General features: G+C 39.5%; 58 protein-coding genes (1 of these 58 running past the window's edge). 50 read left to right on the top strand and 8 right to left on the bottom strand.

Annotated elements, in window-relative coordinates; genetic code table 11:
- From HNQ56_RS04140 to HNQ56_RS04115, 6 genes are all read left to right on the top strand, one after another.
- On the top strand, positions 1-163 hold the 3' end of the coding sequence (locus HNQ56_RS04140; protein ID WP_429143122.1) for a threonine aldolase family protein. Its footprint begins 857 nt before the window's first position; the window shows 163 of its 1,020 coding nt (coding positions 858-1,020); the start codon falls outside the window, past its left edge; it ends in the stop codon at positions 161-163.
- Between the two features lie 25 nt (positions 164-188).
- Positions 189-1,382: an aldo/keto reductase gene (locus tag HNQ56_RS04135; protein ID WP_429143121.1), complete on the top strand. Its 1,194-nt coding sequence runs from the start codon at positions 189-191 to the stop codon at positions 1,380-1,382.
- A gap of 99 nt (positions 1,383-1,481) precedes the next feature.
- Positions 1,482-2,822, top strand: coding sequence for a DUF5305 family protein (locus tag HNQ56_RS04130; RefSeq protein ID WP_429143119.1), 1,341 nt, complete (start codon positions 1,482-1,484; stop codon positions 2,820-2,822).
- 49 nt (positions 2,823-2,871) lie between these two features.
- Entirely contained in the window at positions 2,872-3,774 is a 903-nt protein-coding gene (locus tag HNQ56_RS04125; RefSeq protein WP_429143117.1) for a radical SAM protein, read from the top strand.
- 4 nt (positions 3,775-3,778) lie between these two features.
- The gene (gene rlmD / locus HNQ56_RS04120; protein WP_429143115.1) at positions 3,779-5,413 is read left to right on the top strand and encodes a 23S rRNA (uracil(1939)-C(5))-methyltransferase RlmD; all 1,635 of its coding nucleotides are present in this window, start codon (positions 3,779-3,781) and stop codon (positions 5,411-5,413) included.
- Between the two features lie 1,036 nt (positions 5,414-6,449).
- The gene (locus HNQ56_RS04115) at positions 6,450-7,736 is read left to right on the top strand and encodes a DNA cytosine methyltransferase (protein ID WP_429143113.1); all 1,287 of its coding nucleotides are present in this window, start codon (positions 6,450-6,452) and stop codon (positions 7,734-7,736) included.
- 19 nt (positions 7,737-7,755) lie between these two features.
- On the opposite strand, the gene HNQ56_RS04110 is transcribed toward HNQ56_RS04115, so the two are convergent.
- Positions 7,756-8,529 carry a hypothetical protein gene (locus tag HNQ56_RS04110; RefSeq protein ID WP_429143111.1) on the bottom strand — a complete coding sequence of 258 codons (774 nt, stop codon included), beginning with the start codon at positions 8,527-8,529 and terminating at the stop codon, positions 7,756-7,758.
- Positions 8,530-8,762: 233 nt separating this feature from the next.
- On the opposite strand from HNQ56_RS04110, the gene HNQ56_RS04105 reads away from it, so the two are divergent.
- Positions 8,763-10,652, top strand: coding sequence for a hypothetical protein (locus tag HNQ56_RS04105; protein ID WP_429143109.1), 1,890 nt, complete (start codon positions 8,763-8,765; stop codon positions 10,650-10,652).
- A gap of 406 nt (positions 10,653-11,058) precedes the next feature.
- Positions 11,059-11,703 (top strand): hypothetical protein, encoded by a 645-nt coding sequence (locus HNQ56_RS04100; RefSeq protein WP_429143107.1) that lies wholly within the window; start codon positions 11,059-11,061, stop codon positions 11,701-11,703.
- Positions 11,704-11,754: 51 nt separating this feature from the next.
- Here the strand turns inward: HNQ56_RS04100 and HNQ56_RS04095 are convergent, their stop codons facing one another.
- From HNQ56_RS04095 to HNQ56_RS04075, 5 genes are all read right to left on the bottom strand, one after another.
- Positions 11,755-13,764 carry a DNA polymerase gene (locus tag HNQ56_RS04095; RefSeq protein ID WP_429143106.1) on the bottom strand — a complete coding sequence of 670 codons (2,010 nt, stop codon included), beginning with the start codon at positions 13,762-13,764 and terminating at the stop codon, positions 11,755-11,757.
- Between the two features lie 283 nt (positions 13,765-14,047).
- A complete protein-coding gene (locus HNQ56_RS04090) occupies positions 14,048-14,611 on the bottom strand; it encodes a DUF2815 family protein (RefSeq protein ID WP_429143104.1) in 564 nt (187 codons plus the stop codon).
- Positions 14,612-14,631: 20 nt separating this feature from the next.
- The gene (locus HNQ56_RS04085) at positions 14,632-15,747 is read right to left on the bottom strand and encodes a DUF2800 domain-containing protein (RefSeq protein ID WP_429143102.1); all 1,116 of its coding nucleotides are present in this window, start codon (positions 15,745-15,747) and stop codon (positions 14,632-14,634) included.
- A complete protein-coding gene (locus tag HNQ56_RS04080) occupies positions 15,740-16,090 on the bottom strand; it encodes a hypothetical protein (protein WP_429143100.1) in 351 nt (116 codons plus the stop codon). Before HNQ56_RS04080 ends, HNQ56_RS04085 begins: the two co-directional genes overlap by 8 nt.
- Positions 16,083-16,256 carry a hypothetical protein gene (locus HNQ56_RS04075; protein ID WP_429143098.1) on the bottom strand — a complete coding sequence of 58 codons (174 nt, stop codon included), beginning with the start codon at positions 16,254-16,256 and terminating at the stop codon, positions 16,083-16,085. The genes HNQ56_RS04080 and HNQ56_RS04075 overlap by 8 nt, the downstream gene beginning before the upstream one ends.
- Before the next feature lie 309 nt (positions 16,257-16,565).
- On the opposite strand from HNQ56_RS04075, the gene HNQ56_RS04070 reads away from it, so the two are divergent.
- The 34 genes from HNQ56_RS04070 (at position 16,566) to HNQ56_RS03905 (ending at position 48,011) form a co-directional block, all read left to right on the top strand.
- Positions 16,566-16,982: a DUF7768 domain-containing protein gene (locus tag HNQ56_RS04070; RefSeq protein ID WP_429143096.1), complete on the top strand. Its 417-nt coding sequence runs from the start codon at positions 16,566-16,568 to the stop codon at positions 16,980-16,982.
- Positions 16,979-19,240 (top strand): phage/plasmid primase, P4 family, encoded by a 2,262-nt coding sequence (locus HNQ56_RS04065; RefSeq protein ID WP_429143094.1) that lies wholly within the window; start codon positions 16,979-16,981, stop codon positions 19,238-19,240. Before HNQ56_RS04070 ends, HNQ56_RS04065 begins: the two co-directional genes overlap by 4 nt.
- A 191-nt stretch (positions 19,241-19,431) precedes the next feature.
- A complete protein-coding gene (locus HNQ56_RS04060; RefSeq protein WP_429143092.1) occupies positions 19,432-19,713 on the top strand; it encodes a VRR-NUC domain-containing protein in 282 nt (93 codons plus the stop codon).
- On the top strand, positions 19,694-21,058 hold the full coding sequence (locus HNQ56_RS04055) for an SNF2-related protein (RefSeq protein WP_429143091.1): 1,365 nt from the start codon (positions 19,694-19,696) through the stop codon (positions 21,056-21,058). The genes HNQ56_RS04060 and HNQ56_RS04055 overlap by 20 nt, the downstream gene beginning before the upstream one ends.
- A 53-nt stretch (positions 21,059-21,111) precedes the next feature.
- A complete protein-coding gene (locus tag HNQ56_RS04050) occupies positions 21,112-21,375 on the top strand; it encodes a hypothetical protein (protein WP_429143089.1) in 264 nt (87 codons plus the stop codon).
- On the top strand, positions 21,368-21,814 hold the full coding sequence (locus tag HNQ56_RS04045) for a DUF1492 domain-containing protein (protein ID WP_429143087.1): 447 nt from the start codon (positions 21,368-21,370) through the stop codon (positions 21,812-21,814). Before HNQ56_RS04050 ends, HNQ56_RS04045 begins: the two co-directional genes overlap by 8 nt.
- A gap of 106 nt (positions 21,815-21,920) precedes the next feature.
- Entirely contained in the window at positions 21,921-22,280 is a 360-nt protein-coding gene (locus HNQ56_RS04040) for an HNH endonuclease (RefSeq protein WP_429143086.1), read from the top strand.
- A 113-nt stretch (positions 22,281-22,393) separates the two neighbouring features.
- Positions 22,394-22,972: a P27 family phage terminase small subunit gene (locus HNQ56_RS04035; RefSeq protein WP_429143084.1), complete on the top strand. Its 579-nt coding sequence runs from the start codon at positions 22,394-22,396 to the stop codon at positions 22,970-22,972.
- 155 nt (positions 22,973-23,127) lie between these two features.
- Positions 23,128-24,387, top strand: a complete 1,260-nt coding sequence (locus HNQ56_RS04030) for a site-specific DNA-methyltransferase (RefSeq protein ID WP_488167871.1) — start codon at positions 23,128-23,130, stop codon at positions 24,385-24,387.
- Positions 24,377-26,197 (top strand): DNA cytosine methyltransferase, encoded by a 1,821-nt coding sequence (locus tag HNQ56_RS04025; RefSeq protein ID WP_429143083.1) that lies wholly within the window; start codon positions 24,377-24,379, stop codon positions 26,195-26,197. Before HNQ56_RS04030 ends, HNQ56_RS04025 begins: the two co-directional genes overlap by 11 nt.
- A 104-nt stretch (positions 26,198-26,301) precedes the next feature.
- Positions 26,302-26,994 (top strand): virulence protein, encoded by a 693-nt coding sequence (locus HNQ56_RS04020; RefSeq protein ID WP_429143081.1) that lies wholly within the window; start codon positions 26,302-26,304, stop codon positions 26,992-26,994.
- The gene (locus HNQ56_RS04015; RefSeq protein ID WP_429143079.1) at positions 26,991-27,218 is read left to right on the top strand and encodes a DUF4314 domain-containing protein; all 228 of its coding nucleotides are present in this window, start codon (positions 26,991-26,993) and stop codon (positions 27,216-27,218) included. Before HNQ56_RS04020 ends, HNQ56_RS04015 begins: the two co-directional genes overlap by 4 nt.
- A gap of 120 nt (positions 27,219-27,338) precedes the next feature.
- Entirely contained in the window at positions 27,339-27,518 is a 180-nt protein-coding gene (locus tag HNQ56_RS04010) for a DUF5049 domain-containing protein (RefSeq protein ID WP_429143077.1), read from the top strand.
- Between the two features lie 72 nt (positions 27,519-27,590).
- Positions 27,591-29,189 carry a terminase large subunit gene (locus tag HNQ56_RS04005; protein WP_429143816.1) on the top strand — a complete coding sequence of 533 codons (1,599 nt, stop codon included), beginning with the start codon at positions 27,591-27,593 and terminating at the stop codon, positions 29,187-29,189.
- An 89-nt stretch (positions 29,190-29,278) separates the two neighbouring features.
- Positions 29,279-30,031 (top strand): DUF7662 domain-containing protein, encoded by a 753-nt coding sequence (locus tag HNQ56_RS04000; protein ID WP_429143075.1) that lies wholly within the window; start codon positions 29,279-29,281, stop codon positions 30,029-30,031.
- A gap of 36 nt (positions 30,032-30,067) precedes the next feature.
- Positions 30,068-30,436, top strand: coding sequence for a hypothetical protein (locus HNQ56_RS03995; protein WP_429143074.1), 369 nt, complete (start codon positions 30,068-30,070; stop codon positions 30,434-30,436).
- A gap of 91 nt (positions 30,437-30,527) precedes the next feature.
- Complete coding sequence (locus tag HNQ56_RS03990) at positions 30,528-31,775, top strand: phage portal protein (RefSeq protein ID WP_429143072.1); 1,248 nt, start codon at positions 30,528-30,530, stop codon at positions 31,773-31,775.
- Positions 31,772-32,473, top strand: coding sequence for a head maturation protease, ClpP-related (locus HNQ56_RS03985; protein ID WP_429143070.1), 702 nt, complete (start codon positions 31,772-31,774; stop codon positions 32,471-32,473). The genes HNQ56_RS03990 and HNQ56_RS03985 overlap by 4 nt, the downstream gene beginning before the upstream one ends.
- An 18-nt stretch (positions 32,474-32,491) precedes the next feature.
- Complete coding sequence (locus HNQ56_RS03980; RefSeq protein WP_429143068.1) at positions 32,492-33,697, top strand: phage major capsid protein; 1,206 nt, start codon at positions 32,492-32,494, stop codon at positions 33,695-33,697.
- A 12-nt stretch (positions 33,698-33,709) separates the two neighbouring features.
- On the top strand, positions 33,710-34,069 hold the full coding sequence (locus HNQ56_RS03975) for a head fiber protein (protein WP_429143066.1): 360 nt from the start codon (positions 33,710-33,712) through the stop codon (positions 34,067-34,069).
- A gap of 19 nt (positions 34,070-34,088) precedes the next feature.
- Positions 34,089-34,406 (top strand): head-tail connector protein, encoded by a 318-nt coding sequence (locus HNQ56_RS03970; protein WP_429143064.1) that lies wholly within the window; start codon positions 34,089-34,091, stop codon positions 34,404-34,406.
- A gap of 3 nt (positions 34,407-34,409) precedes the next feature.
- On the top strand, positions 34,410-34,745 hold the full coding sequence (locus HNQ56_RS03965; RefSeq protein ID WP_429143062.1) for a head-tail adaptor protein: 336 nt from the start codon (positions 34,410-34,412) through the stop codon (positions 34,743-34,745).
- A 5-nt stretch (positions 34,746-34,750) separates the two neighbouring features.
- Positions 34,751-35,182, top strand: a complete 432-nt coding sequence (locus HNQ56_RS03960) for an HK97 gp10 family phage protein (protein ID WP_429143060.1) — start codon at positions 34,751-34,753, stop codon at positions 35,180-35,182.
- Complete coding sequence (locus HNQ56_RS03955; protein ID WP_429143058.1) at positions 35,179-35,520, top strand: hypothetical protein; 342 nt, start codon at positions 35,179-35,181, stop codon at positions 35,518-35,520. The genes HNQ56_RS03960 and HNQ56_RS03955 overlap by 4 nt, the downstream gene beginning before the upstream one ends.
- Before the next feature lie 3 nt (positions 35,521-35,523).
- The gene (locus HNQ56_RS03950; RefSeq protein WP_429143056.1) at positions 35,524-36,114 is read left to right on the top strand and encodes a major tail protein; all 591 of its coding nucleotides are present in this window, start codon (positions 35,524-35,526) and stop codon (positions 36,112-36,114) included.
- An 11-nt stretch (positions 36,115-36,125) separates the two neighbouring features.
- Entirely contained in the window at positions 36,126-36,530 is a 405-nt protein-coding gene (locus tag HNQ56_RS03945; RefSeq protein ID WP_429143054.1) for a hypothetical protein, read from the top strand.
- Positions 36,531-36,732: 202 nt separating this feature from the next.
- On the top strand, positions 36,733-39,117 hold the full coding sequence (locus tag HNQ56_RS03940; protein WP_429143052.1) for a phage tail protein: 2,385 nt from the start codon (positions 36,733-36,735) through the stop codon (positions 39,115-39,117).
- A gap of 11 nt (positions 39,118-39,128) precedes the next feature.
- Positions 39,129-39,980, top strand: coding sequence for a phage tail family protein (locus tag HNQ56_RS03935; RefSeq protein WP_429143051.1), 852 nt, complete (start codon positions 39,129-39,131; stop codon positions 39,978-39,980).
- A gap of 3 nt (positions 39,981-39,983) precedes the next feature.
- Complete coding sequence (locus HNQ56_RS03930; RefSeq protein WP_429143049.1) at positions 39,984-42,248, top strand: siphovirus ReqiPepy6 Gp37-like family protein; 2,265 nt, start codon at positions 39,984-39,986, stop codon at positions 42,246-42,248.
- Between the two features lie 32 nt (positions 42,249-42,280).
- Entirely contained in the window at positions 42,281-42,784 is a 504-nt protein-coding gene (locus HNQ56_RS03925) for a hypothetical protein (RefSeq protein ID WP_429143047.1), read from the top strand.
- 11 nt (positions 42,785-42,795) lie between these two features.
- Positions 42,796-45,264, top strand: coding sequence for a hypothetical protein (locus tag HNQ56_RS03920; RefSeq protein ID WP_429143045.1), 2,469 nt, complete (start codon positions 42,796-42,798; stop codon positions 45,262-45,264).
- A gap of 64 nt (positions 45,265-45,328) precedes the next feature.
- The gene (locus HNQ56_RS03915) at positions 45,329-45,754 is read left to right on the top strand and encodes a phage holin family protein (protein WP_429143044.1); all 426 of its coding nucleotides are present in this window, start codon (positions 45,329-45,331) and stop codon (positions 45,752-45,754) included.
- A gap of 11 nt (positions 45,755-45,765) precedes the next feature.
- Complete coding sequence (locus HNQ56_RS03910) at positions 45,766-47,298, top strand: hypothetical protein (protein ID WP_429143042.1); 1,533 nt, start codon at positions 45,766-45,768, stop codon at positions 47,296-47,298.
- 17 nt (positions 47,299-47,315) lie between these two features.
- Positions 47,316-48,011, top strand: coding sequence for an N-acetylmuramoyl-L-alanine amidase (locus HNQ56_RS03905; RefSeq protein WP_429143041.1), 696 nt, complete (start codon positions 47,316-47,318; stop codon positions 48,009-48,011).
- A 111-nt stretch (positions 48,012-48,122) separates the two neighbouring features.
- Here HNQ56_RS03905 and HNQ56_RS03900 read toward each other — a convergent pair whose 3' ends face one another.
- Positions 48,123-48,923: an abortive infection system antitoxin AbiGi family protein gene (locus HNQ56_RS03900; RefSeq protein WP_429143039.1), complete on the bottom strand. Its 801-nt coding sequence runs from the start codon at positions 48,921-48,923 to the stop codon at positions 48,123-48,125.
- Positions 48,924-49,134: 211 nt separating this feature from the next.
- Here HNQ56_RS03900 and HNQ56_RS03895 point away from each other — a divergent pair, with 211 nt between their 5' ends.
- The 8 genes from HNQ56_RS03895 (at position 49,135) to HNQ56_RS03860 (ending at position 57,065) form a co-directional block, all read left to right on the top strand.
- The gene (locus HNQ56_RS03895) at positions 49,135-49,350 is read left to right on the top strand and encodes an SHOCT domain-containing protein (protein ID WP_429143037.1); all 216 of its coding nucleotides are present in this window, start codon (positions 49,135-49,137) and stop codon (positions 49,348-49,350) included.
- 61 nt (positions 49,351-49,411) lie between these two features.
- A complete protein-coding gene (locus HNQ56_RS03890; RefSeq protein WP_429143036.1) occupies positions 49,412-50,971 on the top strand; it encodes a recombinase family protein in 1,560 nt (519 codons plus the stop codon).
- A gap of 4 nt (positions 50,972-50,975) precedes the next feature.
- Complete coding sequence (locus HNQ56_RS03885; RefSeq protein ID WP_429143035.1) at positions 50,976-51,395, top strand: serine integrase family protein; 420 nt, start codon at positions 50,976-50,978, stop codon at positions 51,393-51,395.
- Positions 51,392-52,966 (top strand): recombinase family protein, encoded by a 1,575-nt coding sequence (locus HNQ56_RS03880; protein WP_429143034.1) that lies wholly within the window; start codon positions 51,392-51,394, stop codon positions 52,964-52,966. Before HNQ56_RS03885 ends, HNQ56_RS03880 begins: the two co-directional genes overlap by 4 nt.
- 148 nt (positions 52,967-53,114) lie before the next feature.
- Positions 53,115-54,833 (top strand): DUF262 domain-containing protein, encoded by a 1,719-nt coding sequence (locus HNQ56_RS03875; RefSeq protein WP_429143033.1) that lies wholly within the window; start codon positions 53,115-53,117, stop codon positions 54,831-54,833.
- A gap of 72 nt (positions 54,834-54,905) precedes the next feature.
- Positions 54,906-56,039: a hypothetical protein gene (locus tag HNQ56_RS03870; protein ID WP_429143031.1), complete on the top strand. Its 1,134-nt coding sequence runs from the start codon at positions 54,906-54,908 to the stop codon at positions 56,037-56,039.
- The gene (locus HNQ56_RS03865) at positions 56,020-56,244 is read left to right on the top strand and encodes a hypothetical protein (RefSeq protein ID WP_429143029.1); all 225 of its coding nucleotides are present in this window, start codon (positions 56,020-56,022) and stop codon (positions 56,242-56,244) included. The genes HNQ56_RS03870 and HNQ56_RS03865 overlap by 20 nt, the downstream gene beginning before the upstream one ends.
- A gap of 68 nt (positions 56,245-56,312) precedes the next feature.
- The gene (locus HNQ56_RS03860) at positions 56,313-57,065 is read left to right on the top strand and encodes a phospholipase D-like domain-containing protein (RefSeq protein WP_429143028.1); all 753 of its coding nucleotides are present in this window, start codon (positions 56,313-56,315) and stop codon (positions 57,063-57,065) included.
- Positions 57,066-57,462: 397 nt separating this feature from the next.
- Here HNQ56_RS03860 and HNQ56_RS03855 read toward each other — a convergent pair.
- A partial coding sequence (locus tag HNQ56_RS03855; protein ID WP_429143026.1) for a hypothetical protein occupies positions 57,463-57,671 on the bottom strand: 209 nt, incomplete at its 5' end.

Genomic DNA, 57,671 nt, shown 5'->3' with positions numbered 1-57,671 from the left:
CTTTCCCATCCTGCCCAATGAAATGCTTGAGCGGATGGCTGGGGAGTATGGATTTTTAGTACAGGAGGCTTTGGATGAGGAGCACAGTGTAATCCGCCTGGTCACCTCCTGGGCAACCCGGGAGAGCGATGTTGACCGGTTGATTGATTTTATTAGAGTATAAACATTTTATTAAAGATAGAGGATGAATGATGCTGACAAGAACGAATCAGAAAAACGGGGATGAATTATCCATTCTGGGATTTGGGTGTATGCGGTTTCCTGCAAAGGGAGGGGGAATTGACGAGCCGAGATCCATTGCTTTAATCCGGTCCGCCATAGACGGAGGAGTGAATTATTTTGATACCGCTTATTTTTATTACGCGGGAAGAAGTGAATCACTTCTGGGAGAGGCTCTGACAGGAGGTTACCGCAGCAAGGTGAAGATTGCTACGAAGCTGCCGCCCTATATGGTCAGCAAGCTGGAGGGTGCGAAGAAGATCTTCGAGACACAGTGCACCAAGCTGAAAACGGATTATATTGATTATTACCTGCTCCATATACTGTCCGACAAGGCGACCTTGGACCGGATGATTCAAATCGGTGTTATGGAATGGCTGGAGAAGCTGAAGCAGGAGGGACGAATCCGCAATATCGGCTTTTCCTTCCATGGGGAAAAGACGGATTTTGAAGAGCTTTTGAGGGCGTATCCCTGGGATTTCTGCCAGATACAATATAATTATCTGGATGAGAATAACCAGGCCACAAAATCAGGGCTTGAGCTGGCCGGTTCCATGGGAATACCGGTGATCATCATGGAGCCGCTGCGCGGAGGAAAGCTGGTGAACAATCTTCCGGCAGAGGTGGTGAAGGCCTTCCGGGATTTTGATGAGGAGAGGACACCCGCCAACTGGGCTCTGCGATGGATCTGGAATCATCCCCAGGTAACGGTGGTTCTGTCGGGGATGAGTGATGAACAGCAGTTGGAGGAGAATCTGGAGATTGCCTCCATGGCAAGGGCCAATTCCCTGTCCCCGGAGGAGCTGGCGGTATTTGACCGGGTGAAGAAGATTATACTGGAGAAGACCCGGGTTCCCTGCACCGCCTGTGCTTACTGCATGCCTTGTCCGTACGGGGTTAATATTCCGGGGTGCTTTTCTGTTTATAACGACAAATATCTGCTGAATCTCAAGAGAAACCGGCGGAAATACATGCAGACCCTGGGGATTACCTCGAAGCATCCGGCTTATGCTTCCTTGTGCACGGAATGCGGAAAGTGTGAGCGGCATTGTCCCCAGAACATAGCAATCCGGAAGGAACTAAAGGCAGTTAAAAAGGAAATGGAAGGTCCTCTGTTTCGTTATATAGCAGGGATCTCCAGATGGTTATTGAAGGTGAAATAGAAATCCAATACTGAGAAGAGAGGCAGAATAGATATGTTTTAAAAATATCACATAGGAGAAAGGCCATAGGGCGGGAGACCCTGGGGTATTGTGGGAAGCATGAGAAAGAATTGGCAGAAGGCAATTTGTATTTTTATTGGTCTGTTTTCTTTATTAGTAAGCCTGATTTGGACGTATCGGGGATTAAAAACATATTCTGCAACTGTTATTTATCTGTTTAATATCTTAATTATCCTTCTTCTTGTCAGCATATTGATGCATGGGAAGGGAAGGAGCAGGAAAGCCGTGGACCACAGCAATTATACGGAATGGATTACGGATGGAAATATTGAAAACTGCAGCAAGCTCAGTGTGAGCATCAAAACCCTGGAGGATCTGGTTCGTCTGGCCATCGATCTTGACAAGAGAGTCATTCATGATTCCAAGCTTGGCAAATATTTTGTTCTGGCTGAGGATATGACCTACATCCATGATCCCGGGCTTATTAATCCGATGCTGGATGACAAGCAGCAGCTTGGAAGAATTCTGATTGAACAGGGGATGCTGACGACGGAGGAGCTGGAGACCGGATTGTATTATCAGAAACGGATCGGCTGCAAATTGGGAGAAAGCCTGCTGGCACTGGGCTTTATGGATGAAAGCACACTTTACAGCATGCTTGCGGCCCAGCAGAAAATTGCATATTATGAGCTGGATACAAAGAAGGAGTACCATGATACCGGGTGGACCGCCAAGATGAGCATTAATAAGGCCCGGGCTTTGCAAGCGCTGCCCCTGGGATACCGCTCCGACGGAAAGCTGGTCATTGCGTGCGGTGATGTGGCTAAGTCGGGGGTATCGCTGGTACTGCGGGAGATCTTTGGGGAAGACATCTATATTGTGGCGGCAAGGCCGATTAAGATATACGAAATATTGAATAAGGTGGATGTGCGGGAGCAGGCGAACAATGGCTTTGCCCAGCTTCGCAGGGAACACAGGGTAGAGGCCTATGAGCGTCTGTCGGAGAAGGAGTGGGAGCAGATCACAACGGCATATTATAACGGAAGGCTGGATACGGGCCTATTTATTAAGGCTGCCGGTCTGGTGGACCCGCTGCTGCTGATTCAAATTCCGAACAAGGATATCATAATCAGCTGGCTCACCGGAAAAGGCATTCTTGACGGGCAGGTTGCCAATCTGATTAAGACCCTCGAGCGTATTATCATCACCAGGAATACGCAGAAAGCGAAGACGCTTCCGGATCTGATGGAGCTGCTTTATGAGGCGCATTATATCACCAGAGAGGAAGCGGAATGGGCGGCAAAGAAGTCCCAGCAGGTAGGATGGCCGATACAGCAAATTCTGATAGAGGATTATATCGTAGCGGATGATACGATGGAAGCAGCCCTGCTGGTTCTGGATACGATGGATAGTATTTTGCGCAAGGCGAGGATATATTAGCCGGAGGCCGGATAGCGGTGATAGAGGATAGGAAAGGCGGCAAAGAGGAATGTATCGGGAGCTGTTAAAGGATTGTACCCTTTGCCCCAGGGATTGTCATGTGGATAGAACCAGAGGGCAGAGAGGCTATTGCGGGGCGGGAGAGGAGCTTGTTGTTGCCAGGGCGGCTCTCCACCTATGGGAGGAGCCATGCATTTCCGGGGAGGAAGGATCGGGAACCGTATTCTTCTCGGGGTGTTCGCTGGGATGTGTTTATTGCCAGAATGCCAATATAGCAAAGGGACTGGCAGGAAAGGAAATAACCCGGGGAAGGTTAACGGAGATATTTCTGGAGCTTGAGCTCCAGGGGGCGAATAATATCAATTTGGTTACTCCCGGCCACTATATTCCCCAGATCTTCGAAGGGCTTTCCCAGGCACGGCGAAAGGGACTTCAGATACCGGTGGTTTATAACAGCAGCGGATATGAGAAGGCAGAAAGTATACATTTGCTGGAAGGATTGGTTGATATCTATCTGCCGGACTTGAAATATTATGCTTCACAGCCTGCGATAAAGTATTCTAATTGCAGGGATTATTTTCTTCATGCTTCTGCAGCAATTGCAGAAATGGTACGTCAGACTGGTCCCCCGGAATTTGATGACAGGGGAATGATGAAGCGCGGGGTGATTGTGAGGCATCTTTTGCTGCCGGGATATCTTGCTGATTCGAAGAAGGTTATTGAATATTTATATGATACCTATGGAGATACAATATATATCAGTATTATGAACCAATATACACCGATGCCGGTAATGGCGGAATATCCGGAGATAAACCGCTGCGTTACGGAAGAGGAGTATGAGGAACTGGTTGATTATGCGATAGAGCTGGGTGTTGAAAATGGGTTTATCCAGGAGGGTGAAACCGCATCGGAGAGTTTTATACCGGAATTTAACGGAGAAGGAGTATAGCTGAATGCAAAAAGGAAACAGACCCGGATTAGGAAGTAAGACGGGAAAAGGAGATAAACAGGCGCAGGGAAATAGACCGGGACAGGATTATCACAAGGCAAATAAACGAAAAGAAAAATATGATTATGAGGCTTTTGAAGATTTTGATACCTTTGTGAAAGCAACAGGGTGGAAGAAGTCTGCAGGCAGCGTATCTGTTAAAACAGAGAAGAGGGCAGGAGGAAAGAAGCAAGAGAAAAGAACAGTGTTGAGAACCGAAGCTGTGAAAACGGATCGGGATAGAGGGATAAGGGGATTGCAGTCTGGCAGACAGCAGGTGAGGAATGGACAGAATCATGGACAAAACCTGGGACAAGATTTGGGGCAAGATTTGGGACAAAACGTAAGAAATAAAGAAAGAAAAAAAGAAGGAAACAGAGAAGGAAATAGAGAAGGAAGCAAAGAAGGAAATAAAGCAGGAAATAAAGCAGGAAAAAAGTCTCCGGCGAAAAAAGGGGATTGTGCGTTTCAGAAAGCTTGCGGGGCTTGTAATATTGGATATATCAGCTATGAAAAGCATTTGGAAGAGAAGCAGAAGGAAGTAGAAAAGTTATTAAAGGGATATGGAAAGGTTGAGCAAATTATTGGAATGGCGCAGCCGGATCACTATCGGCATAAGGTACATGTAGTATTTGACCATGACAGAAAAGGCAATCCGATTTCCGGTATCTATGAGGAGGGAACTCATCGCGTTATCGCAGTGGAACGCTGCCTTATTCATAATGAGAAGGCGGATGCAATCATTGCTACAATACGGGGGATGCTGAAGTCCTTTAAAATTCTCACCTATGATGAGGATTCCGGATATGGTTTGTTTCGGCATGTATTGATTCGTGTGGGGTATCACAGCGGAGAAATTATGGTGGTGCTTGTTCTTGCTTCACCGATTCTGCCGTCTAAGAATAATTTTGTAAAGGCGCTTAGAAAAGAACATCCGGAGATTACTACGATTGTTCTTAATGTGAATGACAAACATACCAGTATGGTGTTGGGTGAGAAGGAACAGGTGCTCTATGGCAAGGGATTTATTGAGGATAGTCTCTGCGAAAAGGTCTTTCGGATATCGCCGAAATCCTTCTATCAGGTAAATCCGGGACAGATAGAGATCCTGTACAGGAAAGCAATTGAATTGGCCGGTCTGACTGGTAATGAAACCGTTGTTGATGCTTATTGCGGCACTGGAACTATCGGTTTGATTGCGGCGGATCATGCAAAACGGGTTATTAGTGTTGAGTTGAATAAAGATGCGGTACGTGATGCTGTAGTGAATGCAAAGCGTAATGATACGAATAATATTGAATTTTATCAGAATGATGCTGGGGTATTCTTAAGTCAGATGGCGGAGAAAGGTGATACAGTAGATGTGATCTTTATGGATCCTCCGAGAACTGGAAGCACGCCGGAGTTTTTGAATGCAGCCGCAAGAATTAGTCCTAAAAAGGTGGTTTATATCTCCTGTAATCCGGTGACTTTAGCAAGAGATCTGGAACATTTGACTAAGAAGGGGTATAAGGTAAAGAATATCATACCAGTTGATATGTTTGCATGGACTTCTCACGTTGAGACAGTCTGCTTGATGTCACGAAAAGAAAGTAAATAGGCTCTATAAGGCTTGAAATTAAAGGTTTTCAGACTTCGGTAATAATAACCGATTGCTGGGAACCTTGTTTTTTTGCCCTTAGAGCAAAGCTAATGAAGTGAAAAAAGGGTTAGGGTTGAGACTACAGAACTGCTTTTAGCCTTGCGAGACAATGGAACTGATGTTTTTGGGATAGGTTGAGACTATGAAACTGTTGTTTAGGTCGAACTATTTATGTGCTTCCTTCCGTTTAACTGAAAAGCATCATGGGATTGAATATGTTCGATAGCAGCATTAAGGCTCCTGGCGTCTCTGTGTCTGTGGTATTCGTCATGACTGTTATGTTTGTGATATATTTTGAAATGTCTGAAGGTTGGGTATTCTTCTACTTGGATAGCCCAGAAGTGTTTGGTATTCTTTGATTATACATAGATGGTATAACACCCCATCTGCAGTATATTAAAATACTGGGGGTCAATAGATTTTAATTCAGATTTAGTTATCATTTGGTTCTCCTTATTGTTAGTCTTTAATGGAAATTTACCTAGAAACAGGTTGTAGAAGATTAGAGATATAAGAATATTAGTTAAAGTTTATCAATAGTATCTTTGCAAGACAAGTGGTTATATTTGCTGAAGTTTTTAAAGAATTTCCCTAATTTTGTACATTAATATTATATTTCACTCACTATGATAAATAGGTTTTTCAGTATATAATTTCAGTATATAGGTTTACGAATAACTTATATTAGTAGTGAAAATATATCAGCAAGATAGTTAATGTAGGTATGAGGAAGGATGCAACTGATTTTAAGAGAATTGATACGGTTGTTAAAAATTGTATATACTAATCACCCCCTTATGTTGGGGCTTTATAGTGATATATCCATAGCATCAAATTGACAAGTTGAAGAACGCTTTTTTAAATGTATTTGTTCATTATGGCAGCACATAGTCAGGCTATATTTTATTGAATGTAAACATTCAATTGGATCAAATAATGTCTTGATAATTAGTAAAAAATAAGTTAAAGTAATACAGGAACGGAGGTCATAAGTATGAAAGCTATTAGTTTATTTTCATCGTCTGGAATTGGAGACTTGGGGTTACATGCAAATGGTATAGAGACAGTTATCGCTAATGAGATTATTACTGAGAGAGCTGAGTTATTTGTAAATAATAATCCAAATACAAAGATGTTCAATGATGATATTTGGTCTGTAAAGGACAAAATAATTGATTATTATAAAGATAATTTTTCGGAAGAATTATTTCTTATATTAGCAACACCACCATGCCAAGGAATGTCTTCCAATGGAATGGGCAAAATGTTAAGCGATTATAGAAAAGGAATTAGGCCTGAATTTGATGAAAGAAATCGCTTAATCTTACCTACAATTGACATAATAGAAGAATTACTGCCTAAGTGGGTAATATTTGAAAATGTTCCGAATATGATGAATACGCTTATTTATAACGAAAAAGATGAATTAGTAAATATAATTGATTACATATTCGATCGTTTAGGTAGATATTATGTTGGAAAAGCGGAAGTTGTTGATGCTGCTGATTATGGGGTGCCACAAAATCGTAAAAGGTTGATTACTATTCTTTCAAAGGATGAGCAAGCAAAAGATTATTTTAGACATAATGGTACGTTTTTACCTAACAGAACACACAGTAAAGAAGGAAACTTAGTAATTAAACCATGGATTACAGTAAGGGATGCGATATCTAATTTACCACCAATCGATGGGAAAAAAGGTAAGACAAGTGATACTAAATTTAATCCATTGCATAAAGTTCCACCGCTAGATGAAAAAAAGTATTTTTGGGTTGAGAATACTCCCGAGGGAGAGACAGCATTTAATAACCAATGCATTAATCCTAAATGTTTATTTGAAGGTAATATGCGACATGGAGCAACTAGAACTCATGATGGAATCAACAAAGCTAATCAAGATACGCCATTGTATTGTGAGAAATGTGGAGAACTATTACCACGTCCATATGTAGAAGATAAAAAAACAAATACCCTAAGATTGATGAAAGGCTATGTTAGTGCTTATAAAAGAATGAAATGGGATGAACCTGCAAGTACTTTAACACAAAATTTTCAATTTGCATGTTCAGATAATAAATTACATCCTAATCAAAACAGAGTTCTTTCAATGTACGAAGGTATTGTTCTGCAAAGCATTTCTGAATATCCATATAGTTTTAAGATTAATGGTCGACTTGTTAAAGATGGGTTAATACGAGATACTATAGGGGAAAGTGTTCCTCCTAAAGTGATAGATATTATCTGTAAAAAAATAAAAGAAATAAGCAAGTGTGGGGAGTAACCCATACTTGCTTATTTCTTTATTTCACTTCATAACCTATCCATTTATCTTTTGAAAGTGCAGTTATGTATTCGGATGAGTTTATAACAGCTATCCAACCAGTACACATTTTTTTGACACCTGTGGAATTCATAATAGAAACACTGGTTGTTCTACCGCCGCCTTCTTTTGGCTGTACTATATTTCCCCAGTCACTTGTAGTTAAATCGTTTCTATAAAAGCAAGCAACAATTGTTGGTACTTCATTAATGAAATCCCAAAGTATTGATAATAGATTGTTTGTCTCACGGTGATGAGCTTTCCAATCAAAAGAATTCAATAAAGATATACGTTTTTCACCAATTAAGGGTTTAGGAACCTGTGAGGCAGATGGTGTACTCCCACACGTTGCTTTTACTTCAATTCCTCCATATTTATATGGACTAAAAAGCGCTTTATCTTTAGGGTATATTTTACCATCTGAAATGGTGTATAAAGTATCAAAATATGATTTGCGTTCAGGAGTATTAGTTAATAATAAATCTGGGTATCCGTCTTGGTGAAGATTACCTTGCAATCCACCATTGGAAAAACGTTGTATACTTTTTGCAAAATATTCACCTACTACTCCGCTTAAATTGCGCATTCCAAGTGCTTCAAATATATTTATATCAAAGCTTTTAGTCTGCGCATCTAATGATTGTAACGCTTCATTTGAAAAGTTAATAGCATTTACAATTTGCTCATTGGTTAGAATTGTCTCTTCATTTATAGAAACATTCTTCTTATCATTTACTATATAGCTATACATCATTTAAAATTATCCTTTCTTCTGTGATAATATAATTATATCACAAAAAGAAAAAATATGTATATATTTCCAGAAGATTTAAGAAAAAACACTAATCATATGCTATTATAAATTATTTTTAAATATCGTCGCGTCTATGTCAGAGTTTTTATTTGGATTGTTTTACAATGTGATTTATGGTATAATTTTCCTGATGCTAAAGACTATTATACTCTTATGTTTAAGGGGGTGCTGTCTTGGGGAGTAATCATTCAGTTACTGATTATGTGGCAGAAAGGTTTGAAAATGAAATATTCAATACCATTCAAAGTTACATCGAGGACAATTATGATATTTTAAAGCTACAGCTCTATAGAGTTCGAAACATTGGTGGCATAGAATTATCAGATTTAATAGTTAAATCTGTATCTATTAATGATTTGCCAGATATGAAAATAGAATTCGATGTCGCTGTAGAAGCTGAGTTAGAGGTTCGCGAGTCAGATTATCATTATGATGAAACTGAAAACTGTACTCAGTGGTTTATGTTGAAATGTTCTGGAGATTTAGATTGTAATTTGGATGATTTCAAAATCTCTAGTATAAAAGAATATACCGGTAAGAATAAGCAATCAAAACCTATGTCCGACTCTCTTGTTCCGATTATTACTAAGGATGATCTAGAAAACGTTGCCACTGATTTCCTACGCAGACATTACCCCGAGGCATTAAAAACACCAATGGCAGTTGAACCACATGTGCTGGCAGAAAAAATGGGTCTTACAGTGAAAGTTAGAGAAATAACGAAAGACTTTTCTATTTTTGGACAAATATACTTCCATGGTTGTAACACAGAACTTTATGATAAGGACAACGATAAAATGGTACAAGCCCAAGTGGATGCATGTACTATTTTAGTAGATCCCAAAGCATACTTCCTCCGCAATCTTGGATCAGTTAATAATACCATAGTGCATGAGTGTGTTCATTGGGATTTACATAGAAAAGCATTTGAACTGGAGCGGTTATATAATAGCAATGCTACACAGATTAAATGCCAGGTTGTTGGCGGAATAAAAGACAATGAAAGAGATGCAACCGGCTGGATGGAATGGCAGGCAAATGCGCTCGCTCCAAGAATACAGATGCCACTTGTGCCATTCAAAATGAAAGTTCATGAACTCATTCGCAAATGTAGGGATGAGTTTGGAAACTTCAGTTTGATTGATATCATGGAATGGGTCATTGATGAGGTAGCACTGTTTTATGGTGTGTCACGATGTGCGGCTAAGATTAGAATGGTTGATGTAGGTTATGATGAGGCAATTGGTGTGTTCACCTATGTTGATGATCATTATGTCAGACCTCACTGTTTTAAGAACGGTTTTATTCGTAAAGACCAGACGTTTTCCATTAGTATAAAGGATGCTTTAGTTGAAAGTACCTTTAAGCCTGAGTTAAAGAAGAAACTGGATAGCGGAAACTATTTATTTGTTGATTCGCATTTTTGCTTTAATCATCCTAAATATATTAAGGTAAATGAAAAAGGTGAAACTGTATTAACAGACTATGCCAGATTCCATATGGATGAATGCTGCCTAGTCTTTGATCTGAGGGTTAAATCCTTCAACAAATATGGAGAGGAGTTCTTTACAGAATGCGTTCTATTTAGAGATGCTGCTTCAAATATCGTTTTTGAAGCTCATTACTCGTCTGATAACAAGGATAATCCAAACCATACAGATATGATAAAGCAATATAATGCAGAGTTACTGAATGTGGTTAGTAAGCTTCCAGCAACGTTTTCTGGAACACTGAATGCCTTAATCAATTGGTCTGAGATGACCGAAGAAAAGTTGGCAGAAGCGGCATTCATTAGTGAGAAAACTATTCAAAGATTAAGAAATGAAGAACCGGATAATGTTTCACTAGAAACAGTGGTACAATTGGCAATAGGTATGCAGTTACCACCTGTATTAAGTGGATATTTGCTAAAGGCATCTGGTAAGTCTTTCATGATGACGGAACAACACATCATGTATCAGTTTTTACTAAATTCATGTTACACAAAATCTATATATGAGTGTAATGAAATGCTTGAAGCACAGAAATTAAAGCAACTTGGACGTCAGAATAGGACAGCATAAAAAATATTATAATATCCGGACATGCCATGTCTGGCAATGTTTATAAAAAATCATAGAAATATATATTTTAAGAGTCATGAAATAAGCAAAAAGCTTATTTTCATGGCTCTTTTTTTTATGTTGTGATAACAGAAATAGGACATCCCATGTCCGAGCAATTTTAGCTGTTTCACGTTAGAATTAGAGCATAAAAAAATTCATATAGACCTGACAGAGCGCTGGGAAGGTGGATATGACCATATTGCTTTTGGAGTAGCTGTCATTATGACAGTTATGGAAAAGCAGATGGAAGTACCCTTAATTTCCAGCGCTCTTTTTCTAATGTATGGTCTTGGGATGCTTCTATTCATGGGTTAATGGAATCTGCCTTATATCAGTCTCTTCTGGTCGGAAAGAGAGACAATCTATGAAAAACGCAACAAAGAAAATCAGAGTAAACGAGACAGAAGAGCAAGTATTAATCCCTATGATTATTGACAAGGATTCAATTGAAGAACACGGGATGATGGCAGGTGTAAGGAAATCTCAAATCAGAAAATGGAGAGTAGGTAACAGGATAGTAGACGTGGTTTTAATTCCAGGTACGAAGGAACAGTATGATGCTGTAATGAGCTCCTATTCAGCTGAGTTTAAAGCAGAAGATCGTGATAAACGCTGTGAGATAAGTAACGGGAATGGTAGGTTAATTCGCTGCCCAGAAAACAACAAATGCAGTCAATGTCCATATGCCACTTCTTTGGATAAGAAGAATTTTGGAACATTAACATTCAGCTGCCTGGCGGCAGACAATGAAGATGGAGAAGAGTCGGATTTCGAACCAGTAGCACCAGCTACATATGGTGCAGCAGATATCTATTTGGGTATGCTGAATGAGTTGATTAGTCGTGTACAAGAAATCGACCCTAACTACGGTAAGATACTTCAACTATTATCGGATGGATTCAGCCATAAAGAAATTGCAGATGTGATTGGAATAGGAAAGAGTACAGTAACAGATAAGGTAGCAAAGATAAAAGCATTAGTAATGGATTTACTGGATGACATGATTTAATAAATAGATGGTAGCAGCACTATGTAGAATCTGTGCTGCTACCATTTTTGCTTAATCTTTTTTATAAAACATTGTCTCATAGCCATCGGCTCTTAATAGTAGACCATTTATCCAGGGAGGTGTTCTTCCCATTTGATCACAAATGTCATCCAGGGCTTCATTCATAGGGCATTCGATGATTAATTCGTCATGAACATGACCACATATTAGCTTATTGCTTAGCGTTTGCATGGCAAAGCTAAGGATATCTCTTGAAATGGCTTGAACGATGTTTTCCACAAATTTGGCACCGTATGATTCAAGCCGTTCCCATTTCTTTGTTGATCCAATTCCTTCGTAGGTTACAGCCTCCCCGCCAAATTTGTTTACACCAATCTTAGGCTTAACATAAGTAAGCTTTCTACCAGATGGTAGTTGGATGATGAGCATACCGCTTTGATAAATAAAGTTAATACCGTGAGTTTCTGTGGTGGTTTTTTGAGCGATAGCATTTTTAACAGCAGTATCAATATCCCACCAAAGTTGAACAATATTTGGATTTGATGTTCTCCATGCATCAACCAAAGGTTGTAGTTCTTCTTCTGAAATGCCCATATCTAAGGCACCCATTGATTTTAGAGCACCACACGAACCACCGTAACCTAATGCTAGTTCAGCTATTTTTCCTTTCTGGCGAAGATGACTGTTCTGACCGTGCTTTTCGACTGGAACACCAAACATAGCTGAAGCACTTGCACAATAGATATCTTCATTATTTGCAAAGACTTTATTTCTCCATGTCTCCTTTGCTAGATGTGAGAGTACCCTAGCTTCTATTGCACTAAAATCGACAACAACAAACTTATATCCTTCTCTTGGAACAAAAGCAGTACGAATAAGTTCTGACAGTACTTCTGGGACTGAGTTATATAGCAATTCTAAAGCTTCATAGTTACCGCACTTTACAAGGTCACGAGCCTGCTCCAAATCAGGTATATGGTTCTGTGGTAGGTTTTGCAATTGAATGATACGACCGGCCCACCGACCACTACGATTGGCACCATAGAACTGAAACATTCCTCTTGCTCGGTTATCAGAGCATACGGTGTTCTTCATAGCTTGGTATTTTTTTATACTGGATTTGGCAAGCTGCTGCCGTAGAGTAAGAACATCGGATAGTTCTTCTGGAGCATCCTTTAACATTTCTACTACAGCTTTTTTACCAAGAGTGTCAGTTACAAGTCCGTTGTCAGATAACCATTGTTTCATCTGTACTACTGAATTTGGATTATCTAGATTTGTGAGTTTCTTCATTTCTTCCGAGAGTTCTTCCTTGGAATGCTCATCCATCTTGATTGCCTGTTCTACGATATCCATATCAATAGCGATACCACGGTCATTGATGATTTGATCTAAGATATATTCTTGCCAAATAAATTCTGGTACAGGAAAATTGGCGAGCTTCTTCTGAATGGCCATTTCAACTTCAACATCCCTACGGTTATAGGAAATAAAAGATTTCCATTTAGTTGCATCGTGTATAGGAAGATTTCTGGTACGATTACCATTTGATTTAGTAGGCTTACATGGAACACAGAAGTACCGGATGAGATCTTTACCCTCTTTCATTTTCTGTTCCTGTAACCCAAGTACTGCACCCACACCTTCAAGGGATAATGGCAATCCAAGATATGCCGACCATATCATAGAACATCTCCACGAGGATGGATCTAAGTATCTACTGATCGTGTCATTACTGATGTTGTAGCTGCTGAAGTGATTCGGATAATTTCTTCTAAGCCATTCAGATAGACAGATACGTTCAAAAGCAGCATTGAATGCCCACTTAGTGACTGCTTTATCTGAAAGAGCAGTAAGTACTTCTGTAGGAACTTTTTCACCATTAGCCAAATCTACAACGATAACGTCTCCACCATTCATGGAGTAGGCAAATAGGAGAATTTCAAAGTTATCAGACTCAACATACTTATATACACCGCATTTACTCAGATCGACATCACTATATGTTTCAATATCAATTGAGAGTGTTTTTATATCACTCAAGAATATCGCTCCTTCCATAATAAACAAGGCGGCAGTGATTGTACCTGCCGCCAGACCATGATTTATTGCTGATTCATCTGCTCATGCTTCTTCTTACGTTCAGAGCGAATGTCATCACGAATCAGTGTGAAGAACATATAACCACTACCTACGATATTAATACTCAGGCATACTATCAAAATAATTGTCAATATTATATTCATATCATTTACCTCGCTTCTTTGATTATCGTTTGTTGCAGAGATGGCTCAAAACTGAGCCTATCTCCACGACCCATTTGATTGACATTTTTACATAGTGATTAAGATAGGAAATCGTCGTTATCTTCGGTTTCAAAATCATCCTCTGCACGGGACTTACCGCCTAAAGGTTCTCCATCTGATATCTTCTGAAGATTATTTAGTCCACACGCAATTCCTCTGTTGCCGTTTGAATTGAAAGCATACAGATTGATGGAAGCTCTGCCATAGACACCAGAGAATACTTCGGAACGATCAAGGATAGGATTGCAATTTGCATCAACAATACCCGGTGCAGTAGCACTATTGGCATTAATGAAGTATGCATTTGCATAAGTAGGGTCATCTGGTCTTTCCAAATCGCCATCACGAAGTGGAGTCTTAAGAGCAGAAAGCGGAGGGACTGTTTTGCCGTTACCCTTTAACTTTGACTCACCTTCTTTATATGCCGCTTCGATGGCTGCTTTTATCTGTGTGACTGTTTTGGTATCGGACTTTGGAACGATGAGGCTTACGCTGTACTTAGGTGAACCACCATTGATTGACTTTGCATCCCATACATTTGCATACGACCATCTTGTCTGTGGACCTGTGATTACCTTTGTTGGATTTGCTACTTTTGACATATTATTGTCCTCCTTTATTTTTAATTGAAATCAATTTGTGCTGTGTTAAATTCCGAACGTTTATCATTCTCTGGAACGAGAGTTGGTTTTCCTGGAGCCTTGATTACAAGGGTACCTAAGATTTCTTCAAATTTCTTTTTGCCTAGAGTTGAAGTCATTGCTGTGATTCCTAAGAGCTTACGCTCGTATGGATCGAAACCTGCTAAAGTAACTGCATCAGCAACTGCCTGCTCATCGGTGTATTTTCTGGTGGAGCGACCTTCCACAACTTTAAATCCTTCGTACTTTGTACCACTAATTGCTTGCTGTAATGCATATTCCTTTATGTCATTGACCCAGTTTACAAGGTTATCTACCTTTGTGAGAATAACACTAATTTCTGTGTTATCTAAGTTGGGTGGCATTTCAAAGTCATACTTTGCAAGTTCTAGGTTGTACTCGGCACGTTTACGGCAGGTTGCTTTAATCTTGCAGAACTGGCAATGGTCACCGGCTTTGAGCTCTCCCTCTCCGGTATAAGCAAGTTTAGCAATCGGAGAGAGTACTTCATTACCCCATTTTAAGAGTTCTTCCTTTGATAGGGTATAAGTGCTGACATTATCTCTTCGAGGCTGAAAAATTGTCATCTTAACGGTATCAATATCGTAGATACCATCAAAGAGTTCTATAGCACCAAGGGCATAGCACATAATCTGTGAATTTTCTTCTGCAGACACTAATATTCCAAGTCCGTGCTTGTAATCGATGATTTGAAGAATACCGTCTGCTACGATTACACAATCACCTGTACCAAATCCGCTTTCTACATATTTGGAGAAATCCAGATGCTGTTCGATTAAGATCACTGGGTCAGAACAATAGTGCTTTGCTTCTTCTAACTGTTCCATAACGAAGGTTCTATATTCTTCAGCGCAGTTTTCCATTTCTCCATCGTAAAATTCCAAATTTTCAGTAGGGTCTTTCGTATTCATACCGAGTGCCTGTTCTAATTTGAACTGACAAAGACTATGTGCATCCGTACCTTGTTGTGCATATGGACTAGATTGATTTTCCTCTTCGGCACATAACTTGGCTGAAGGCGGGCAGTGAAGCCATCTGTGGCTTGATGATGCGGAGAGTAATGCGTGTTTAGGCATTTCCAAACACCTCCGCCTCAGCGAGCAAAGCTTCAAAGTCAGCTGGGTTGATGTCTGATAGTTTGTTTGCTCCAAACTTTAATAGAAGAGCTTTAACATCTGCTGTATATCCGTTACGGGATTTTTCTGCTAGGACAGCGCGGACATCGGTAAGCGAGATTGACTTCTTTTCAGGTACTGGAGTTACTTTTGCTGTAGCCTTTTCTTTCTTAGGCTCAATGGCATCCTTTTCATCCACAGCCGTAGAAAATATCTCTCTCAATGTCTCAGAGATACCTATTAAGGTCTCTCCACATTTTCTTAGCTCATCAAGTTCTGCGGATAATTCGCTCATCTTACTCATGCGTGTTTTCTCCTTCCTTATTTAATTGTTCTTGTTGTGACTGCTCGTTTAATTTCCTTGCGAGTCGTTTTGAAATAACACTGATTGCGATTAGTACATCTGCCAGTTCTTCATCTAAACCGATGTCCTGTTTGCTTTCAGTGCCTGCAGCTGATCCAGACTGCATAAGTAGCACCGCCTTTCCGAGGGTTTATTACCTCTCTAATTCCCTAAGGACAGAAGGATGAGTTTTGGACGGATATTCTTGAAAATTTTGAATCTTTTTTTACTCATGTCCCTCCAACTTCCTAAGGACAAAAATCAAATAAATGGACGGAAGTTTTGAAACTTTTTTATGACCGTTTTTTTGCTTATATAAAGGAAGTGATTCTGTAAAATAAAAAAATTAAAATTGACCGTCCAAAAGTGCAGGTTCTGTCCTTAGGAAGTTAGAGGGATATTTTTGTCCTCAAATATTTTAAAGGAGGTGAAATCTTTGGGAATCAGTTTTTATAACTCGGAAGGCTACAGTGACCCTGTACCATTTGAAGCGATTAATGCTATAGAGCGTGAAGAAAAAAGGAGTAATTACAGACCGCTTGTTTATATTTGCTCTCCTTATGCAGGTAATGAAGAGTGGAATACCATGAAAGCAAGGGAATATAGCAGATTTGCAGTAAACAACAGAACAATACCAATTGCCCCGCATCTGTTGTTTCCACAATTTATGGATGAAGCCACAGAGAGGGAATTGGCAATGTTCATGAACATGGTAGTGCTTGGAAGATGCGCGGAACTATGGGTATTTGGAGACAGAATATCGGAAGGTATGGCAGCAGAGATATTAAGAGCCAAATGGAAACGTATGAGAATCCGTTATTTCACAGAGGACTATAAGGAGGTAACCAGATGAAGTTAGTGATTTATACGGCAGATTGTAAAGGCAATGCCAAAAACTGTAGCTACCCCAAGCGCTTTGAGGTAACGAATGCTGATGATTTAAAGGCAGTTGTCAGACTCGATCATGTTTGTGCTGAATACAAGAACAACTACCGAAGTGCCGAGAATTTTATAGAATCGGTTGTAGCTGTCATGGATTGCGACAATGACCATTCTGAAAATCCCGATGAATGGGTCACATTTGAAACGTTGGATGAACTACTACCGGATGTTTCTTATGCGATTGCATCAAGCCGTAATCATATGAAACAGAAAGATGATAAATCAGCAAGACCAAGATTTCATGTGTACTTTCTTATTCATCCATGTACAAACCCAGTTGAATATGCAGAATTAAAAAGAGCGATTCAAAAAGCCTATCCAGTTTTTGATAATAATGCTTTAGATGCTGCACGTTTTATCTATGGTTCTGATTGTGATGAGGTCATTTGGCATGACGGTTGGATGACAATTGATGAAGATTTACCTATCTTTCAAGATGATGTTGATAATGTGAAGACAAGCGGTTCTATACCCGAAGGAAGAAGAAATAGCACCTTATCCCGTTTTGCAGGCAGAGTAGTAAAACGATATGGTGCCATGGATAAAGCGCATCAGATATTCCTTGATGAGGCAAAGAAGTGTGACCCACCAATGGAGGAAGAGGAGCTAACTACGATATGGAATAGCGCTGTGAAATTTGCCAGAAAGGTACAAAGCCAGGAAGGATATGTTGCTCCGGATGATTTTAATGATGATTTTATAGGAGAATCACTGAAACCTTCCGATTACTCAGACATCGGTCAGGCGAAGGTCCTAACCCGTGAATATGGAGATGAACTATGCTACACAGATGCCACTGACTACCTTCGTTTTAATGGAGAGTATTGGGTAGAGTCAAAACAACAGGCTGTCGGAGCAATGGAGGAGTTTTTAGATCTACAGCTTGCAGATGCTTTGGATGAAGTGCAGAGAGCCTTGGACGTTCTTGTATCAGGTGGATTATCAAAGGATGTTGTTAAAGCTGGAGGTAAGAAGTTTGAAAATTCGCTACAAGGTGACCAATTGGAAGCGTATCGGACATATTTGGCTGCAGTAGCTTACAGAACATTTGTATTAAAACGCCGTGACATGAAGTATGTAACAAGTGCATTACAAGCAGCAAAACCGATGCTAGCCATCAGCGTTAGTGATCTTGATAAGGATGAATTTCTTCTTAATACACCCGGAGCTACTTATCACCTAAGAGATGGACTATCAGGAGTACATGAGCCAAATGCCAAGGATTACATTACAAAGCAGACTTCTGTTGCTCCTGGAGATGCCGGTAAGCAGTTGTGGCTCGATGCTCTTGATACGTTCTTTTGCAAAGATCATGAGTTGATTGATTATGTACAGTGGATTGTTGGACTTTCAGCTATCGGTAAGGTGTTTGTAGAAGCACTTATTATTTCATATGGAGATGGTCGTAACGGTAAATCTACCTTCTGGAATACCATCTCAAGAGTGCTAGGAACATATAGCGGCTCTATATCAGCAGATGCATTGACCGTTGGATGCAAGAGAAATGTAAAGCCTGAGATGGCAGAACTGAAGGGCAAGCGTCTTATTATAGCTGCTGAACTGGAAGAAGGCATGAGATTAAATACTTCCGTTATTAAGCAGCTTTGTTCCACTGATGAGGTTACGGCAGAAAAGAAGTATAAAGATCCCTTCAAATATGTACCAAGCCATACACTGGTGCTCTATACGAACCATCTACCAAGAGTAGGTGCGAACGATGAAGGAACCTGGCGCAGACTGATAGTAATCCCATTCAATGCGAAGATTGAAGGGAAGAGTGACATTAAGAACTTTACAGATTACTTAGTACAAAAGGCTGGTCCTTATGTATTATCGTGGATTATAGAAGGTGCACAGAGGGTAATTTCAAATGATTTCAAACTAAAGCTCCCGACCTGTGTAAAGAATGCAATTGACCATTACCGTGCGGATAATGACTGGCTTGGAGCATTTCTTGATGAATGCTGTGAACTCGAACCTACCTATAAGCAAAAGTCCGGAGAGTTCTATCAGGAATATCGTACCTATTGTTTAAGAACAGGAGAATATGCCAGAAGTACCACAGACTTTTATACTGCACTTGAGGTTTCCGGTTTAAACCGTAAGAGACTATCAAACGGTGTATTCATAAATGGGGTTCGTATTAAGAATAAGGATTTTATTGACTAATTCACATGATGTGTAGGTCGGCGGTGGTTGAAAACAAAACTTTTCCTTATTTATTAAATATAAAAATGTATGTCTATTACGGTCTTATATAAAAAGTCCCTATAGCAAAAAAATAAAAAAAAATGATATAAGAAGAGTTTAGGATACGACCATAACAGACCTACACAACCCAATTTTTGATGGAGGTTTGTATGAGAGAAAAGGTTATTGAACAGAAGTTAGGAACAGAAGTGAAAAAGCGTGGAGGGATTTGTCCGAAGTTCACATCACCTGGTTTTGATGGAATGCCCGACCGCTTGGTTTTATTACCAGTTGGGAAGGTAGGTTTTGTTGAGATAAAGGCTCCCGGTAAAAAGCCAAAACCACTGCAGCTTGCAAGGATTAAATTACTTCTTAGTTTAGGGTTTCCGGTATTTGTCCTTGATGAGAAAGAGCAGATTGGAGGTATTCTTGATGCAATACAATCCTCATGAGTATCAGAAGTATGCCATTAACTATATTCTGACCCATCCAATTGCAGCTGTCTTTCTTGATATGGGTCTTGGAAAAACATCTATTGCATTGACTGCCTTGGATGCCCTACTATTTGACTATTTTGATATTCATAAAGTTCTAATTATCGCACCTCTACGTGTGGCAAGAAACACATGGCCTGCAGAAATCCAGAAGTGGCATCATCTACGGGACTTAAAATATTCCATAGCAGTCGGAACAGAGTCAGAGAGGCTTTCCGCCTTAAATGAACAGGCAGATATATACATCATTAACCGTGAAAACGTACAATGGCTTGTTGAGAAAAGTGGTGTTCCATTTGATTTTGATATGGTAATCATAGATGAGTTATCATCCTTTAAAAGTTGGCAGTCAAAGAGATTTCGTTCCCTTATGAAGGTCAGATCAAAGACAAAAAGAATTGTTGGCTTGACCGGAACACCAACTGATAATGGATACATGGATTTATTTGCAGAATTTCGTCTCCTTGATATGGGAGCAAGACTCGGACGATTTATTGGTCAGTATCGTAATGCATACTTTAAGCCCGACAAGATGAATGGTCCGATAGTCTACAGTTACAAATTGCTACCGGGTGCAGAACAACAGATTTATAACAAAATATCAGATATCACGATTTCCATGAAGTCTACTGATTATCTGAATATGCCTGAACTGGTAAGCAGCGATTATGAAGTATATCTGGACGAGAAGGAAAAGGAGCGATATGAGGAACTGAAAAAAGATTTAGTCTTGCAACTACCGGATGGTGAGATCACAGCTGCAAATGCAGCAACTCTTTCAGGGAAGCTGTGTCAGATGGCTAATGGTGCAATTTATGCTGAGGATGGCACAGTCCTTGAGATTCACGACAAGAAACTAGATGCATTAGAGGATATTGTAGAAGCTGCCAATGGCAAACCGATACTTCTAATTTACTGGTTCCGTCATGACATGGATAGAATAGCGAAAAAACTAAATGAATTAAAGATACCATTTGAAAAACTTGATACAGCTACAAGTATTGAAAAATGGAATAGTGGAGAACTCCCCGTCGCAATCCTTCATCCAATGAGTGGGGGACACGGATTAAATCTCCAAAGTGGTGGATCAACAATCATATGGTTTGGCATGACCTGGTCATTGGAACTGTATCAGCAGACGATAGCTAGGTTGTGGAGACAGGGTCAGACAGCAAGTACCGTTGTGGTGCAGCACATAGTTGCCAAAGGAACAATTGATGAGAGGATTTTAAAGGCACTGTCACAAAAGGACAATACACAATCCGCATTAATTGCAGCTGTAAAGGCAAATCTGCAAATCTGAGACAATCTGAGTAAATCCGAGGAAATAAAATTCTTAAATCGGAGGTATTGCTTATGTACAAAAACAATATGCAAGTTAAGCTGTTCATTGTAGAAGATGGATTTTCTAATTTAGCAAATGCCATAATTCTGCAAGCAGTAAAGGATTATAGGGATGCATTAAAGACACTGAAAAAATACCCTAATAGTATCGAAGCAAATAAAGAGAAATTCAGTGGGGAGCGTTTCTTTCTCTCTAAATGGTTTTCAAATATAACAAGTATTGACGGAAATATGCTACTGAAAAAATTGAGGGAAGAGGTGATGAACCATGAGTGAGAGATTTAATGTAAAAGAATACCTTAGTCAAGCGCATTATATTGATCAACGCATAAATAGCAAGCTGGAGCAAGTAATGTCACTTCGTAATCTGACCACAAGGGCAACAGCAACATTATCTGATATGCCTGGTTCTGCAACCCGCAATATTCACAGTATGGAAGACGTCATTACCAAGCTGATTGACCTTGAGAATGAAATAAATGCGGATATTGGATATTTGGTTGAACTGAAAACGGAGATAACTGCAGTTGTGAAAAAGGTAAAAAACCCTGAATACCGAACGCTACTGGAACTTCGTTATCTGTGCTTCAAGACATGGGAACAGATAGCTGTTGAGATGGATTATGACTTGCGATGGATCTACCGTATGCACAAGAACGCATTGGATGCAGTTAGAGAACGCATTATTAAAACAAGCCATGAAAAGCCACTATAAGCCACCCTACCTTATGTGATATTATTATAATAGCAGAAAAGTAAAATGAAACGGGCCTTGTAGGTTGAACCTACAGGGCTTTCTTTATATTAAGGAGGTGATGTCGATGCCAAAGAAACCGAAGCGACCGTGTTCTTATCCTGGTTGCCCAGAGCTAACAGATGGGAGGTACTGTGAGCATCATGAGAAACAAGAGAATAAACGCTACGAGAAGTACGACCGAGATCCGGCTGTACGCCGTAGATACGGCAGAGCATGGAAGAGAATCCGTGACAGTTATATTGCCGCCCACCCTCTCTGTGAAGAATGTCAGAAGCAAGGAAAACTGACACCAGCAGCAGAGGTACATCATATTTTGTCTCTTGCAAAAGGTGGAACTCACGATAAAAGAAATCTGATGTCTCTTTGTACTCCTTGCCATTCTGCTATCACTGCGAGAGATGGAGATCGTTGGGGGACCCGGTAGGGGGATAAAAATCTCTGCAGCTTTTTATCCGTGCAACGGGCGTGGGGTATCACGCAAAAAAGTTGCGGTTCAAACAGGGGATTAACCATGCAAGTCATGAAAGGGGCAGAAATGTGGCGAAAGACGGAACGAATAGAGGAGGTAGGCGAGTTCGAGCAGGCGATAAGCCATTACCTCTTTCTGAAAAAATAACGAACGGTAAGGCGGCAAAGGTATTAGAAGTGCCAGACCTACAGCCTGAAACAGCACTAAAAATCGATGAGCCAGAAGAAGTTGCAGATTTATACGGTGAAGATATGCCTGCTCCGAGTGATTACCTTAGTGCAAAGCAAAGGGATGGTAAGCCGTTAGGTGCAGATTTATTATTCACTGAAACATGGAAATGGCTGAAAGAACGTGGATGCGAGAAATTTGTTAATCCTCGATTAATTGAAGCCTATGCTCAGGCATTCACCCGATATATCCAGTGCGAGGAAGCAATCAGTACATACGGACTTTTAGGAAAACATCCAACAACAGGTGGTGCTATTACAAGTCCATTTGTACAGATGAGCCAGTCGTTTCAAAAGCAGGCAAATCTAATCTGGTATGAGATTTTTGATATTGTAAAGCAGAACTGCACTACATCATTTATTGGAAATCCGCAAGATGATATTATGGAGAGCCTTTTATCCGGTAGAAAAGGTAGGTAGCGTATGACTCTTAATATGTTTTTAAAGCATTTAAAGATGCAAAGGGACAGATTAACTACACAACAGTATAAAACAATTCGTGGGCAAGCAATCGCAGGAGATATTTTAGGTGCGAATAAAGGTCTTATCAAATTACTAAGACGGGAGTGATTAACTTGGATAATGAAAAGAAGTTTACACAAGAAATGCAGCAGGTTGAAATATCAAAACTTGTACCATATGCGAATAATTCAAGAACCCATAGTAAAGAACAGATAAAAAAACTACAGTCAAGTCTTAGGGAGTTCGGCTTTGTGAATCCGATTTTGATTGATAGAAAATATAACATAATTGCTGGACATGGCAGAGTATTAGCTGCAAAAGAAGATGGTCTAAAAACAGTGCCATGTGTATTTGTTGACCATTTATCGGAGGCACAAAAGAAAGCTTACATTATTGCAGATAACAGGCTTGCTGAAGATGCAGGATGGGATAAGGATTTACTATCCATAGAATTGGAAAGCCTAAAAGAACTTGAGTTTGATCTCAACCTTTTAGGATTTGATGAGGCTGAATTAAATACACTTTTAAACACCACTGAAGATGTAAAAGAAGATGATTTTGATGTTGATGAAGAACTGAAAAAACCACTAATTTCGAAGCAAGGTGATTTATGGATTTTGGGTAGACACCGGCTTTTATGTGGGGACAGCACCAAATCAGAATCCTTTGTGAAATTAATGGATGGTAAAAAGGCAAATTTAATCATTACTGATCCACCCTATAATGTGAAATATGAAGGCAATGCAGGAAAGATACAAAATGATAATCTTTCTGCAGATGCCTTTTTTCATTTCCTTTTTGACAGTTTTAGCAATATGGAGAAATGCCTTGCGGATGACGGTTCTATCTATGTTTTTCATGCTGATACAGAAGGACTTAACTTTAGAAAAGCTTTCTCAGATGCAGGCTTTTATTTAAGTGGTACTTGCATTTGGAAAAAGCAAAGTCTTGTTCTGGGAAGAAGTCCATATCAATGGCAACACGAACCAATCCTCTTCGGATGGAAGAAAAATGGAAAGCACCAGTGGTACTCAGACCGCAAACAAACGACTATTTGGGAATTTAATAGGCCGAGTAAAAATGCAGACCATCCAACGATGAAACCAGTTGCACTTATTGCTTATCCAATCGGGAATTCCAGTTTGACAAATTCAATCATTCTTGATCCATTTGGCGGATCCGGTAGTACATTGATTGCTTGTGAGCAAACAGATAGAATTTGCTATACCATAGAGCTCGATGAAAAGTATTGCGATGTTATTGTAAAACGATATATTGAGCAGGTAGGTTCTTCCGATGGTGTATTTCTATTAAGAAATGGTTCTGAACTAAGATATCATGATATACCGGAGGTGGCTGCAGATGAAGCGTAATCTTACGCTTGGCAGTCTCTTTGATGGGAGTGGAGGATTTCCCCTGGGTGGAGTGCTAAATGGTATTATACCCATTTGGTCTTCGGAAATAGAGCCTTTTCCTATTAGGGTAACAACAAAGAAACTGCCTTTCATGAAGCACTATGGTGACATAAGTACACTAAATGGTTCTGTATTAGAACCGGTTGATATTATAACATTTGGCTCACCATGCACTGATATGTCAGTGGCAGGCAAAAGAGCTGGACTGGACGGAAAACAATCCGTCCTTTTTTATGAGGCAATTCGAATTATCAAAGAAATGAGGTATGCTACAAATGGCGAATATCCAAGATTTATCGTGTGGGAGAATGTGCCAGGAGCATTCTCCTCAAATAAGGGAGAGGACTTCAAAGCAGTCCTTGAAAGTATCGCAAGAGTTAAAGATGAAACCATATCTATTTCTAAACCTAACAAATGGCTTAACGCAGGAGAAATCGTGGGAGGAGATTTCTCCATTGCATGGAGAACCTTTGATGCGCAATATTGGGGAGTTCCCCAACGAAGAAAACGTATCTACCTTGTCGCAGATTTTACAGATAGGTGTGCCGGAAAAATATTATTTGAGTCCGAAGGCATGTCAGGGTATTCTCCGCAGAGCTTCTGTTCGTGGCAAGGAACTACCAACAATGTTAAAAGTAGCATTGGAGAAACAGGCACAGTCTGTCTGAATGACCAAGGCGGAAACCGTATGGATGTTACTGAGGATATGACTAGTACGCTTCGTGCTAAAGCTAATCATCCTCCACTTGTATTTGAAAACCATTCACAGGACAGCCGATATGTGGGACCACTGGAAACAGCACAGACAGTTCTTGCCAAGTTTGGAACCGGTGGTAATAATCAACCCTTTGTTGTAGAAACACCTAAGACATTAAAAATTCGGTGCGGCTGTGAAGGTGGTGGTAAGGGAGCATTAATTCAGGATAATAAGTCAGCCACGATTTCCTGCAATAATGATCAGACCTTATTTGTACCGACTGCTTTTGGAATATGTGCTAAAGATAGTAACTCAATGAAATCCGATAACCCAAGTAGTGGTTTCTATGAGGCTAATACCTCTCGAACCGTGGATTGTAACGGAGGAAATCCAACATGTAACCAAGGTGGTATCGCTGTGGTTGCTTTGCAAGGATCCATGATTGGTAGAAAAGATTGCAATGGTCCACAAGGAGACGGTGTGAGCGAGGATGTTTCTTTCACCTTAAATACCGTAGATAAGCATGCTGTAGTTTATGCCATTGATCGAGAAACATTTAATTGTGGACAGAACTTTGCAAGAAACTTAGGTATCAGTGAAGCGGGTATCTCTTCAACACTAAATGCTCAGGGGCCAAGTGCTGTAGCCACTCCAACCTATTCATCAAGCAAGGCTTCGTTTTTTACCAATGCTGAAATGGAACTTGCTAATACACTTGTGGCAACAGATTATAAAGACCCTCCGTTAATTAATGATACTGCAGGTGCGGAATATATTGTGCGAAGACTGACACCAACTGAGTGTGCAAGACTACAAGGTTTTCCAGATTGGTGGTGTAGTGACCTTGGAATAGAAAATCCTACAGAAGAAGATATTTTGTTTTGGTCTGATGTATTTGAAACGCACCGAAAAATCATCGGGACTACTTCGAAACCAAAATCTCGGAGCCAAATTATCAAATGGTTGCAAGACCCACACTCTGATTCAGCGGAATATAAAATGTGGGGAAACGGTGTTGCCTTACCATGCGTCTGTTATGTATTGGCTGGAATTGTAGAACTTTCTTCTTGATATTGTTTCAGCAGTAGAATGTAAGAATTAATCTACATACTACTTGCTATTTACTCGGTTTAGAGTGATATATAACACTACCAAAAAGAAAGGTGGTATGAGATATGGAAATAAGATTTAACCGTTCAGGAAGTGAACGTAAAGCACTGGTGATTGCAATCAGTGAGATTCTCGAAACAAAACCAGTTTATAGAGGAGCACCTACGTTCATTTATGATATTGATAGCTTGCAGGTGGATAAGGAAGGAACACTTATCATTGATGACCAAGCAGACAGCGAAACGGTGGAAACACTACTTGATAAACTTGCAGGTCGAGGGTTTGCCTTTGAAGAGCCTGAAAGCGCAACACAGGGCAACACAAACGCTTGTGACTTGCTTGTAATCGAGATGCTGAAGGAGGGTTTCACTGATACTGCTTTTGCAAATTTTGAAAAGCTAATCGAAAGTAAAGGGTATCTAATTAAGAAAGCACTCAGTGTTTCTTCACTTCGGATTGAGCAGACCGAAGAAACACTTCGATTTCCTTGGTTTGCTTTTAACTCAACTTCAGATGAGGTCAAAGCTTATACACATTTTATTTCAGCATTATGTGAAATGGCAAAGAAGCAGGTGAGAATATCGGCTACATCTAAAGAAGTGGAAAATGAAAAATATGCATTTCGATGTTTTCTCCTTCGCCTTGGTTTTATAGGCTCAGAATATAAGGTAGATCGTAAGATTTTACTTTCCAAGTTAACAGGAAGTTCTGCTTTTAAAAGTACGCAATCAATGGCTGGGGAGGTGGAGCAATCGTGAAGATAATTCATCCGGAAATGTTGAAACAACTTAAAGAGTATTACACACCTGGAACGAGAGTGGTTCTTATCCAAATGGATGATCCATATACGAATCTTCAACCTGGAGATAAAGGGACAGTTACCAGTGTCGATGATATTGGAACAATTCATGTAAAATGGGACAGAGGAAGTTCTTTAGGTGTAGTCTTTGGTGAGGATTCCTGTCGGAAAATCAAGGACTAAATACACATTTAGTCCTATGAAAATAATAAAAGATAGTGTAGATTACACTCCGTACAAAGATGTATTTAATATTGATATCTTACGAAACGCTGTTAACGACTCAGCAGAGGAGGATGATGAATGACCGAAGAAATTAAAGATCAAATACTAGCAATTCGAGAAACAGGTGAAACCAATATGTTTGACATTCCTGTTGTTATCGATATTGCAGAACGTGATGGGTACTATGAATTGATTGATTACCTATCGGAACATAGAGATGATTATGTTCGCTTCATTCTTACGGGTGAAGTCAAATAAAATCAAACAACATTTATGAAAAGGAACTCTTATGGGGTTCCTTTTTCAGTATCCTCGGGGGAGGTGGCGGCGATACGAAAACTAAAGACATACAAGCCGACCATCTTCAAAGCAGATGGTTCGGTTTATAATAAGGACTCGGCTGATACAGCAGTGGCCTTTATAAATTGTTTAAAGCACACTAAGGGAGAATGGTATGGTCAGCCTTTTGAACTAATCGATTGGCAAGAGCAAATTATTCGAGATGTATTTGGTGTTATAAAACCAAATGGCTATCGTCAGTTTAATACAGCCTATATCGAGATAGCTAAAAAGCAAGGAAAGTCTGAACTCGCCGCAGCAGTAGCACTTCTTCTTACATGTGGTGATTACGAACATGGTGGTGAGGTGTATGGCTGTGCTTCTGACCGTCAACAAGCCTCCATTGTTTTTGATGTGGCAGTAGATATGGTAGAGCAGTGCCCTGCACTTAAAGCTAGAATAAAACCTGTGCTTTCTCAGAAGAGGTTAGTTTATAAACCTCTTGGAAGTTTCTATCAGGTTCTTTCTGCTGAGGCATATACAAAGCACGGTTTAAATGTTCATGGAGTGGTATTCGATGAGTTACATGCACAGCCAAACCGTCAGCTTTTTGATGTTATGACTCACGGTTCTGGAGATGCAAGAAAGCAACCGCTGTATTTCCTAATTACTACTGCCGGAAATGATCAGCACTCCATATGCTATGAAGTACACCAAAAGGCCAAGGACATCCTGGATGGGCGAAAGGTTGACCCCACATTTTATCCAGTCATTTACGGCGCTGATGAAGACGAAGACTGGACAGATCCGAAAGTATGGGCGAAAGCCAACCCCTCAATGGGTATTACGGTAGATATTGAAAAGATACAAATTGCATGTGAAAGTGCAAGGCAAAATCCAGCGGAAGAAAACTTATTCAGGCAGCTTAGATTAAACCAGTGGGTGAAACAATCAGTTCGTTGGATGCCTATGGAGAAGTGGGATAAATGTGCTTTTGTAGTAGACTCAGAAAGTCTTAAAGGTAGACAATGCTATGGTGGCTTGGACCTATCTTCAACTACAGATATAACTGCTTTTGTTCTTGTCTTTCCACCAGAGTATGAAGATGACAAATATATCATTCTACCTTATTTTTGGATACCAGAAGATAACCTCGAACTAAGAGTGAGACGAGACCATGTACCTTATGATATATGGGAAAAACAAGGCTTTTTACAAACTACAGAAGGTAATGTGGTTCACTATGGCTTCATTGAAAACTTTATTGAAGAGTTGGGGATGAAGTATAACATTCTTGAAATAGCATTTGACCGTTGGGGTGCAGTTCAGATGGTGCAGAACCTAGAAGGTCTAGGATTAACAGTTGTTCCATTCGGTCAAGGATTTAAAGATATGTCACCACCAACGAAAGAGTTAATGAAGTTGACACTGGAAGAGAAAATTGCTCACGGTGGACACCCAGTACTTCGATGGATGATGGATAATATCTTTATTAGAACTGATCCGGCAGGAAACATTAAGCCGGATAAGGAAAAGAGTACAGAAAAGATAGATGGTGCAGTTGCAACAATTATGGCTCTGGATAGAGCTATTCGTTGTAGTAGAACAGGAAATTCTGTTTATGATAATCGTGGATTAATTGTCTTTTAGTCATGGAAAATACTAAAAATACATTTATAGTATTGACATGTCATGAAATGTAATCTATAATAGCCTTAATAATATAAGGAGGGATTGTTATGGATTACGACCGTGTGATATTAGAAATGCTGAACAGAATTAGTGTATTGGAAGAAAAGGTAGCATATTTGGAAAGCAATAATGAAATAACAGAATCAGAAGATATGAATGAACTGCAAGCGCCAAGTAAGAAATACAGATTACTATCTGATTACCTTCATGATAGTGAAAAACCAAGAGTGAGATTGACTTTTGATGATATAGAAGAGATGCTTGGCTTTGAATTACCTCCATCAGCATATACGCATAGGGCATTTTGGTCGAATACAACTTCTCATTCAATTGCCTTAAGTTGGATGGGTGTAGGTTATGAAACTGTTGAAGTCAATATAGATGAAGGATTTGTTGTATTTGAGCAAAAAAGGCAATATGGAAAGGAAGGAATAAAAATTTCAAAGTTTATTACTGAGGCACAGTTTCAAAAAGCATATCGCTCAGCGGGTCTATGGTTTGTTGCACTGTATATGGAAGCCTTTCTCTTACGCATTGATGAATTGAAAGATAATACAAAAAAAGCAGAATTAATAAGTGAAATCTATAATAAAGGAGAAAATGCTGATAAAGATGAAGGAGGTACTCGAACCCGTGTGAATTCTCTATGGAGGATTATTGAATCTGGAAGAGCAGTTCAAGCATTAGAGGTTGCAGCAAACTCTGATAGGTTAAAAAATGATTTCCATGATGCATATGAGACTGCTAATGATTTATTAAAACGCATAAATAGTGGCGAATTCATAATGCCTGAGATTTAAAAATTACTACAAACTTAAACTAATGGGGGTGAGAGTATGTATGAGTTGCTAAGCAGCATAGATTTTACGAAGAAGAGAAATAACTTTGAAAAAGACCGTTTAAAGCGATTGTTCATAAATTGGCTATCTAATAATTACCCTAATGTTAATACGGTTGATACTTATTTCACGGATTCCATATTTATTGGCAACAATCCTTGGATAGGTTTAAACATAATCGATGTTCTAACAGACGGCGATGAAGGAAGAGTTAGGTACCATTCTGCTCTGGTTGAACATTTCGAAGGTAAAGGTTATGATTTAAAAACGTCTCATAGCAAGGCAAGGGAATATTTAACAAGATTCGACCATCTAAAGGAATTTCTAGATGATTATGAGACAAAAAATATGCAGGATAATGAGTAAATAAAGCAATCTTTAAGTAAATACTTAAATTCTATAAGCATCTCATAATGAGGTGCTTTTTTCATGCGATTTTTATTCGGAGGTGACGCTTATGAATCTATTAAAAGGAATGTTCAAATCAAGAGATAAACCGCAAAACAGTGTAGGTAGTTCTTTTTCATTTTTGTTTGGCGGAACAACTGCTGGGAAAATGGTCAATGAGCGATCCGCCATGCAAACAACTGCCGTATATGCATGCGTGAGAATTCTAGCTGAAGCTATAGCAGGACTTCCATTGCACGTTTACAGATATCGTTCAGATGGAGGGAAAGAAAGAATTCCTTTTCATCCTTTGTATCACCTTCTTCATGATGAACCAAATCCAGAGATGACTTCATTTGTGTTTCGAGAAACGCTGATGAGTCATCTTTTACTTTGGGGAAATGCTTACGCACAGATTGTCCGAAACGGGCGTGGTGAGGCAATTGCACTTTATCCTCTACTACCAAGCAAGATGGAAGTTAACCGAACCCAAAATGGAGAGTTGGTTTATAAATATTATCGTGATGTTGACGAGAGTGGTATAAATCCCAAAGGCGGTTATGTCACACTCCGCAAAGATGAAGTTCTTCACATTCCTGGTCTTGGATTTGATGGACTAATTGGCTACAGCCCCATAGCAATGGCTAAGAACGCTATTGGTATGTCATTAGCCACAGAGGAATATGGTGCTACGTTTTTCGCTAATGGTGCAAATCCGGGTGGTGTACTGGAACATCCAGGGGTAATCAAGGATATTCAGCGGGTGAAAGATAGCTGGAACAGTGCTTACCAAGGAAGCGGAAACGCTCATAAGGTTGCTGTATTGGAAGAGGGTATGAAGTTTCAAGCCATTGGTATCCCGCCTGAACAGGCACAATTTCTTGAAACACGGAAGTTCCAAATCAACGAAATTGCACGTATCTTTCGTGTACCTCCTCATATGGTGGGTGACCTTGAAAAATCCAGCTTCTCCAACATCGAGCAACAGTCTTTGGAGTTTGTAAAATACACGCTTGATCCATGGGTGATTCGATGGGAACAAAGCCTACAACAAGCGTTAATTCTACCATCTGAGAAAACAACACTGTTTATTAAGTTTAATCTGGATGGGTTGCTACGTGGTGATTACCAGAGCCGAATGAATGGCTATTCAGTCGGAAGGCAAAATGGGTGGATGTCTGCAAATGACATTCGTGAACTGGAGAATATGAATCGCATCCCTACGGAAGAAGGTGGCGATTTGTATCTTGTGAATGGCAATATGCTCCCGCTCTCACAGGCGGGCAATTTTTATGAAAAGGAGGCAAATAGCCAATGAGAAAATTTTGGAACTGGGTGCGGGATGAAGCCACCGAGGATCGTACTCTTTATCTCAATGGAGAAATCTCTGACGAGACTTGGTGGGGTGACGAAGTAACACCTAAGATATTCAAGGATGAATTAATGGCTGGCTCTGGAAATGTCACGGTATGGATTAACTCACCCGGGGGTGATGTATTTGCCGCTGCACAGATCTATAACATGTTGATGGATTATGTAGGAAATGTAACCGTAAAGATTGATGGACTGGCAGCAAGTGCGGCATCGGTTATTGCTATGGCAGGTGGAGATGTGTATATGTCCCCGGTATCAATGCTTATGATCCATAATCCTTCAACCATTGCTATTGGAGATAGCGAGGAGATGCTCCGTGCTAAAGCCTTGTTAGACGAGGTAAAGGAAAGCATCATCAATGCATATGAACTGAAATCTGGACTATCCCGAGCTAAAATTTCGCATCTAATGGATGCGGAAACGTGGATGAACGCCAATAAAGCAATTGAACTCGGCTTTGCAGACAAAATTATGTTCACTGAAGATGAAGGGCATAGTCCACTCGATACGGGTCAAGGACTTATATTTTCCCGTACAGCAGTATGTAACTCGCTACTTGGGAAAATCCCCAAGAAGCAAAAAACGAAAATGGGTACCCCGATAGAGTCGCTGGATAAGCGGCTTTCTTTAATTTCTCACTAATTTAAAGGAGGAAATACAATGAGTAAAATTCTTGAATTGCGCGAGAAGCGTGCTAAGACATGGGATGCGACAAAAGCATTCCTTGATACGAAACGTGGTGGCGATGGATTACTATCCGCTGAAGACACTGCAACATATGAAAAGATGGAAGCAGACGTTGTGGCTCTTGGAAAGGAAATAGAACGTTTGGAACGTCAGGCAGCAATCGACCTAGAGCTTTCAAAAGCTACCAGCAACCCTATTACAAACAATCCATCCAAAGGCATAGAGGAGAAGACTGGTCGTGCGTCTGCAGAGTATAAAAAGGCATTCTGGAATGCTATGCGTACTCGTGCTGGTGAAGGACTCGATCCAGTTGTGAGAAATGCTTTACAAATCGGAACTGACACCGAAGGTGGATATCTTGTTCCCGACGAATTTGAACGTACTCTAGTAGAGGGTCTTGAGGAAGAAAACCTCTTCAGAAGGCTCGCAAAAGTTATTACTACTTCTTCCGGCGATAGAAAAATTCCGGTGGTTGCATCTAAGGGAACAGCATCATGGGTTGATGAGGAAGGTACCATCCCGGATAGTGATGACAGCTTCGGTCAAGTTTCCATTGGTGCTTATAAGCTAGGTACGATGATCAAGGTTTCTGAGGAACTTCTAAACGATAGTGTATTTCAACTTGAGCCTTATATTTCAAGGGAATTTGCAAGACGTATCGGCAACAAAGAGGAGGAAGCTTTCTTCACTGGTGATGGTTCTGGTAAACCGACCGGTATCCTAGCAGCCACAGGAGGAGCACAACTAGGTGTAACTACAGCCGGTGCTACAGCGATTACTATCGATGAAGTGCTTGACCTGTTCTATTCACTAAAAGCTCCTTATCGTAATAGGTCTGTATTCATCATGAATGATTCAACAGTGAAGGCAATTCGTAAGCTAAAAGACGGTCAAGGTCAGTACCTATGGCAGCCATCGATACAGGCTGGAACTCCAGATACCATTCTCAACCGTCCACTGTATACTTCATCCTACGTACCTGCTATTGCAGCTGGAGCGAAGACAATTACATTTGGTGATTTTAGCTATTATTGGGTAGCTGACCGTCAAGGTCGTGTGTTTAAGAGACTTAATGAACTCTATGCTGTTACTGGTCAGGTCGGATTTGTCGCTACTCAGCGTGTAGATGGGAAATTGATTCTGCCTGAAGCCATCAAGGTACTTCAGCAGAAAGCTTAACGGAGGTGCATTATGAGCTATAACACAAAGAACTATACCGAACAAGGCGGAGAGAAAACTGTCATCGGTGGAACTCTTGAAATCAAGGAAGGAGCCTCGGTAACGGGGCTTACCTCCACAGCCGCACCTGCTTCAGAAACTGCTCTTGGTGGCGTGAAAGCTGCTGCTAAGGAGGAGACAGATACGGTAGCAGTTAAAATCGGTGAAGATGGAATCCTTTATGTACCAACATATCCCGTTGTACCTGAAATACCTGTAGCAGCAAATCAGGCGGATAGCACTGCCACCGATGCCACTGATCTGGTTACGGATTTCAATGCCCTTCTCGCTAAACTGAAAACAGCCGGGTTAATGGAGGCAGACGAAGAATGATTGAAAGGAGACGGATGGCATGACAACCGATAATCTTCTTCCTAAAGTAAAAGCGAACCTGATTCTGAATCATGATGTAGATGATGGACTTCTACTACATTACATTAAAGCTGCCGTCTCCTATGCGGAGAGCTATCAGCATGTTGTTGAGGGGTATTACACGGAAAATACTATGCCACCCACTACAGAACAAGCAGTGATTATGCTGTCGGGCCATTTCTACGAAAGCAGAGATGGTTCGACAGGTGGTTTTTTTGCCGATAACGTGCAAGCAGGTCAACAGGTTTGGAATACAGTAAACCTTCTTCTTAGACTCGACCGGGATTGGAAGGTGTAAATTATGAGCTTTGGAAAGATGAATACGTTCATTGATATCATTAGCACAGTACCAATTAAGGATGAGGAGGGTTTCGTCACAAAGGGAGATAACATACTCGCTAGTGTACGTGCCTATAAGGAAGATCGTCATGGCAGTGAGAGATGGACCAATATGGCTTCGTTTTCTACTGCATCATCACTTTTTCGGTTTCGGAAAATTCCTGAACTTAAGGTAACGAATGAAATGATTATAGTCTGTGAAGATGGCAGATATGAGACTTTAAGTGCTGAGGATGTAAGAAGCCGTGGTATGTATGTTGAGGTTCTAACAGAAAAAATAAAGCCAACTGTGAGGTGATGAGTATGGCAAAAGTCAATATCAAGATGCCGGAGGAATTTCAGTTAAAAGTATCTCGGCTTGCTGATAAGACCGATGTAATTCTTCCTAAAGTTTTAGAAGTTGGTGGTGAAATAGTGCTAGATAAAGTGAAAAGCAATCTAAATAAGGTAATCGGCAGGAATACGAAGTATGCTTCAAGGAGCACTGGCAGCCTAAAATCCTCACTGGGCCTTTCTGGTGCAAGGCAAGATAAAAACGGAAACTTCAATGTGAAAGTTGGTTTTGCAGAGCCACGGTCTGACGGAGAGAGTAATGCTAAAATTGCGGGTATCATCGAATACGGTAAGCATGGTCAACCAGCAAAGCCCTTTTTGAAACCAGCAAAAACTGCATCTCGAAAACCATGTATGAATGCAATGATAGCTAAATTGGAGGAGGAGATCAGTAAGATATGAACATTCTAGAAGAATTGAATATCCTCGTAACTGCGATACCGCTCCCAGTGGAAACCGGTGTTTTTTCCGGTCTAGCACCAGATGTATATGTTGTGATACTTCCTCTTTCAGACATCTTCGAAGTCCATGCGGATAACCGTCCGGGATTTGAGGTTCAGGAAGCAAGGATATCTTTGTTCTCTAAAAATAACTATTTAGAGAAGAAAAGGCAACTCACAATGGCTTTATTAAATGCAGATTTCACTGTGACGGAACGTCGGTATATTGGACATGAGGACGATACCGGATATCACCATTATGCCATTGATGTGGCAAAAAACTATAGATTGGAGGAGTAACATATGGCAACAATCGGTCTTGATAGATTGTATTATTCAAAAATAACGGAAGATGCAAATGGTGAGGAAACCTATGCTGTACCTTCCGTACTAGCAAAGGCCATCACCGCTGAACTCTCAGTGGAGTTGGTAGAAGCGATTTTGTATGCAGATGACGGTGCCGCTGAGGTTGTGAAGGATTTTAACAGTGGTACACTCACGCTCGGTGTAGATGATATTGGTCCCACAGTAGCAGCTGATTTAACGGGTGCTACTACGGATGATAACGGAGTATTAATTTCTGCAAGTGAGAATGTAGGTACCCCAGTTGCAGTAGGATTTCGTGCTCAAAAAGCCAATGGGACATACCGATATTTCTGGCTGTACCGAATTAAATTCGGTCTGCCGGCAACCAACTTGCAGACGAAGGCAGATTCTATTACATTCTCTACACCTACAATTGAGGGAACGGTAATGAGAAGAAATAAGCTAGACGGTCTTGGAAAACATCCATGGAAAGCAGAAGTCACAGAAGGTGATGCAGGTGTTTCTTCTGCAACTATTACTGGTTGGTTCACGGAAGTTTACGAACCAGTATATACACCAGAACCTTAGGAGGAGAAGTCATGGATAATGAGAGAAGTGCTTCAATCAATATTGGTGGCAAAGGGTATGAGCTAATTTTAACTACACGTGCAACAAAGGCAATTGCTAGTCGTTATGGTGGTCTTGAAAATCTCGGTGAAAAGCTGATGAAGTCGGAAAACTTTGAGATGGCACTGGATGAGATCATATGGTTAATCACATTACTTGCAAACCAGTCAATCTTAATTCAAAACCTTAATAATAAAAACACACCAGAAGAATTGCTTACCGAAGACGAGGTAGAATTACTAACCACTCCGTTTGATCTGGCTGCATATAAAAATGCAATCACTGAGGCTATGTTTAAAGGTACGAAGCGAAATGTGGAAAGTGAAGAAGATAGCATCACTGGGAGAGCTTCTTCAAAAAACGTGGAAGTCGGGTAACAGACACAGAAGTCTTTACCCGGCTATTTTATTATGGAACAGTTCAAATGGGCATGGATGCAGAGGAGTTTTGGCTCATGCCAATTGGACTGTTTTTTGATTTATGGACTTGTCATAAACAATGGCACGGAATTGAGAAACCAAGAAGAACTCGAACGATTGATGATATTATTCCACCGGGCATATAGGAGGAGGTGATGACTTGGCAGATGATTTTGGATTAAAAATAGGCGTTGAAGGTGAACGTGAATTTAAGCTGGCTCTATCCGAAATTAATCAGACATTTAAAATACTAGGTAGTGAAATGGCTCTAGTAACCAGTCAGTTTGATAAAAACGATAAATCTGTACAGTCAGTCACTGCTCGAAATGCGGTTTTAAATAAAGAAATTGATGCTCAAAAAGATAAGATTGCTACCCTCAAGGCTGCCCTTGATAATGCCTCCTCCTCTTTTGGCGAAAATGATCGTCGTACTCAAAACTGGCAGATACAGCTTAATAAGGCAGAAGCCGAACTTAACAATATGGAGCGAGAACTCGACAATTCAGGTAAAAGTGCCGATGATGCGGGTGGCAAGTTTGAAAAACTAGGTGGTGTACTCAAGGGTATCGGAGTGGCAATGGGCACGGTTGCTGTTGCTGCTGGTGCTGCGGCAATTAAGTTGGGTAAAGAGGTCATAACTCAATTTGGTGAGTTGGAGCAGAACCTAGGTGGGTCAGAAGCAGTCTTCGGTAAATATGCTGCATCAATTCAGAAAACCGGAGAGGAAGCATATAAAAACCTTGGTGTCTCCCAAAGCGATTACCTGGCTACTGCTAACAAGATGGGTGCATTATTCCAAGGTTCTGGTATCGAACAACAAAAAAGTCTAGAGTTGACTGAAAAAGCAATGCAACGTGCTGCTGATATGGCATCCGTTATGGGTATCGATATGTCCTCAGCCATGGAAGCTGTCACTGGTGCGGCAAAAGGCAATTTTACCATGATGGACAATTTAGGTGTTGCTATGAATGCCACTAATGTAGAAGCTTATGCACTCTCAAAGGGGTTGGATTTTACTTGGAACACAGCAACGCAAGCGGAAAAAGCGGAAGTCGCAATGCAGATGTTCTTTGAGAACACCGAGCAGTATGCTGGCAACTTTGCAAGAGAGTCAACCCAGACAGTATCCGGTTCTATTGGGTTGCTACAAGCTGCCCTTGGTTCTTTTACTGCGGGACTTGGAAATACCAATGCAGACATGACAAACCTTACTGAAAACCTTGTAGATGCTTTTAAAGCAGTTGTTGCTAACATCGTACCAGTATTAGAGAATATCGTAAAAGTTTTACCGGAAGCAACAGGAGCAATCCTGGAAGCTGTTGCAGATTTACTTCCTTTACTACTTGAAACTGTCACTAGTTTATTTACTCAGGTACTTGAAACTATTTTAAGCCTATTGCCTGATCTTATTCCTGCCGCAGTCAGTGCTCTCATGACGATTGTAGGAGCATTGGTTGAAAATCTTCCACTCATCATAGATGCAGCAATAACATTGGTGACTGCACTTGTAGAGGGGATTAGCTCAGCGTTACCACAGTTAATACCCGCTGCAGTTTCTGCTGTTGTACAGATAGTGCACGGACTGATTGATAACTTACCATTAATCCTAGAAGCAGCTTTGCAATTGATATTAGGGTTAGCACAAGGATTAGTGGAAGCAATACCACAGCTTATCGCAGCCTTACCAACCATAATCACAGCATTAGTGGATTTCTTTATTGAAGCCATTCCACAGATTATAGATGCAGGTATAGAATTACTGACTTCATTAGTAACCGCATTGCCTACGATCATTGATGCTATTTTGGAAGCAATTCCAGAAATCATTGATAATATTATTAATGCAGTTATTGATTCCATTCCGATGATTATCGATGCGGGTATTCGGCTTTTAGTATCACTCATTCAAGCCTTACCACAGATCATTACTACTGTAGTAGCTGCGATTCCGAAGATTGTAACCTCATTGGTAAGTGCTATTGTTGATAATATCGATCAGATTATTCTAGCGGGTGTACAGTTATTTGTTGCTCTGATTGAAAATCTGCCACAGATTATTATTGAAGTAGTAAAAGCGGTACCACAGATTATTGGAGGTTTAGTTACTGCGTTCTCAGACTATATAAGCGATATGTCCGATATTGGTGATGATTTAATTAAAGGATTGTGGCAAGGTATTTCAGACGCTGGAGCCTGGTTATGGGAGAAGATATCTGGATTTTTTGGAAACGTGGTTACTAAAATAAAAGACTTCTTTGGCATTAATTCACCATCAAAATTATTTGCTGGTTTTGGACGTAACATGGGTGAAGGTATTGGTGTAGGATTTGAGGATGCAATGGCAACAGTATCAAGGGATATGCAAAATGTGATACCTACAAGCTTTGATATTAATAACAGAAATATGGTAGGACAGAGTGGTGAAAGTATCACTGGAACAGGAATCACGCAAAACATATCTGTGGTGACTCCTAAGGCTCTGTCTGAAAAGGAATTGTCTAGAGAATTCAAAAACTTATCACGCAAACTGTCACTTGAATTATAGGAGGGATGGCTATGGAACTAACTTATATCAATTCAAGCGGTGAAAGCATAACACTTAATCAAAGCCGCCCTTTTTTCATCACCAAGATAGACGGAACAGGTAACATACGCCAGACCGTTAACACCTTCAAGGCACCGGAGCAGGACGGTGCTTTTTATGTGTCATCCACGATGGATATGCGTAACATCACACTAGAAGGCGCGATCATCGCAAATACTCCGGATGAAGCTTATGAGTTTCGTAAAAGCTTCTTAAGATTATTCAGTCCTAAAAAGTCAGGAGTAATAAGATATCGTGAGAGACAAATATCCTGCTTTGTTGAGGAGGCCGTTTTATCCGTTTCATCTAGAGAGAGGATACCTAATTTCTTTGTGAGTTTACTTTGCCCAAATCCATTTTTTGAAACCCTGAATGATGAATGGCAAGATCTTGCTTCTTGGGAGCCTTTGATAGAATTTGAATTAGAGATACCAGAGGAAGGTATTGAGTTTGGGTTAAGACAGCCAAGTCAAATTATAGCTGTTGACAACTTCGGAGATGTGCCATGTGGATGTGAAATTATTTTCAGAGCATTAGGTCCAGTAACCAATCCAGAATTGCTTCTTATTAATACTGGCGAGTTTGTAAGAATCCTTACAACTATGAACCATGGAGATGAATTTCATATTTACACACACTTTGCTGAAAAAAGGGTAAGAAGCATCATTGATAATGTAGAAAGCAATGCTTTTTACCTCTTAGATACTGCTTCAAATTTCTTTCAGTTAGAACCGGGCATGAATAATCTTCGTTATGATGCATCAGACAATCTGGAATTATTGGACGTGAGTTTACATTATCGTCCTCAGTTTTTGGGGGTATAAGAGATGGAACTATATGTGTTTAATCAAAATCGTGCCTTAATCGGTATTGTAGAATCATTTGAATATCTGCGATGGACCAGGCGTTACTCCCAGTGTGGTTCGTTTGAAATAAAAGCCAATGCTTCCACTGAAAATGCAACATTACTTCAAGTAGGTAATTATATCTGGAAGAATGATGATGAAGAAATAGGATTAATCGAATATTTGCAATTATCTCAGACCGATAGTGAGATTATTACAGTCAGTGGAAGGTTTGCAACCGTTCTTTTAGGAAGGAGAATTATCTGGAACACAGAGAACCTTAATGGCGACCTATCAGATTGTATAGGACAGTTAATGAACAATAATGTTATATCACCAGCCGATCCAGATCGGCAAATTGCAAATATTAGTTTTTCATCACCTTACCTTAACATACCTGTAAAGCAGCAGGTTTCTTATAGGAATCTTTTAGACCAATTACAGGAACTATGCTCAACATCATCCGTTGGTATAAAAACAGTCTTTTCTCCTGAGACAGGTGATTTGACGGTAACATTGTATATCGGAACATTATCTCAGGCTGTGTTTTCTAAGGAATATGATAATCTACTTGATCAGACCTTCACAAAAAATACAGCAACCTATGCCAACACAGCTAAGATTGGAGGAGAGGGAGAAGGTGAAGAAGGACGTATATTTGAATACATCACAAATGGTACTGGAGAGGAACGTAGGGAAGTATTTGTAGATGCAAAAGATCTTCGTGTTACGGATTTCCCTACAGACTATGAAGAGGCATTAACCTTTCGTGGCCTAACAAGACTTTCTGAGCTTTCTATGTCACATTCCTTTGATGCCATTGTCAATAACCACAGTAACTTAACTTATAAAACGGATTATGATCTCGGGCAAATCGTGCAAGTAATATCAAAGAAGTGGGGAGTCACCATGGCTGCCCGTATTGAAGAAGTAGAGGAAAGTTATGACGCAGAGGGTCAGAGTATTAATGTCACTTTTGGGAAGGCAGAACTTACGATTGCACAAAAAGTAAAATCTGATTTCAATCAGGTTCGAACGGCTCTTGGTGCACCAACAGGAATTACAGAGATGCTAGGTGAATCAAACAGTTGGACAGATACTCAAAACTTTTCCGGAGGAGTCATGATTAGCTCAACTAAGATGGCAGTAAATACCTCAACCGCTGGAGGAAATGACCCGACACAGGCAAAGTATTTTCATGTTGCAAGGGTAGTAGTTAACGGCTCCTACAATCGTATTGCTTTTCGATTTGATTACTTTGGCACAGGAACAACACCAAAAATGGGTACCATAGAAGGTTATGTTTACTCCACAGCTTCCTATGCAACCATGTCCATCCAGTCTTTCGTTCAGGCTTATGTCAGAGATAAAAGTCCGTTTTCTACATCAGACATTAAGGTAGTGAAGTCAGCGAGCTCTTCAAGAACCATATGGGATATTTATGTTTGGTTATCAGACTATGGAACTGCATATGTAAACGGACTGTATGCACTAACAGAATCAGGTAACTTGATTGCTGATCCGGATAACGGGGCACTACTTCTTGTGCCGAATCTTCCTACGGTAGGTAATACCTTCTCTTATGACAGCCAGACATTTACGATTACAGCTGTTGATAATGGAGTGGTAAAGACAAACAGCTATTATGAAGATGGATTTTTTTATAAACTTCAAGTACCGAACAGAGATGTCAACCTAACCTCCACGGATAATCCGATACAGATTGGAGCTAATACGGGAGTAAATATGGTATTTGATGCAAATGAGATACAAACCAGAAATAATGGAGCTGCTTCGCCGATCTATTTGAACCGGGAAGGTGGACCAGTTTGTGTGAATGGTGACACTACGACAGGTATTGTTTATGGTGGAGATACGGGATGGATCTTTGTTCAAGATGCAGAGTTTTTGAATGGCTTTACGGTATATACAGGAGGAACAGGACAACGGCCCAGATACCGAAGAATTGGACGTATCGTGCATTTATTTGGTGCATGTTCCCCTCCTGCCGGTGCGACCATAAATTCAGCTTCTGCGACAACTATGTTTACATTACCAGTAGGGTTTCGACCAATTTATGATTTCCGTACCTTGTGCCAAGGTTCAAGTTCAAATAAGTGGTTGTTTGTAGTAGGAGAAAACGGGCAATGTACGGCGGCACGTTATGGCACTAACGAATATGCTACAAGCATCACAGGAAATGAGTGGCTTCCTTTTAGCGTATGCTTTTTGGCTGAGTCCAGCTAAGATAAAATTTATGAAAGAAGGAGGGTATTACAATGGAGAAGAGCGGATTTTTTAATTCTTCCAGTGGCGATCGAATTTACGATGCCACTGACTTTGCCACTTATTTTGGCAGCCTAGTTTCGAATGGTATATTTTATAGGGACACTACAAATCTGCAGGTAACCCCAGGTTCTGGAATGTCAGTAAATATAGCGATTGGAAGGGGATGGATCAACGGGTATCACTATGAAAATACTGAGGTACTAAATAAGACATTAGAAACGGCAAACGGTTCTTTCTCTAGAATAGATCGGATTGTAATAAGGTGGAGCCTTCTTGATAGAAATATTGTTGTAGCGGTTCTGACCGGGACAGCAACTGCCACTCCAAGTGCTCCGGCTCTGACACGAAACTCGGATGTTTATGAATTATGTCTTGCAGAGATATTGGTTCCACAAGCGGCCACATCTATAACTATAGGAAATATCACGGACACAAGACTTAATTCTACTCTTTGTGGAACTGTGAACTCGCTGGTGACAGCGGTATATGAGTGAGGTGAACTAAGATGGCAACGTATCAAGCAACAAATGCTTGTACTTGGAGAGATGGAAAATACATTCCTTCCACCACGGATAATATTCGGCAGGGAGTTTACGAACCATTTGGAGAATGCGTAGGGGTAATGATATTTAATCTTACTGCAATCAGAAATCAATATGAGAACTATTATCCAGCCAGTGCCACTCTTGAACTCACACGTGTTGCGGGTGGCGCATGGGGCAGTAATCGAACAATGACACTATATGCTGGAAATCAGACAGGTATTCCTTCCGTCAGTTCCTCTACCGATGTTACCACAGCCCGTCCTAGTAAAGTGACTTCCGGCTATAATTACACGGTATCAGCCGGAGTAGGAGACAAAACCTTTAATATAGCTACTGCCTTAATTAATTCCATAGGGAGTGGTGCGAGCAACTGCTTATTTATGGATGGAGGTTCAAGCACAACCAATTATATATCCTTTACAGGAAGAAATGATCTGACTAAGGTTGTCCTTAATATTACTTGGGTCAGTCGTACCACAGATGCTGGTGCGCCTACTTCTTGCTCTTTAAATCAAACACTTGCAGAGGGGAATGTAACCCTATCATGGAGTGGTGCAAAAGCAGGAACGAATAATGCCATTTCTGCTTATGAAATTCAGTATAGTGATTCCACAAATAATAGCACTTGGGGTAGCTGGACAGCGCTCACAGTTGTATCTTCTAGCACAACCAGTGGAAGTTTATCGGTTGCGCCTCCAACTACCAGAGGGAATTTCCGAAGATTTCGTATCCGCACCCGTGGTACAGCAGGCAGTGATTATTATTCTTCTTGGAAGGTATCATCAAATACCGTAAGAAAGAATACATTGCCTTCTGCACCAACAACTGCAGTAGCATCACCGGAAATTCATAGTAACGAAACGATAACGCTTACTTGGTCTGGAGCAGCAGGAGGAACGAGTGCTATTAAAAGCTACCGGATATCGAGGAGAACATCGACCGATAACATAACATGGAGTGAATGGGAAGTACTCACAACGCTTAATCTTAATGCTAGTGGTGGTAGTTATAATCCAGCAGTAACAAATATTTCAGGAACCTATACACAGTTTAGTATAAGAACCATTGATGTTCTCGGCGCTATTTCATCAGAGAAAATTAGTAATAGTATTTACTGCAACATTACTGCATGTGGTGAACCAAGTGCATTTTTACTAAGTACTACCGTAGCGGAAGGCAATCTGAATCTTTCTTGGAGTGATGCAACTGCGGGTGCTGGTAATGCAATCACAGGATATGAGATAGAATTTAGCGATTCTAGTGATAATAGCACATGGGGTGCATGGACGTTATTAAAAACAATTGTATCCTCAGGTACAAGTGGAACCACAAGTGCTTCTCCACCATCTACACGGGGATATTATCGAAGGTTTCGGATTCGTACCTTAGGAACAGCAGGCAGCAGTTATTATTCAAACTGGAAGAACTCGTTAAGTAGTGTTCGCAAAAATATTTTACCTACACCACCGTCAACTTTTACAGCTTCACCAACTTTATATGAGACGCCAAGTGTAACAATATCCTGGAGTGGAACTCTCCCCGGCACTAGCCAAATCAAGCATTATGTAATTCAACGCAGTACGTCATATATGGGAAATCCACCTTGGTCATCCTACGAAACATTGGCCACGATTGTATCTAGTGGGACATCAGGTACTTATGTAGCCGAAGCATCAAATACTCCTGGAACATCGACAAGATATCGTATTGGTGTTACAGATGTATTAGATGCAGTATCTGCTTATGTGATTAGTAATACAGTCAGGAAAAACAGCTCGCCTACAGTGCCTACAATCGGCTGCCCAATGGCAGGAAGAAGCACCTATAACACAACCCCATTATTTATGATCATAACCGGTATAGAACCTGATGGTCAGACACAGATTGTAGAGGTTAGGATTGACTCAGGTCAGTGGTATAATAGTGTTGATCATCCAGAGATGTTCTCTGTAAGTGGATATTTAGGGGATAATATCAGAACGGTATTTAAAGCACCGACATTATCCTATGGAAACCATACTGTGACCATACGATGTTTGGATAGTGACTTAATGAAATCAAGTACTGAGGTTATAAAGACATTCAATGTTCAAGCATCTCCATTTGAAGTAATAACTGCGAATGTATCCTCAGTTAAAGCAGTGCATATTAAGGCACTTCGCACGGCTGTTAATACCATTCGTGAATTCCATTGTATAAATACGGTTGTATGGAGCGAAGAAATCATTTCTGGAAAGACCACAGTAGAAAGGTGGGCACAACATATAAATGAGCTACGTTCAGCACTTGAACCGGTTATCACTAAAATTAATGGATTTGATACCTCATCCACTTTTAATATACCTCCAGTAGAATGGATTTCGTTTGGTTATGGTAGACCTAAGGCGGATATAATGGCTCAGCTACAAAATCTGATACTGATACTATGATTAATAGCGCTCTTGATAACTAGGGGCGCTTTTTATGTGCAAAAAAAGATTGGAGGAATTAAGAATGAAGGAAATATGGAATAAAGTACAGGCAGCATTGACAGTAGCAGGAGGGTTTGTTGGTTGGTTCCTCGGTGGTTTTGATGGCTTTCTCTACGCACTTATTACCTTTGTTGTAATTGATTATATAACAGGAGTATTTTGTGCAATTATCGATAAAAACTTGTGCAGTAAGATCGGGGCAAAAGGTATCTTCAAAAAGGTGCTTATTTTTGTATTGGTAGGCATAGGGAATGTATTAGATTCTAATGTATTAGGAGCAGTTGGCAATACAAATGCTAATGTTCTACGTACAGCCGTGATTTTCTTTTACCTAAGTAACGAAGGCATTTCTATTCTCGAAAACGCAGCCCACATTGGATTACCAATCCCGGAAAAACTCAAAGATGTGCTAAAACAACTGCATAAGCGAGAAGAGGATGAGTCGTAGGAGGGAAAATCATGATTGATTTAACGAAAGTTTCAACAGTGTTCATTGGTAGACGTGGTGAGCATCACTATCGAAATATTGAATTTGATGTTTCTAGCTTATTAGAAGGTGGATATCCTGGCTCTACTTTAAATGCGATTTTCAAAAGACCGGATGGTACTGCTTATCCAGTGGTTACACATTACGTTGATGGAGTCCTGACTTGGTCGCCAAGTGCAACAGATACAATACAAGTTGGTGTAGGAAGACTGGAAATAAGAGTCACAGACGGCGATGTGGTAGGAAAAAGTGTTCGAATTCTTACTATAGTAGAGGATGCCTTGGAAGATGGGATTGTCGAGCCACCAGAACCTCCTGCACAGGAATGGCTGAATCAAGTACTGTCAGCTTTGGCCGAATTAGATGTCGAGGAAATAAATAGTCTACTCAATCTCATCTATGGTCTATTAAATAGCAATTATGATTTACTAAACATCACACATGTTCGATTAGATGATACCTATGGTCTACTATCCAACACGAATGGGACGGTTGATAATACACATGATCTTTTGAACACGACATACGACTTACTAGAGGATAACTATACACTGTTAAATAATAACTATAATTTGCTAAACACGACACATGGTCTAATTGAGGATATGCGTGACACATTGTATAACCGGACTGGTATTATTCTTAATCATATACATCCAATAGAAACTGCGACTGCACCGGATCTGGTAAGCCGTAGAGCAGCCATCACATTCACAAGCATTAATAGCGGTAACAATGTAATACTTGGTACGGTAACATATACATTTGTTACATCGTTAGGCAGTCCAACAGCAAACAATGTGCAGGTACTTATCCAAGGCACTCTTCGCAATACTGTCAAGAAACTTGCCGAAGCCATAAGGGGCGTTGAAGATACAACGAACATTGCTTATGGGTCAGGCACATCATCAAATCCTACTAGCACAGCCTATTGGACGAGTAGAAATTTCTCTATTGGTGATGTTACCATTCCTTCTGGTGAGAGTCTATTCTTATTGGAAAGAGCCGAAAATGCGACCACAGCATTGATACTAACATCTACAGCAGCAGCTACAATTAATGCATTCACCAGAGCAAGCTATTTGAGATATGTCTTGAGTGGTAATGCTACCGGTGCAGGAGGCATTAATAGTGTCCGAGGACCTTTGTACACATTATTGCCAATTGGCAGTGTGGTAATAGGTGGACAGGGAGGTATGCTTTATCCGACGGCTTATGATTGTCATTTGGTTACCCTATGCAGACAATCAGATACCAGTGAAAAAGAACTAGATTTATATATCTCAAACGATGAGGTGAATTTCACTAGAATTTCACGCAGTACACCTATTGGTGCTGATAGTTCAAATGCCGGGTTGCATATTCATATAGACATGCGCCAAAGCCGAGTGCCATCAGGTTATGGGTTGTATATAAGTATGGGGAGTGATGGCACATCGAATAGTGCTTACTGTGATCTGAAATTTACTTATCATTTGTACCCATTAACATTACCAACCAATTAGAGTAAGAGGTGATCATATTGAATTTGCATAAATTGATACTAACGAAAAATGCCTGTTATAAAGCAGGTAAAACCATAGCACCAAAGGGGATTATGGTTCATTCTACGGGTGCCAGTAATCCATGGCTAAAACGCTATGTTGGCCCAGATGATGGACTGCTTGGTAAGGATCAATACAATAATCATTGGAATCAGGATAAACCAGGTGGAAAACAAGTTTGTGTACACGCTTTTATTGGTAAATTGGCAGATGGTACTATAGCAACTTATCAGACATTACCGTGGAACCATCGAGGATGGCACTGTAGTAGTGGGTGGAAAGGTTCTGGTAATGACACACATATCAGTTTTGAGATTTGTGAGGATAACTTAACCGATAAATCATATTTCCGTAAGGTGTTTAACGAAGCAATTGAGCTTTGCGTGTATCTTTGTAAGTTGTATGGTCTGAATGAAAACAATATCATTTGTCACAGTGAAGGATATAAACTTGGTATTGCCAGTAATCATGCCGATGTAATGCACTGGTTTCCTAGGCATGGCGAGACCATGGACTCCTTTAGAAATGCTGTGAAAGTAAGGCTTCAGGAAGAAGAGAAGGAAGAACAGATATACTACAAGGTGCAGATTGGTGCCTTTTCTTCGAAGTCTAATGCAGAGGCTTTGCTTAAGAAGGTTAAGGCTGCTGGATTTACCGATGCTTTTATTAAATAAGAATAATTAACTGATATGGCCGCTAGGTGATTAATTTCACTTGGCGGCCACAATAAAATTTAGATACACGAAAACAAAAGAATTATATTACAATATACATCTTATGGAATTCTACACTGAATAAAAAATTCCTTTGTAATCTGGAAATTCATCCATAAAATATTTTTCATATGATTTACTAGGTAAATATAATACATCAATATTATCTAGAGAAAACTCAACACTTCTTAAGATTCTCCATTCTCTTTCCATATAATAATTTTTTTCATCATCTTGACTAAGATTGATATCAAAAAGCTTTATATATGATAATAAACCTGTAAATGCCATCATTTGACCGAATAATATTTGATGAAATTTATTGTCATGAATATCCTTAATTGTATCATTATTCATTAAACTTACATATGGAGCATAATCAGAACGCATAAATGTCTCCAAGGGAACGGTGAAAGGTTGATAGCATTGGTTTACCATAGTAAGGAATTGCATAGTACTTGGGTATTGTTTTGATAGAGTGTTAAAATACTCAATCGGATTTTTGGGTAAATCTGTTTCACTAATCTCTTTTATATCATAGTTAATAGGAATATACATTACTGGATGAGCCCCTTTCGAAGCCAAGTATTGTTTATTAAACCCTATTCCGAACTTTCCATATTTTCGAGTATGTATGTTTAGTGCTCCATCTGGAATATCACAAAAGCAAACACAATCGATTCTTTCAAATAATTCACCAGCCCGCTCTCCACTATAATTTGCACTCATTGATACAACAGGTTTATCCGGATCTTGCATATTAGCAAACAGTTTTCCGCTTTTTATAATTTTAATAAGTAATTCAAACTTGTCTTTATCTGTCGGCAATGACCTTCCTACAAAATGAATAAGTTTATTTGATATATACTCCATTTCTGCACTTCCCTTCAACGTTTTATTTTTCTTATTTATCTTACTACAAAGTAAAAGTAACTTCCATTTTTATTTTCAAATTATTCCAATTGAACCTATTGTAATTGCATAATCTAAATTTTTCAAAAGTGTCCGTTCAAATTGGTGTTTTCTGTCCTTAGGAAGTTAGAGGGGTTAGATTGATATGTTCCCTCGGAAAGAGGTCGAGAAAATGCAAGTTACTAAATTAGAATCCGTTGATTCAGTAAAATTTGAAGCAACAAAGCCTACAGAAGATTCGGTAAAAAATGAGTACGATTATCTGGTTGCAGAAAATCTTACAAAAAGACTTTTACAGAAGGGTTATATAAATCAAAGTGAATTTGACAAGATAATGGCCAAAAACCGTGAAGCTTTCTCCCCGTTTTTAGCGGAGATAATGGACTAAAAGACTTGATAAATAAGGCTTTTAGAGTGATGAATAGTACTGTGAAAAGGAGGTTGAGACAATGAAACGGATAACAAAGATTGAAGCAAATGAGACGCTTCAATTAACACCTAAAAAACTACGCGTTGCAGCTTATGCTCGTGTTTCAACAGATAGCCGTGAACAGCTCGCCAGCTTGGAAGCACAAAAAAGTCACTATGAAGTCTATGTCAAAAACAATCCGAACTGGGAGTATGTTGGCCTTTATTACGATGAAGGTTTATCGGGTACGAACATGGCTAAACGGGATGGTCTTCAGAAGATGCTTTCTGATTGTGAGAAAGGCTTAATTGATTTCATCGTTATTAAATCTATTAGCCGCTTCGCAAGAAATACAACAGAATGCCTTGAAGCTGTCCGTAGGCTCATAAGGCTTAATGTGTTTATTTATTTCGAGAAGGAAAACATCAATACCGGAGATATGGAAAGCGAGCTACTACTTACCATTTTCAGTAGCCTTGCAGAAAGTGAATCAATTTCCATAGCTGAGAATGAGACTTGGGCCATTCAAAAAAAGTTCCAAAACGGTACTTACAAAATTGGATGTCCACCATACGGTTATAAGAATGTAGATGGCAAGATGGTTATCGATGATACAGAAGCAACGGTTGTAAGATATATATTCTCGGAGTGTCTTTCGGGAAAAGGTTGCTATATGATAGCAAAAACACTTAATGAGAAAATGGAACCTACAAGGAAAGGTGGAAAATGGAGCTCTTGTGGAGTCAAAGATATCTTGAAAAATGAGAAGTACAAAGGAGATGTTCTATTACAAAAAACTTTCACGGACTCGCAGTTTAACAGACATTATAATCGTGGTGAAAAACCACAGTACTATGTCAAAGATCATCATGAGGCAATCATCAGTGAAGAGGAATATAAAGCAGCGCAGTCTATTATTGAACAACGCTCGAAAGAAAAGAATATTGTAACGGAAGATAAGAAGTATCTAAGCCGTTACCCGTTCTCAGGAAAATTAATATGTGCTGAATGCGGTGCGACATGGAAAAGAAGAACACATAGCTCTAGCAATGATAAATACTACACTTATACCTGCAATACCCATTTGCAGGATAAAGGTAGATGTAGTCAACTATTTATTAGGGAAACAGATATTGAGATAGCTTTCATTAATATGATGAATAAACTGATTTTTAGCAAAAAAGTCCTTTTACAACCTTATCTTAATAGCCTAAAAAGTATTAACCAAGACAGTACACTTGCTCGAATTAACGAGATTGAGAAAGCTTTGGAGCAAAACTTTGATCGGAGGCAGGTTCTTGCAAACCTTCTATCAAAGCAGTACATTGAGCCGGCACTTTATACTCAGCAAAATAATGAGCTATTAGTTGAAGCGGGTGAATTGAGAAATGAAAGAGATACCTTGTATCGCTCGGTAAATGGAGAGCTTGAGAATGCAGAAGCTGCGAGCCTGCTACTAAAGCATTTAAGTAATAATACAAGGTTTACAGAATTTGAGTCAGAGACATTTGAAAAACATGTAGACCATATCATAGTTTACAGTAGAAGTGAAATGGGTTTCGTACTCAAGTGCGGTTTAAATCTTAAGGAAAGGTTGTGAGAGGATGAGTCATATTCCATATGGCTATAAAATTGAAAACGGTAAAGCAGTCATCGATGAAGAAAAAGCAGAGCAAGTAAGGAAACTTTATAAAGGATACCTTTCTGGTCTTGCCTACATGCCTGCCGCAGAAGCTGCTGGACTTAAGCTTTACCACACAAGTGCAAAGAAAATGATGCAAAATAAGTATTACCTTGGAGACGACTATTATCCGACGATTATAGATAAAGAGACCTTTGATGCAGCAGAAGCTGAGAGGGTGAAACGACAGGTGAAGCTTGGAAGAGTATTTGATGAGAAACCAGGTAAAGCGAGCAAGATTGCTTCAGGTTTTATGATGCCAAAGGTACAAATCAAATTTGAGGGCCCTATTAGACAAGCAGAATACGTCTACAGTTTAATTGTAAGCGAGGTGAATTCATGATTTCCTTGGCTAAAAATGTTACAGTTATTCCAGCAAAGAAGAAAATCGGTACTCAGAAAGCAACTGACAAAGTTCAAAAAACGCGAGTAGCTGCCTATTGTCGTGTTTCTACTGATAGTGATGAGCAGGAAAGCAGTTATGATACACAAATCGAGCATTATACAACATATATAGAAAGTCACCCTGAGTGGGTGTTAGCTGGGATTTATGCCGATGACGGTATTTCTGGAATGAATACAAAGAAGAGGGATGAATTCCAGCGAATGATCAGCGATTGTAATGATGGTAAAATCGATATGATTATAACCAAGTCCATCAGCCGATTTGCTCGAAATACAGTTGATTGTTTGAACTACACTAGAGCCCTTAAGAACATGAACATTGGTGTTTACTTCGAGAAAGAAAATATCAATACTCTTGATGCCAACGGTGAAGTTCTTATGACAATTATGGCTTCTCTAGCACAGCAAGAAAGCGAATCTTTATCAGCTAATGTTCGTCTGGGCTTGCAGTTCCGATATCAACAAGGGAAAGTTCAGGTGAACCACAACTGGTTCTTAGGATATACAAAAGACGATGATGGTCACCTTATCATTGATCCAGAGCAAGCAGAAGTCGTCAAGCGGATCTATAGAGAGTACCTAGAAGGTAAGAGTTTCTTACAGATAAAAAGGTCACTTGAAACCGATGGGATTCGCAACGGTGCAGGAAATAAAAAGTGGCATGAAAGCAATATAAAGCAGATACTTACGAACGAGAAGTACATTGGGGATGCATTGCTTCAGAAGACTTATACGGTGGATATTCTAGAAAAGAAGCGAGAAGCTAATAAGGGTCAGGTTCCGAAATATTATGTAGAGGACAGCCATGAACCTATCATTCCAAAGGATATCTTTTTAAAGGTACAGGAGGAAATCGCAAGGCGAGCAAACCTTACTAAGGGAATCACACAACGTAAACGAATTTACAGTGGTCGATATGCTTTGTCGGGGATAGTATTCTGCTCACACTGTGGGGACATTTTCCGCAGAATTAAATGGAACAACCGTGGATGCAAGTCAACCGTTTGGCGATGTGTCAGCAGAGTTGAAAAAGATGGTCCTGAATGCACTGCAAGAACTATAAACGAAGAATGGCTCCATGAGATAGTTATCAAGGCTATAAACGAAGCCTTCCGAGGAAAAGAAACTATCCTACCACTTTTACGAGAGAATATTGAGAGTAGTCTGGAGAAAGACACCTCAAATCAGATTGCAGCGATTAATGAACAGATGAAGTTACTGCAGCAGGAGCTATTGGCAACAGTAAATTTAATAAATACCGGTGATGAGATTGGTATGGAGATAAGAAGGCTGCGTGATGAGCAACAGGCTCTTCAAAATGAGCAAGCATCGCGTCAGGATTTGAAAAGCAGAATTGATGAGATGATGAGTTTCCTTAACAACTTGCCATGTGAGCTGACCGAATACGAAGAAGAGTATGTGAGGACTCTTTTGGAAAAGATAACGGTTTACGATGACCACATCATTGTTGAATTTAAGTCAGGAATTGAAATACAAATTGAAGAATAATAGTAGTTTAAAATCACCCGCAGCTCTTAGGCTTGAGCTGCGGGTTTTGTGGTTTTAAACATTTTATGTGTAAATATTGTAAATTGAAACCAAATGAATTACAATGTTTTTATCGAAGTTTGGAGTAAATGAGTAAAGGAAGATAGATATGGGATACGAGAAGAAAAACATAAGAAATATTATTGAAGATATAAATAGTAGAAAGACTTATCTTCCAGCGATTCAAAGAAAATATGTCTGGGATGATGATCAAATTACTAGGCTGATGGACTCCATCATGCTTGGATATCCAATTGGTACTTTTCTATTTTGGAAGGTTAGAAAATCCACTGTAAATAAAAAAGAATATTCTATGTATGAATTTATCAAAGATTTTCATGAACGTGATTTATATAAGAATCCTGCTGCACCACAGCCGTTTCCGATTGGTAACGATGAAGAGACAGTATGGGCTGTACTTGATGGCCAACAGAGATTAACATCGTTATATATTGCCTTGCAAGGTAGTATGAGTAGAAAATTACCCAATAAGCGTTGGAAAAATGATGAGGCTTTTCCTAAAAAAGAACTTTACTTCAATTTACATAGTCAAAGAACTGATGATGAAGACATCTCCTATGAATTTAAGTTCCTAACACCGGAAGCTGCAAAAAAACAAAAAGATGATAAACTATGGTACTTGGTGAAAGATATATTGAAATATTCTCAGGATGAGCTTGTGACGGATCTGATTATTCCTAATGGATGGGCAACCGATAAAGTTGCAATGAAAAATGCCTCGTTGTTACATACTCGACTTATTGGCGATGAAATAATCAATTATTTTGAAGTGGAAGCAGATTCCATAGATAGTGTACTTGATATATTTGTACGTGTTAATTCTGGCGGAACAGTTCTCTCAAAGAGTGATTTATTGTTTTCTACTATCGTTTCTCATTGGGATAAGGCAAGAGATGAAATTGATAAATTGCTTGCAGAAATTAATAAGATCGGAGAAGGATATAAGTTTTCAAATGACTTTATTATGCGTACCTGTTTGTATGTTCTTGATATGTCAGTAACTCTTAAGGTAGAAACTTTCAAGAAAGATAGTATACTAAGAATAAAAGACAATTGGGATAATATTAAAAAATCTATTAAAGATATAGTAGATTTACTAAATGAATTTGGCTTTAATTCGGAAAATATTATTTCTTACGTTGCCGTATCACCGATGGTTTATTACCGATTTAAAGGAGGTAAGTTCGATTCGGAAAGTAAATCTGAGCTTAGAAAATATATAGTTATATCTCAGGTAAAACAGATTTTTGGTGCTGCTACAAATTCAGCGCTTACTAGTATCAGAGAAGCTTTAAAGGCTGCACCCGTAGATACATTTAAAATGAGCAATTTACTAAATATTCGTTTCACAGGTGACAGAACTTTACGCTATACCCCTGAAGAAATTGATTCAATCTTTGACACCCATGAAATTGGTGCATACACATTTATGTTGCTTTCATTATTATATCCTAATTTGAAGTACAGTCAAAAAGGATTCCATCAAGATCATATGCATCCGCACACTAGCTTCGAGGAAGATAAGATTAATAGCCTTATTCTGCCAGATGGAACTGTCATCGATGAAGATAGAAAAGAAGAGTGGCGCCGTAGACGAAATACATTAGCAAATCTTCAATTATTGGAAGGGCGCGAGAACGAGAGTAAAAATGCTATGCCATTAGAGGATTGGCTTAAAGTCCCTGAAAATAGCGAGAATGTTAAGTACGTGCCAAGTGATGTATCATATAAACTATCGCATTTTGAGATATTTATGGAAAAAAGGCAGAAGTTGATGAGCGATACATTAAAAGCTCTTTTGATATAAAATCTTCGCAAAAAATGCATGAATAGAATTTAGGGTTTTTAAATAAAAACTAAACTTTGGGAGAATTAGAACATGAGTGAAGATAATGATATAGGGAAAGATTCCATAAATGACAACATTAGTGAAATTGTTCCGGTCTCAAAGAATGCACTTTGTATACTTGTGACCGATGCTGATAAGCATGGGACTGATATTGCGGCAATGAGTGATTTCTTTGATTTGTGTGTTCAACAGATGAGTTATGAATTAAAGGAGTATTCTACTTCTGATGTATTGAGAGAAATACCAGTTGCTGATTTCGGAATCATTAATGATGTGGTACATCAGGCAGAAGTGCTGATGAAAGGAACTTATGGTTATATTCCTGATTTTGATAGCTTACCTCATGATATTAAAGTTAAATTTGATAAGGGCATTTACAAAATTGGTGAATCAAGGCAAGTTGATGGGAATATGCGTGCTGTCATTCTGGATGAGAATGATGTACGAGTAAAGGATATCACTTTAAAACGTGTACGTAATGATACTGGTGCAATGGAGACTTCGCGCAGCATTGGGAATCAACTTCAGATGAAGCAGATATATGCAAAACTCAATGAAATACAAGAACTACAAATATATCAAATCAAGAGAGATAGGGATCGTGATATTATAATTCCGTTCTTAAATGCAAGAGACTACATTTTAAGGGCACAAACAACAAGCTCTTTGGAGGACAGACGTGAATATCTCAAGAAATCCTCTGATGAACTTACAAGAGCTATTAACGGAGTATATACGGATTTGTCAACATCAGCAGAACATTTGGCAAAGCTAACAAGATGGCCGATTTTTCAAAGATCAGATCAAATTAGAGATACTATAAAATTTTTGACCAGTGATTTACAGTTAGCTACAAAATATGTTGGTGTTCAAGTTCAAGTTTTAGATTATTTAGGAGATAAAGATAGCTCAAAGATGGCTCTAAGAGGCTATCAGCACGTAATGCAAGACTTTTTAATAAAAGAAATTAATAATAAAGGACAGTCAGCAGCTAGATTGATACATTTAAATTACCCATATGATGATTCGAACAGAGATTGCTGGCAGACTTTTTCTAAAGAATTAAGAACAGTGCTTGATGCTGGTTTTGATGCAATAGATGGTCATAAGGATATTTATTTGGTATCTTTGGAGGATGTAAAAGATGGACAAGAAAACGAATGACGAAAAGAAATGCTGGGCTTGTAAAAGAGCGTATATGATAAATGAAGGTAAAATAGGACTTTGTCCGAAATGTATTAATAAATACGGCACTCCAGTTGCAAGTATTGGTATTGCAGGTCTCTCTATTGGAGGTAGACAGCTAATCAAGCATGGTGGGAAGATAATTAAAACTGCTGCTAACGTGGCAAAGAAAGTTAAACACTAACTTAGAAAGAACGTACAACAGATTATAGTTGTTATAAGAAGTAAATAATTATAGATGAAGGTATATTTATGAATGAAAAAGAGTTTAAAAAACTATTACTAGATACTGTTCGATATGGAGACCATCCTGACAAAGAAATAATACTCGAATTACTCAAGATTACTGAAGTCCGATTTGAGAAGACTGGAGAGTTTACACGTAATTTATGGAATCATTATAAAGAATTTTTAAGTCTTCATATCATTCCGCAAAAAATAAGCGAGTTAAAAAAATATTTGGATTATATAATAAAAATCTGTTACGATATTTATGAACCTAACGATGAATACGAGTTATGGGATGTTTCTATCAAGCCGGGGAAAATGCGTGTAGATGAGGATGTAAGCCAAGATATTCATTTTGAACATATTCAGCGGCAAATCATAGAAGAAATCAGAAATGCTAAGTATCTTATATGGATAGCAGTAGCCTGGTTTACAGATCCGGTGCTCTATAAAGAGCTATTAAAGAAGAAGGTCCAGGGTATTAATGTTCAAATAGTTATTGATGATAACGACATAAATTGTAAAGTACCATTTAGGTTGGAAGATGAATTTGATACTTACAGAGTATCAATCCAGTCATTATATAAAAACATAATGCACCACAAGTTTTGTATAATTGATTTGAAAACTACTGTACATGGAACATATAACTGGACAAATGCAGCTCAATATAATAAGGAGACCATATGTATTGATATAAACAGAGAAACAGCAGAAAAATTTGCTGAAGAATTTATGCGTCTTAAACGTAACCAACCTATTAAAGATACATTTTAATAGTGTACATACAGTTGATATGTTCCCTCAGACGTCAAAACCGTTGATATGTTCCCTAAAACATAATAAACAATTAAAAACGATTGATATGTTCCCATGGACGCAGACATCAATAATGAGCACTCGAGCCATGTGGAGACAGTATGTCTGATGTCACGTAAAGATAAATAAATAGGCTCTAAAGGGCTTGAAATCAAAGGTTTCCAGACTTTCGGTAAGAACGGCCGATGGATGGGAACCTTGTTTTTTGTCCTCTGAGTATGACATGGAACATAAAATGTAAGGCAGGGTTGAGACTACAGAACTGCTTTTTGCCTTGCGAGACAAGGGAACTGCTGTTTTTAGGGTAGGTTGAGACTATAGAACTATTGCCAACATATAACTCTTTCTTGAACTCCTACGCTTTTGATTGTCTCTCCTGAACAAAAAAGGTAAAGTGGTTAATAAGGGTTTTGGTGGTGTGTTGTATAGTAGCTTTTAAATAACTGTTCACTGTGAAAAATTGTGAAATGCTGACTTGAAAAAGTAAATTCCAGCGCAGGACTAAATTCCACCGCCCTTTAAAAAACGTTGAAAACTTCATATTTTCCGGGGTATAAATGGCTG

The organism is Anaerotaenia torta, from assembly GCF_050433395.1.
GTDB lineage: Bacteria > Bacillota > Clostridia > Lachnospirales > Lachnospiraceae > Mobilitalea > Mobilitalea torta.
This window is presented reverse-complemented; position numbering and strand designations above follow the sequence as displayed.

What these genes read in the sequence shown, in the direction of transcription:
- HNQ56_RS04135 (WP_429143121.1), top strand. Translation starts at nt 189, where the DNA reads ATGATGCTGACAAGAACGAATCAGAAAAACGGGGATGAATTATCCATT.
- HNQ56_RS04130 (WP_429143119.1), top strand. Translation starts at nt 1,482, where the DNA reads ATGAGAAAGAATTGGCAGAAGGCAATTTGTATTTTTATTGGTCTGTTT.
- HNQ56_RS04125 (WP_429143117.1), top strand. Translation starts at nt 2,872, where the DNA reads ATGTATCGGGAGCTGTTAAAGGATTGTACCCTTTGCCCCAGGGATTGT.
- rlmD (WP_429143115.1), top strand. Translation starts at nt 3,779, where the DNA reads ATGCAAAAAGGAAACAGACCCGGATTAGGAAGTAAGACGGGAAAAGGA.
- HNQ56_RS04115 (WP_429143113.1), top strand. Translation starts at nt 6,450, where the DNA reads ATGAAAGCTATTAGTTTATTTTCATCGTCTGGAATTGGAGACTTGGGG.
- HNQ56_RS04110 (WP_429143111.1), bottom strand. Translation starts at nt 8,529, where the DNA reads ATGATGTATAGCTATATAGTAAATGATAAGAAGAATGTTTCTATAAAT.
- HNQ56_RS04100 (WP_429143107.1), top strand. Translation starts at nt 11,059, where the DNA reads ATGAAAAACGCAACAAAGAAAATCAGAGTAAACGAGACAGAAGAGCAA.
- HNQ56_RS04095 (WP_429143106.1), bottom strand. Translation starts at nt 13,764, where the DNA reads ATGGAAGGAGCGATATTCTTGAGTGATATAAAAACACTCTCAATTGAT.
- HNQ56_RS04090 (WP_429143104.1), bottom strand. Translation starts at nt 14,611, where the DNA reads ATGTCAAAAGTAGCAAATCCAACAAAGGTAATCACAGGTCCACAGACA.
- HNQ56_RS04085 (WP_429143102.1), bottom strand. Translation starts at nt 15,747, where the DNA reads ATGCCTAAACACGCATTACTCTCCGCATCATCAAGCCACAGATGGCTT.
- HNQ56_RS04080 (WP_429143100.1), bottom strand. Translation starts at nt 16,090, where the DNA reads ATGAGTAAGATGAGCGAATTATCCGCAGAACTTGATGAGCTAAGAAAA.
- HNQ56_RS04075 (WP_429143098.1), bottom strand. Translation starts at nt 16,256, where the DNA reads ATGCAGTCTGGATCAGCTGCAGGCACTGAAAGCAAACAGGACATCGGT.
- HNQ56_RS04065 (WP_429143094.1), top strand. Translation starts at nt 16,979, where the DNA reads ATGAAGTTAGTGATTTATACGGCAGATTGTAAAGGCAATGCCAAAAAC.
- HNQ56_RS04060 (WP_429143092.1), top strand. Translation starts at nt 19,432, where the DNA reads ATGAGAGAAAAGGTTATTGAACAGAAGTTAGGAACAGAAGTGAAAAAG.
- HNQ56_RS04055 (WP_429143091.1), top strand. Translation starts at nt 19,694, where the DNA reads ATGCAATACAATCCTCATGAGTATCAGAAGTATGCCATTAACTATATT.
- HNQ56_RS04050 (WP_429143089.1), top strand. Translation starts at nt 21,112, where the DNA reads ATGTACAAAAACAATATGCAAGTTAAGCTGTTCATTGTAGAAGATGGA.
- HNQ56_RS04045 (WP_429143087.1), top strand. Translation starts at nt 21,368, where the DNA reads ATGAGTGAGAGATTTAATGTAAAAGAATACCTTAGTCAAGCGCATTAT.
- HNQ56_RS04040 (WP_429143086.1), top strand. Translation starts at nt 21,921, where the DNA reads ATGCCAAAGAAACCGAAGCGACCGTGTTCTTATCCTGGTTGCCCAGAG.
- HNQ56_RS04025 (WP_429143083.1), top strand. Translation starts at nt 24,377, where the DNA reads ATGAAGCGTAATCTTACGCTTGGCAGTCTCTTTGATGGGAGTGGAGGA.
- HNQ56_RS04020 (WP_429143081.1), top strand. Translation starts at nt 26,302, where the DNA reads ATGGAAATAAGATTTAACCGTTCAGGAAGTGAACGTAAAGCACTGGTG.
- HNQ56_RS04010 (WP_429143077.1), top strand. Translation starts at nt 27,339, where the DNA reads ATGACCGAAGAAATTAAAGATCAAATACTAGCAATTCGAGAAACAGGT.
- HNQ56_RS04000 (WP_429143075.1), top strand. Translation starts at nt 29,279, where the DNA reads ATGGATTACGACCGTGTGATATTAGAAATGCTGAACAGAATTAGTGTA.
- HNQ56_RS03995 (WP_429143074.1), top strand. Translation starts at nt 30,068, where the DNA reads ATGTATGAGTTGCTAAGCAGCATAGATTTTACGAAGAAGAGAAATAAC.
- HNQ56_RS03990 (WP_429143072.1), top strand. Translation starts at nt 30,528, where the DNA reads ATGAATCTATTAAAAGGAATGTTCAAATCAAGAGATAAACCGCAAAAC.
- HNQ56_RS03985 (WP_429143070.1), top strand. Translation starts at nt 31,772, where the DNA reads ATGAGAAAATTTTGGAACTGGGTGCGGGATGAAGCCACCGAGGATCGT.
- HNQ56_RS03980 (WP_429143068.1), top strand. Translation starts at nt 32,492, where the DNA reads ATGAGTAAAATTCTTGAATTGCGCGAGAAGCGTGCTAAGACATGGGAT.
- HNQ56_RS03975 (WP_429143066.1), top strand. Translation starts at nt 33,710, where the DNA reads ATGAGCTATAACACAAAGAACTATACCGAACAAGGCGGAGAGAAAACT.
- HNQ56_RS03970 (WP_429143064.1), top strand. Translation starts at nt 34,089, where the DNA reads ATGACAACCGATAATCTTCTTCCTAAAGTAAAAGCGAACCTGATTCTG.
- HNQ56_RS03965 (WP_429143062.1), top strand. Translation starts at nt 34,410, where the DNA reads ATGAGCTTTGGAAAGATGAATACGTTCATTGATATCATTAGCACAGTA.
- HNQ56_RS03960 (WP_429143060.1), top strand. Translation starts at nt 34,751, where the DNA reads ATGGCAAAAGTCAATATCAAGATGCCGGAGGAATTTCAGTTAAAAGTA.
- HNQ56_RS03955 (WP_429143058.1), top strand. Translation starts at nt 35,179, where the DNA reads ATGAACATTCTAGAAGAATTGAATATCCTCGTAACTGCGATACCGCTC.
- HNQ56_RS03950 (WP_429143056.1), top strand. Translation starts at nt 35,524, where the DNA reads ATGGCAACAATCGGTCTTGATAGATTGTATTATTCAAAAATAACGGAA.
- HNQ56_RS03945 (WP_429143054.1), top strand. Translation starts at nt 36,126, where the DNA reads ATGGATAATGAGAGAAGTGCTTCAATCAATATTGGTGGCAAAGGGTAT.
- HNQ56_RS03935 (WP_429143051.1), top strand. Translation starts at nt 39,129, where the DNA reads ATGGAACTAACTTATATCAATTCAAGCGGTGAAAGCATAACACTTAAT.
- HNQ56_RS03930 (WP_429143049.1), top strand. Translation starts at nt 39,984, where the DNA reads ATGGAACTATATGTGTTTAATCAAAATCGTGCCTTAATCGGTATTGTA.
- HNQ56_RS03925 (WP_429143047.1), top strand. Translation starts at nt 42,281, where the DNA reads ATGGAGAAGAGCGGATTTTTTAATTCTTCCAGTGGCGATCGAATTTAC.
- HNQ56_RS03920 (WP_429143045.1), top strand. Translation starts at nt 42,796, where the DNA reads ATGGCAACGTATCAAGCAACAAATGCTTGTACTTGGAGAGATGGAAAA.
- HNQ56_RS03915 (WP_429143044.1), top strand. Translation starts at nt 45,329, where the DNA reads ATGAAGGAAATATGGAATAAAGTACAGGCAGCATTGACAGTAGCAGGA.
- HNQ56_RS03910 (WP_429143042.1), top strand. Translation starts at nt 45,766, where the DNA reads ATGATTGATTTAACGAAAGTTTCAACAGTGTTCATTGGTAGACGTGGT.
- HNQ56_RS03900 (WP_429143039.1), bottom strand. Translation starts at nt 48,923, where the DNA reads ATGGAGTATATATCAAATAAACTTATTCATTTTGTAGGAAGGTCATTG.
- HNQ56_RS03895 (WP_429143037.1), top strand. Translation starts at nt 49,135, where the DNA reads ATGCAAGTTACTAAATTAGAATCCGTTGATTCAGTAAAATTTGAAGCA.
- HNQ56_RS03890 (WP_429143036.1), top strand. Translation starts at nt 49,412, where the DNA reads ATGAAACGGATAACAAAGATTGAAGCAAATGAGACGCTTCAATTAACA.
- HNQ56_RS03885 (WP_429143035.1), top strand. Translation starts at nt 50,976, where the DNA reads ATGAGTCATATTCCATATGGCTATAAAATTGAAAACGGTAAAGCAGTC.
- HNQ56_RS03880 (WP_429143034.1), top strand. Translation starts at nt 51,392, where the DNA reads ATGATTTCCTTGGCTAAAAATGTTACAGTTATTCCAGCAAAGAAGAAA.
- HNQ56_RS03875 (WP_429143033.1), top strand. Translation starts at nt 53,115, where the DNA reads ATGGGATACGAGAAGAAAAACATAAGAAATATTATTGAAGATATAAAT.
- HNQ56_RS03870 (WP_429143031.1), top strand. Translation starts at nt 54,906, where the DNA reads ATGAGTGAAGATAATGATATAGGGAAAGATTCCATAAATGACAACATT.
- HNQ56_RS03865 (WP_429143029.1), top strand. Translation starts at nt 56,020, where the DNA reads ATGGACAAGAAAACGAATGACGAAAAGAAATGCTGGGCTTGTAAAAGA.
- HNQ56_RS03860 (WP_429143028.1), top strand. Translation starts at nt 56,313, where the DNA reads ATGAATGAAAAAGAGTTTAAAAAACTATTACTAGATACTGTTCGATAT.